41 protein-coding genes (2 of these 41 only partly in view) are annotated in these 57671 nt (G+C 53.7%); 27 read left to right on the top strand and 14 right to left on the bottom strand.

Annotated elements, in window-relative coordinates:
* Positions 1-808, bottom strand: the 5' portion of a protein-coding gene (locus tag CMR03_RS04400) for a 4-aminobutyrate--2-oxoglutarate transaminase (protein ID WP_096010888.1). It extends 455 nt beyond the left edge of the window; 808 of the gene's 1263 nt are visible here — the first part of the coding sequence; its start codon is at positions 806-808; its stop codon lies beyond the left edge, outside the window.
* A gap of 118 nt (positions 809-926) precedes the next feature.
* Between CMR03_RS04400 and pdxR the strand changes: the two genes are divergently transcribed.
* Positions 927-2420, top strand: coding sequence for a MocR-like pyridoxine biosynthesis transcription factor PdxR (gene pdxR, locus CMR03_RS04395; RefSeq protein ID WP_096010887.1), 1494 nt, complete (start codon positions 927-929; stop codon positions 2418-2420).
* 266 nt (positions 2421-2686) lie between these two features.
* Positions 2687-3772 carry an ABC transporter ATP-binding protein gene (locus tag CMR03_RS04390; RefSeq protein WP_063880306.1) on the top strand — a complete coding sequence of 362 codons (1086 nt, stop codon included), beginning with the start codon at positions 2687-2689 and terminating at the stop codon, positions 3770-3772.
* A 49-nt stretch (positions 3773-3821) separates the two neighbouring features.
* Here CMR03_RS04390 and pta read toward each other — a convergent pair whose 3' ends face one another.
* Positions 3822-5951 (bottom strand): phosphate acetyltransferase, encoded by a 2130-nt coding sequence (gene pta / locus CMR03_RS04385; RefSeq protein ID WP_167385749.1) that lies wholly within the window; start codon positions 5949-5951, stop codon positions 3822-3824.
* Positions 5952-6035: 84 nt separating this feature from the next.
* On the bottom strand, positions 6036-7238 hold the full coding sequence (gene ackA, locus CMR03_RS04380; protein WP_096010885.1) for an acetate kinase: 1203 nt from the start codon (positions 7236-7238) through the stop codon (positions 6036-6038).
* A gap of 333 nt (positions 7239-7571) precedes the next feature.
* Between ackA and yfbV the strand changes: the two genes are divergently transcribed.
* The 3 genes from yfbV to CMR03_RS04365 all read left to right on the top strand — a co-directional run bounded on the left by yfbV (position 7572) and on the right by CMR03_RS04365 (position 9333).
* Positions 7572-8021 carry a terminus macrodomain insulation protein YfbV gene (yfbV, locus tag CMR03_RS04375; protein ID WP_063880303.1) on the top strand — a complete coding sequence of 150 codons (450 nt, stop codon included), beginning with the start codon at positions 7572-7574 and terminating at the stop codon, positions 8019-8021.
* Positions 8022-8165: 144 nt separating this feature from the next.
* On the top strand, positions 8166-8660 hold the full coding sequence (locus tag CMR03_RS04370; protein WP_096010884.1) for a YfbU family protein: 495 nt from the start codon (positions 8166-8168) through the stop codon (positions 8658-8660).
* A gap of 13 nt (positions 8661-8673) precedes the next feature.
* Positions 8674-9333 carry a sugar phosphatase gene (locus CMR03_RS04365; protein WP_096010883.1) on the top strand — a complete coding sequence of 220 codons (660 nt, stop codon included), beginning with the start codon at positions 8674-8676 and terminating at the stop codon, positions 9331-9333.
* A 30-nt stretch (positions 9334-9363) separates the two neighbouring features.
* On the opposite strand, the gene yfbR is transcribed toward CMR03_RS04365, so the two are convergent.
* Entirely contained in the window at positions 9364-9963 is a 600-nt protein-coding gene (yfbR, locus tag CMR03_RS04360) for a 5'-deoxynucleotidase (protein WP_096010882.1), read from the bottom strand.
* 70 nt (positions 9964-10033) lie between these two features.
* On the bottom strand, positions 10034-11251 hold the full coding sequence (locus CMR03_RS04355) for a pyridoxal phosphate-dependent aminotransferase (protein ID WP_063880299.1): 1218 nt from the start codon (positions 11249-11251) through the stop codon (positions 10034-10036).
* Between the two features lie 961 nt (positions 11252-12212).
* On the opposite strand from CMR03_RS04355, the gene lrhA reads away from it, so the two are divergent.
* The 16 genes from lrhA to CMR03_RS04275 all read left to right on the top strand — a co-directional run bounded on the left by lrhA (position 12213) and on the right by CMR03_RS04275 (position 30571).
* The gene (gene lrhA, locus CMR03_RS04350; protein ID WP_013026515.1) at positions 12213-13136 is read left to right on the top strand and encodes a transcriptional regulator LrhA; all 924 of its coding nucleotides are present in this window, start codon (positions 12213-12215) and stop codon (positions 13134-13136) included.
* Positions 13137-13781: 645 nt separating this feature from the next.
* Positions 13782-14219: an NADH-quinone oxidoreductase subunit A gene (locus CMR03_RS04345; RefSeq protein WP_063880298.1), complete on the top strand. Its 438-nt coding sequence runs from the start codon at positions 13782-13784 to the stop codon at positions 14217-14219.
* 15 nt (positions 14220-14234) lie between these two features.
* A complete protein-coding gene (locus CMR03_RS04340; protein ID WP_063880297.1) occupies positions 14235-14912 on the top strand; it encodes a NuoB/complex I 20 kDa subunit family protein in 678 nt (225 codons plus the stop codon).
* Positions 14913-15029: 117 nt separating this feature from the next.
* Positions 15030-16829 carry an NADH-quinone oxidoreductase subunit C/D gene (nuoC, locus tag CMR03_RS04335; RefSeq protein WP_096010881.1) on the top strand — a complete coding sequence of 600 codons (1800 nt, stop codon included), beginning with the start codon at positions 15030-15032 and terminating at the stop codon, positions 16827-16829.
* A 2-nt stretch (positions 16830-16831) separates the two neighbouring features.
* Positions 16832-17347: an NADH-quinone oxidoreductase subunit NuoE gene (gene nuoE, locus CMR03_RS04330; RefSeq protein WP_013026512.1), complete on the top strand. Its 516-nt coding sequence runs from the start codon at positions 16832-16834 to the stop codon at positions 17345-17347.
* 2 nt (positions 17348-17349) lie between these two features.
* Positions 17350-18690 (top strand): NADH-quinone oxidoreductase subunit NuoF, encoded by a 1341-nt coding sequence (nuoF, locus tag CMR03_RS04325; RefSeq protein ID WP_172823930.1) that lies wholly within the window; start codon positions 17350-17352, stop codon positions 18688-18690.
* Positions 18691-18801: 111 nt separating this feature from the next.
* Positions 18802-21525 carry an NADH-quinone oxidoreductase subunit NuoG gene (gene nuoG, locus CMR03_RS04320; RefSeq protein WP_063880294.1) on the top strand — a complete coding sequence of 908 codons (2724 nt, stop codon included), beginning with the start codon at positions 18802-18804 and terminating at the stop codon, positions 21523-21525.
* Positions 21522-22499, top strand: coding sequence for an NADH-quinone oxidoreductase subunit NuoH (gene nuoH / locus CMR03_RS04315; protein ID WP_096010880.1), 978 nt, complete (start codon positions 21522-21524; stop codon positions 22497-22499). Before nuoG ends, nuoH begins: the two co-directional genes overlap by 4 nt.
* A gap of 11 nt (positions 22500-22510) precedes the next feature.
* Positions 22511-23053 carry an NADH-quinone oxidoreductase subunit NuoI gene (gene nuoI, locus CMR03_RS04310; RefSeq protein WP_006120020.1) on the top strand — a complete coding sequence of 181 codons (543 nt, stop codon included), beginning with the start codon at positions 22511-22513 and terminating at the stop codon, positions 23051-23053.
* Between the two features lie 10 nt (positions 23054-23063).
* Positions 23064-23615 carry an NADH-quinone oxidoreductase subunit J gene (nuoJ, locus tag CMR03_RS04305; RefSeq protein WP_063880292.1) on the top strand — a complete coding sequence of 184 codons (552 nt, stop codon included), beginning with the start codon at positions 23064-23066 and terminating at the stop codon, positions 23613-23615.
* The gene (nuoK, locus tag CMR03_RS04300) at positions 23612-23914 is read left to right on the top strand and encodes an NADH-quinone oxidoreductase subunit NuoK (RefSeq protein ID WP_013026506.1); all 303 of its coding nucleotides are present in this window, start codon (positions 23612-23614) and stop codon (positions 23912-23914) included. Before nuoJ ends, nuoK begins: the two co-directional genes overlap by 4 nt.
* Entirely contained in the window at positions 23911-25746 is a 1836-nt protein-coding gene (gene nuoL, locus CMR03_RS04295; protein ID WP_063880291.1) for an NADH-quinone oxidoreductase subunit L, read from the top strand. The genes nuoK and nuoL overlap by 4 nt, the downstream gene beginning before the upstream one ends.
* Before the next feature lie 208 nt (positions 25747-25954).
* Entirely contained in the window at positions 25955-27475 is a 1521-nt protein-coding gene (gene nuoM, locus CMR03_RS04290; RefSeq protein WP_063880290.1) for an NADH-quinone oxidoreductase subunit M, read from the top strand.
* A 6-nt stretch (positions 27476-27481) separates the two neighbouring features.
* The gene (gene nuoN, locus CMR03_RS04285) at positions 27482-28939 is read left to right on the top strand and encodes an NADH-quinone oxidoreductase subunit NuoN (protein ID WP_063880289.1); all 1458 of its coding nucleotides are present in this window, start codon (positions 27482-27484) and stop codon (positions 28937-28939) included.
* Positions 28940-29137: 198 nt separating this feature from the next.
* Positions 29138-30043, top strand: coding sequence for an alpha/beta hydrolase (locus CMR03_RS04280; RefSeq protein WP_096010879.1), 906 nt, complete (start codon positions 29138-29140; stop codon positions 30041-30043).
* A gap of 60 nt (positions 30044-30103) precedes the next feature.
* Positions 30104-30571 carry a GNAT family N-acetyltransferase gene (locus CMR03_RS04275; RefSeq protein ID WP_096010878.1) on the top strand — a complete coding sequence of 156 codons (468 nt, stop codon included), beginning with the start codon at positions 30104-30106 and terminating at the stop codon, positions 30569-30571.
* A 149-nt stretch (positions 30572-30720) separates the two neighbouring features.
* Here CMR03_RS04275 and CMR03_RS04270 read toward each other — a convergent pair whose 3' ends face one another.
* Positions 30721-32379: a glucan biosynthesis protein D gene (locus CMR03_RS04270; RefSeq protein WP_096010877.1), complete on the bottom strand. Its 1659-nt coding sequence runs from the start codon at positions 32377-32379 to the stop codon at positions 30721-30723.
* Positions 32380-32722: 343 nt separating this feature from the next.
* Between CMR03_RS04270 and elaB the strand changes: the two genes are divergently transcribed.
* Positions 32723-33034, top strand: a complete 312-nt coding sequence (gene elaB, locus CMR03_RS04265; RefSeq protein WP_063880285.1) for a stress response protein ElaB — start codon at positions 32723-32725, stop codon at positions 33032-33034.
* Positions 33035-33250: 216 nt separating this feature from the next.
* Positions 33251-34447: a nicotinamide mononucleotide deamidase-related protein YfaY gene (locus CMR03_RS04260; protein WP_096010876.1), complete on the top strand. Its 1197-nt coding sequence runs from the start codon at positions 33251-33253 to the stop codon at positions 34445-34447.
* A gap of 69 nt (positions 34448-34516) precedes the next feature.
* Here the strand turns inward: CMR03_RS04260 and CMR03_RS04255 are convergent, their stop codons facing one another.
* Positions 34517-35134 carry a TetR/AcrR family transcriptional regulator gene (locus CMR03_RS04255; protein ID WP_096010875.1) on the bottom strand — a complete coding sequence of 206 codons (618 nt, stop codon included), beginning with the start codon at positions 35132-35134 and terminating at the stop codon, positions 34517-34519.
* A 144-nt stretch (positions 35135-35278) separates the two neighbouring features.
* On the opposite strand from CMR03_RS04255, the gene CMR03_RS04250 reads away from it, so the two are divergent.
* Positions 35279-35668 carry a RidA family protein gene (locus CMR03_RS04250; protein ID WP_096010874.1) on the top strand — a complete coding sequence of 130 codons (390 nt, stop codon included), beginning with the start codon at positions 35279-35281 and terminating at the stop codon, positions 35666-35668.
* Positions 35669-35738: 70 nt separating this feature from the next.
* Here the strand turns inward: CMR03_RS04250 and yfaE are convergent, their stop codons facing one another.
* The 4 genes from yfaE to ubiG all read right to left on the bottom strand — a co-directional run bounded on the left by yfaE (position 35739) and on the right by ubiG (position 40679).
* Positions 35739-35999, bottom strand: a complete 261-nt coding sequence (gene yfaE, locus CMR03_RS04245) for a class I ribonucleotide reductase maintenance protein YfaE (RefSeq protein ID WP_063880281.1) — start codon at positions 35997-35999, stop codon at positions 35739-35741.
* Positions 36000-36001: 2 nt separating this feature from the next.
* Positions 36002-37132, bottom strand: coding sequence for a class Ia ribonucleoside-diphosphate reductase subunit beta (nrdB, locus tag CMR03_RS04240; RefSeq protein WP_063880280.1), 1131 nt, complete (start codon positions 37130-37132; stop codon positions 36002-36004).
* Between the two features lie 78 nt (positions 37133-37210).
* Positions 37211-39496, bottom strand: a complete 2286-nt coding sequence (gene nrdA, locus CMR03_RS04235) for a class 1a ribonucleoside-diphosphate reductase subunit alpha (protein WP_063880279.1) — start codon at positions 39494-39496, stop codon at positions 37211-37213.
* A gap of 454 nt (positions 39497-39950) precedes the next feature.
* Positions 39951-40679 carry a bifunctional 2-polyprenyl-6-hydroxyphenol methylase/3-demethylubiquinol 3-O-methyltransferase UbiG gene (gene ubiG / locus CMR03_RS04230; protein WP_063880278.1) on the bottom strand — a complete coding sequence of 243 codons (729 nt, stop codon included), beginning with the start codon at positions 40677-40679 and terminating at the stop codon, positions 39951-39953.
* A gap of 1103 nt (positions 40680-41782) precedes the next feature.
* Between ubiG and gyrA the strand changes: the two genes are divergently transcribed.
* Both gyrA and rcsC read left to right on the top strand, forming a co-directional pair.
* Positions 41783-44425 (top strand): DNA topoisomerase (ATP-hydrolyzing) subunit A, encoded by a 2643-nt coding sequence (gyrA, locus tag CMR03_RS04220; RefSeq protein ID WP_063880274.1) that lies wholly within the window; start codon positions 41783-41785, stop codon positions 44423-44425.
* A 220-nt stretch (positions 44426-44645) separates the two neighbouring features.
* The gene (gene rcsC / locus CMR03_RS04215; RefSeq protein ID WP_096010872.1) at positions 44646-47495 is read left to right on the top strand and encodes a two-component system sensor histidine kinase RcsC; all 2850 of its coding nucleotides are present in this window, start codon (positions 44646-44648) and stop codon (positions 47493-47495) included.
* A gap of 40 nt (positions 47496-47535) precedes the next feature.
* Here the strand turns inward: rcsC and rcsB are convergent, their stop codons facing one another.
* The 3 genes from rcsB to CMR03_RS04200 are packed head-to-tail and all read right to left on the bottom strand — an operon-like array spanning position 47536 to position 52021.
* A complete protein-coding gene (gene rcsB / locus CMR03_RS04210) occupies positions 47536-48186 on the bottom strand; it encodes a response regulator transcription factor RcsB (protein WP_014605387.1) in 651 nt (216 codons plus the stop codon).
* Position 48187: 1 nt separating this feature from the next.
* Entirely contained in the window at positions 48188-50848 is a 2661-nt protein-coding gene (gene rcsD / locus CMR03_RS04205) for a phosphotransferase RcsD (protein ID WP_063880272.1), read from the bottom strand.
* Positions 50849-50866: 18 nt separating this feature from the next.
* The gene (locus tag CMR03_RS04200; RefSeq protein WP_096010871.1) at positions 50867-52021 is read right to left on the bottom strand and encodes an MFS transporter; all 1155 of its coding nucleotides are present in this window, start codon (positions 52019-52021) and stop codon (positions 50867-50869) included.
* 693 nt (positions 52022-52714) lie between these two features.
* Here CMR03_RS04200 and CMR03_RS04190 point away from each other — a divergent pair.
* Positions 52715-57671, top strand: the 5' end (the start) of a protein-coding gene (locus tag CMR03_RS04190; RefSeq protein ID WP_096010870.1) for an Ig-like domain-containing protein. It continues 7907 nt past the right edge of the window; 4957 of the gene's 12864 nt are visible here — the first part of the coding sequence; it begins with the start codon at positions 52715-52717; its stop codon lies off the right edge, out of view.

The raw sequence follows: 57671 nt of genomic DNA, 5'->3' as shown, positions 1-57671 counted from the left end.
GGCTTTTTGCCATTGTGATCAGGTCTGGCTGCACGTCGGGATAGTACTCACTGGCAAACAGCTTGCCGGTGCGGGCGAAGCCACTTTGAATCTCATCGGCGATGAGCAAAATGCCATGCTGATCGCACAGCTTACGCAGAGCGTTGACGAAGGCGGGCGGTGCCACATTAAAGCCGCCTTCACCCTGAATCGGTTCATAGATAATGGCCGCCACCTGTTGCGGGCTGATATCGCAGCGGAAAATGGCCTGCAAACTTTCCAGTGCATCATCCACGCTGCAGCCATGCAGTGCATTCGGGTAGCGGGCGTGAAATACTGAGCTGGCAAAAGGGCCAAAACCGGTTTTATAGGGGACCACTTTGCCGGTCAGCGACATCGTCATGTTGGTGCGACCGTGAAAAGCCCCCGTAAAGGCGATAACGCCAGGACGGCCCGTGGCGGCGCGTGCAATTTTCACCGCATTCTCAACGGCCTCCGCCCCGGTGGAGAAAAAAGTGGTTTTGGCGGGCCCATTCACCGGCACCAGCGCATTCAGTTTTTCTGCCAGGGCGATGTAGTTTTCGTAGGGCACGACCTGAAACGCGGTATGGGTAAAATGGTCAAGCTGTTCTTTGATGGCGGCGATGACTTTGGGATGGCGATGTCCGGTATTCAGCACGGCAATGCCTGCGCTGAAATCGATAATTTCGCGCCCCTGATGATCCCATAACGTGGCGTTTTCTGCTTTCACCGCATAGAAATCGCACATCACGCCCACGCCGCGCGGCGTAGCATTGAGACGACGAACCTGAACTTCACTGTTACTCATAACGCGACCTCATGGTGTTTGTTGCCATATTGTTACAGTGGAATCTGCCTCCTTGCTTTTTAGCGTTTTCAGGGTTTTATAATCCAGAGCCAGTTTTTTTTATTTTGAGGTACCAATTTTGCGAAGCTTACTCGGTGACCTGCTTGCACAACGTCTGGCCTCGCTTTCCGGCGGTACGCTGAATAAGCGATTGTATGATGTCTTGCAGGCAGCCATTCAGGATGGAGCCATTGCCACCGCGACGCGACTGCCCGCCAGCCGCGACCTTGCTCGTGAACTCGCCGTCTCACGTAACACCGTGCTGGCAGTTTATGAACAGCTTCAGTCTGAGGGTTACTTACAAACCCGTACCGGAAGCGGCACCTTCGTCAGTGCGGTATTACCGGAACAGGCACCGGGAGAGCCGCTGGTCAGGCCGGTAACGCCGCCGATGAAACCCGTCCGGCTGTCGCGACGGGGTTCACGTCTGCTGGCGAACAGCGGTGCCGGGAGCCATCAGTGGGGCGCGTTCATGCCCGGCGTACCGGACGTCAGCCATATGCCGCACGACATCTGGCGAAAAATACAGCTTCGCCTCAGCCGGCGGCTGCCGGTTGAGAATCTGAGCTATGCCAGCCACGGCGGCTGCGTCGAGTTACAACAGGCGCTGGCCGATTACCTGCGGGTGATCCGATCGGTGAACTGCAGCCCCGAGCAGATCCTGGTCACCGCCGGAACGCATCAGTCGCTGGATCTGCTGGCGAAAATGCTCTGCGATCCCGGTGACAGGGCTATCGTGGAAGAGCCGGGATACTGGGGAATTCGTAATGTGCTGGCGGTGAATGGGGTGACGCTGATTCCCACTCAGGTTGACGACCAGGGGCTGGTTTTGCCCCCTGAGCAACCGGACAGCCCGGTACCGCGCCTGATTTGTGTGACGCCTTCCCACCAGTACCCACTGGGTGCGGTGATGAGCCTGCAACGGCGCCATGAATTACTGGAGCGCGCCAAAAGCTGCGGCAGTTGGGTGGTGGAAGATGACTACGATGGTGAGTTTCGCTTTACCGGTAGCCCGATCCCGGCGCTACAGGGCCTGGCGGCGGACGCACCGGTGATCTATCTGGGCACCTTCAGCAAAACGCTGTATCCGGGCATCCGGCTCAGCTACATGGTGGTGCCTAAATCCATGGCCGCACGCATGAAAATGGCACACTCAGAGCTTTATCGTGGCGGCTACGGCCTGGTGCAACTCACCCTGGCGGCGTTTATTCGGGAAGGGCACTATGCGGCCCACGTTCGGCGCATGCGGCAGATTTACAGCCGTCGCCGGGCCGTGCTGGTGGAGGTGATTAGCACCTCGCTGGGCGCTGACTGGATTGTGCACCACAGCAATGCAGGTTTGCATCTGGTGCTCAGGCTGCCCGACAGCATCGACGATGTGGCCTTCAGCGCAGAGTTAGAACAGTGCGGTGTGTTAACGCGTCCGCTTTCATCCTACTACCTGCAAGGGACGCCGCAGCGAGGCTTGCTGCTGGGCTACGCCTGCGTTAACGAGGCAGATATCCCCGCCGCCTTTGCGCCTGTCCTTGCCCGATTGGAACATCATCTGCAAATTGCCTCAGTTTCGCCCTGAGGCACCATCAGCGTGCATCACCCTGGATTGCCTGATTCTGTGAGCAATCTCACGTTAAATTAATGTTAAATATAAAAAGACAATAAAATACAATGGCCTGCAAATTGATTTTGTAAGCCGTTTCTTTTCCTGTTGTCAAATTCTGCTTGTGCAAATCAAAGGCGTTGTGGTAGTGCTAAAAAAAGGCCCGCCAGAATTCGCACGTCAAAAGGATGATGCATGAATCGTGCCGACACCTTTTTTTATCCTGTTTACGAGAGTACGCCATGAGAAATTTTGTCAGTTTTCGCAACATCAAAAAGAGCTACGACGGCGACAAGCTGGTGGTGCGCAACCTCAATCTGGATGTGGCAGAAGGGGAGTTTTTGACCCTGTTAGGGCCATCTGGCTCCGGAAAAACCACCAGCCTGATGATGCTGGCCGGATTTGAAACGCCTACCGATGGTGAGATCCTGCTGCGTGATAAACCCCTTCACACCTTGCCGCCGCATCAACGTGATATCGGTATGGTATTCCAAAACTATGCGCTTTTTCCCCACATGACGGTGGCGGAAAATCTGGCATTTCCGTTGTCGATTCGCCGTTTGAGCAAAGCCGATATCAGTGTGCGGGTTAAGCGGGTGCTGGATATGATTAAACTCACTTCGCTGGCAGACCGCTATCCCGCGCAGATGTCTGGGGGGCAGCAGCAGCGTGTGGCCCTGGCGCGGGCGCTGGTCTTTGAACCCAAACTGATCCTGATGGATGAGCCGCTAGGCGCGCTGGATAAACAACTGCGCGAGCACATGCAGATGGAGATTAAGCAGCTCCACAGTATGCTCGGACTGACCATTGTCTATGTCACGCATGACCAGAGTGAAGCCATGACCATGTCAGACCGGGTGGCGGTCTTCAATGATGGAATGATCCAGCAGATGGACAGCCCGCATAAACTTTATGAGCAGCCCGATAACGCCTTTGTGGCGCAGTTTATCGGCGAAAATAACAGCCTGTTGGCCACGCAGTCGGGACAGCATGGCGATTATTATCAGGTGACGCTGGATAACGGTGTTCAGCTGGATGCGCTGAAGGTGCGCCCGAGCTCGCCTGGTAAAAAAATACAGCTCAGTATTCGCCCAGAACGCATCAATGTGAACGCCGCCAAACCGGGCGAACAGTCTGTTCAGGCCAGGATACAGCAGTTTATCTATCTGGGGGATCACGTGAGAATGCTCACTGAGGTTGCCGGGCAGGGGAATTTTATGGTGAAAATGGCCGCATCTGAGGTATCACCCGACTGGAAAGCCGGCAGTGAAGTGAGACTGTCCTGGCAGCCTCAGCACCTGCGCGCGCTTGACGTTACGCTGCAATAGGCAAAAAAAAGAGCATGCAGTCTGCATGCTCTTATTCAGCCATGGAAACTTAGCCTTCAGCCTGCTGCGACTGAATCGCCGTCAGGGCGATGGTGTAGACGATGTCATCCACCAGCGCGCCACGTGACAGGTCGTTGACCGGTTTACGCATGCCCTGCAGCATTGGCCCGATTGAAATCAGGTCAGCTGAACGCTGTACCGCTTTATAGGTGGTATTACCGGTATTGAGATCCGGGAAAATAAACACCGTTGCGCGACCGGCAACCTGCGAGTTGGGGGCTTTGGATTTTGCCACGTCTTCCATAATCGCCGCGTCATACTGCAACGGACCATCAATCACCAGATCTGGACGTTTTTCCTGGGCAAGTCGCGTTGCTTCGCGTACTTTCTCCACGTCGCTACCTGCACCTGAGTTACCGGTTGAGTAGGAGATCATCGCGACGCGCGGATCGATGCCGAAGGCTTTGGCGGAATCGGCGGACTGAATGGCAATTTCTGCCAGCTGTTCAGCGGTGGGGTCCGGGTTGATCGCGCAGTCGCCGTAGACCAGCACCTGCTCCGGAAGCAGCATAAAGAACACCGATGAGACCAGCGAACTGTTGGGTGCGGTTTTGATCAGCTGTAACGGCGGACGGATGGTGTTTGCAGTGGTATGCACTGCGCCGGAGACCAGCCCGTCGACTTCACCACTTTCCAGCATCATGGTGCCCAGCACCACGTTATCTTCCAGCTGTTCCTGAGCAACCACTTCGGTCATGCCTTTGCTTTTACGCAGTTCGACCAGACGTGGAACGTAGTTCTGGCGAACCACTTCGGGATCAACAATCTCAATCCCTTTGCCCAGCTCAACGCCCTGAGCTGCCGCAACGCGCTGGATTTCATCCGGATTGCCTAACAGGACACAGGTCGCGATGCCGCGCTCGGCGCAGATGGCTGCCGCTTTGACGGTGCGGGGTTCATCCCCTTCCGGCAGCACAATGCGTTTGCCTGCATTGCGTGCCAGCTCGGTCAACTGATAGCGGAAGGCCGGCGGTGACAGGCGACGGCTGCGTTCAGACGTGGCCGTCAGGGATTCAACCCAGTCAGCATTGATGTAGCTGGCAACGTACTCCTGGACTTTCTCAATACGCTGCGTGTCGTCTACGGGCACTTCAAGGTTGAAGCTTTGCAGGCTGAGCGAGGTTTGCCAGGTGTTGGTTTTCACCATAAATACCGGCAGGCCGGTCTGGAAGGCACGTTCGCACAGTTTGGCGATGCGCTCATCAATTTCATAGTTACCGGTTAAGAGGATGGCACCAATCTCAATACCGTTCATTGCCGCCAGGCAGGCAGCAACCAGCACATCAGGACGGTCGGCAGAGGTGACCAGCAGCGAGCCTGGACGGAAGTGCTCAAGCATGTGCGGAATGCTGCGTGCGCAGAACGTCACTGATTTTACGCGGCGCGTCTGAAGTTCACCTTCGTTAATGACCCGGGCGTTAAGGTGGCGGCACATATCAATGGCGCGGGTGGCAATCAGGTCGAAGCTCCAGGGCACACAACCCAGGATGGGCAGTGGGCTGTTGGCAAACAGCTGGTCAGGATTGATGTTGGCAATGCTGGCTTTTGACGAATCATCGAAAATTTCTGACAGGTCGGGGCGCGTGCGGCCCTGTTCGTCGACCGGTGCGTTCAGTTTGTTAATGATCACGCCAGTGATGTTTTTATTCTTTGACCCGCCAAAGCTGCTTTGCGTCAGTTCAATACGCTCTTTAAGCTGTGCAGGCGAATCGTTACCCAGCGCGGTCACAAAGACGATTTCAGCGTTTAACGTTTTGGCGATTTCATAGTTCAGGGCGTTGGCAAACTGGTGCTTGCGCGTGGGGACTAAGCCCTCGACCAGGACCACTTCAGCATTCTGGGTATTGGCGTGGTAGCGGGCAATAATCTCTTCCATCAGCACATCTTGCTGATTTGACCCCAACAGCGATTCCACGCGGGACATTGGCAACGGCTCTGCGGCCGGAATGCCTGAACTCTTGCGCACAATGCTGGTGGTCTGGTCTGGTGCATTGCCGCCCGCACGCGGTTGAGCAATGGGTTTGAAAACGCTCAGTCGAACGCCTTTACGTTCCATGGCGCGAATGACGCCAAGGCTAACGCTGGTCAGACCGACGCTGGTGCCGGTCGGAATGAGCATAATTGTACGTGACACGATTGAACCTCTCAGATTTCACTGGGTGTCAAAACAACGCCGTCAGCATGGGCTGACGGCGAAAGGAGATCAGGCGGTAAGACGTGCGGCGTCGCGGGCAATCACTAACTCTTCGTTAGTCGGAATCACCACAGCCGGGCGGGTGCCTTCTTTATTGATAAAACCTGACTTGCCAAAGCGTGCCGCCAGGTTGCGGTCGTGGTCAACCTCAAAGCCAAGCAGTGCCAGTTTATTTAAGGTCAGCTCGCGCACCATTGCCGCATTTTCGCCGATACCACCGGTAAAGATTACACCATCAAGACGGCCGTCCATCAGCGCCGTATAGCTACCAATGTATTTGGCAAGACGATGGCAGAAGACATCCATCGCGCGTTTGGCATCCGCTTTCGTTGCATAGTTATCTTCGACATAACGGCAGTCGCTGGTGACTTCGGTGAGCCCTAACAGGCCGGACTCTTTGGTCAACATTTTGTTGATGGCGTCAACGCTCATGCCTAAGGTGTCGTGCAGGAAGAAAATAATCGCGGGATCGATGTCGCCACTGCGGGTACCCATCACCAGGCCTTCCAGCGGTGTCAGCCCCATCGAAGTATCCACACATTCGCCGTTGCGAATGGCAGAAACAGACCCACCGTTACCGAGGTGACAGGTAATAATGTTCAGCGTTTCCAGCGGCTTGTTGAGCATTTTTGCCGCTTCGTGGGTCACATAGTAGTGACTGGTGCCGTGCGCGCCATAGCGACGAACGCCATGTTCTTTATAAAGCGCATACGGCAGCGCATAAAGATAGGACTCTTCCGGCATTGTCTGATGGAAAGCCGTGTCGAAAATCGCCACATTCTTGTCGGACAAATGCGGGAAGTTTTTCATGGCTTCATCAATACCGATCAGGCCGGCTGGGTTATGCAGTGGTGCAAAAGATGACGCATCTTTGATACCCTGCACGACAGACTGAGAAATGACCACTGACTGCGTGAGTTTTTCGCCGCCGTGAACAATACGGTGACCTATTGCTGCGATTTGTGCTGAAAGCTCTGGTTTTTGTGCCAGAATTGTTTTAACAATGAAATTCAGCGCTTCGCTGTGGGCAGCGCCAGCACCCAGAGGGGCTTCCTGCTTCTGGCCCTCAAGTTTCCATTTAATCCGCGCTTCGGGAAGGTGGAAGCATTCTGCCAGGCCAGACAGGAATTCTTCACCGCTGGTGGGATTAAGGATGGCAAACTTAAGGGAAGAGCTGCCGCAGTTCAGAACCAGTACTAACTTACTCGACATGGAAGTACCTATTTGTTAAAAGTGGCTAAAAATAACGCAATCAGACTTACAGCGTAGCCCATTGAAGCAGCCAGATTAATGACAGAAGTCATACCCAGGTCAAAATAGTGCGTTTTACGCAAAAAAATTTGAGTTTTTACGCATAAATTTGAAAATTCGCTTAAAACGGGCCTTGTCGTCTCTGTTACAAGGAAAGTTGCGGCAGGGACGTTGTTAAATCGGCGACAGAATAGCCGGAGTCACCTTTAAAGACAAAAACATTTGAAGGATGTTACGTAAAGTTGTGTCGTTATAATTATTTTTCAAAAAATACAGCATTAGTTGAGGCGAGCCATGGCGAATGAATCCCACACCGGCTGGTTCCGGATGTTTCAACGCGGACAGCATTATATGAAGACCTGGCCCAACGATAAACGCCTGGCGCCAGTCTTTCCTGAAAATCGTGTCTCTTCGGCGACACGGTTTTCAATTCGCTTTATGCCGCCGCTGGCGGTCTTTACGTTAACGTGGCAAATCGCGATGGGTGGCCAACTTGGCCCAGCGGTCGCGACGGCCCTGTTCGCCTGCAGTTTGCCTATGCAGGGTTTATGGTGGTTAGGTAAGCGTTCGGTCACGCCATTGCCGCCCACGCTGCTGCGCTGGTTTCACGAGGTGCGCACGAAACTGGAAGCCGCAGGGCAGGCGATTGCCCCGGTTGAGGGGAAACCCACATACCAGGCGCTGGCCGATCTGCTTAAGCGTGCCTTTAAGCAACTGGACCGGACATTTCTGGACGATCTTTAATCTGCGCCGTGCGGCAAATTATTGCACCCAAACCCGCGCTTAAATCAATGAAAAGCGATGTGGCAACGCCCACATCGTTTCCCCTGTGTAATTATCCTTCCATCGTATAAAACCTGAACGGCCAGCGGGCTTGAGGAAGAGATGATGGAAATGACCCATGCACAACGTTTGATCCTGACAAACCAGTACAAAATCATGGCGATGCTGGAGCCGGAGAACGCCGAACGTTTTCGTCGCTATCAGACCATCATTGAGCGTGGTTATGGCCTGCAGATGCGTGAACTGGATAAAGAATTTGGCAAACTACCCGAAGAAACCTGCCGCACGCTCATCGACATTATGGAGATGCACCATGCGCTGCAGGTTTCCTGGTCAAATCTTAAAGCCGAAGGCGACATCGATCCACGACGTCTGGCGTTTCTGGGCTTTGATGCCGCCACGGAATCGCGTTATCTGGGCTACGTGCGTTTTATGGTGAATACCGAAGGGCGCTATACCCATTTTGATGCCGGTACGCACGGCTTTAATGCGCAAACGCCGATGTGGGAAAAGTATCAACGGATGCTGGCTTTGTGGCAGACTTGTCCCCGCCAATACCATTTAAGCGTAAACGAGATTGCGCAAATCATTAACGCCTGATGAGGAGTGACGCGTGGAGTACAGTGGTTTTTTATTTGATTTAGACGGCACCTTAGTTGATTCACTACCGGCGGTAGAACGCGCCTGGAGCAACTGGGGTGCACGTCATGGCATTGCGGCTGATGAAATTCTGGACTTCATTCACGGTAAGCAGGCTATTACTTCACTGCGCCACTTCATGTCGGGCCAGTCAGAAGAAGCGATACAGGCTGAGTTTCTGGCGCTGGAAAAAACAGAAGCAGAAGACACCGACGGCGTGCAGGCGCTGCCAGGCGCAAAAGCGCTGCTCACGCAACTGGATGCGTTGCAGATCCCCTGGGCGATTGTCACCTCAGGTTCCGTGCCGGTGGCACATGCGCGCCATAAAGCAGCAGGATTACCGCAGCCTGCCGTGTTTATTACGGCTGAGCAGGTGGCAAAGGGCAAACCGGAACCCGATCCTTACTTACTTGGGGCAAAAATGCTGAAACTCTCTCCGGCCGACTGTGTCGTGGTCGAAGACGCGCCTGCTGGTGTGATGTCAGGATTGGCGGCAGGCTGTGCTGTCATTGCCGCCAATGCGCCAGATGATACACCACGCATCGATGAGGTGGCGCTGCGCCTGACCTCACTGACATCGCTGGTGGTCACCCAACAGACGACGGGCAAGTTTGCTTTTCACAGTAAAGACTAAGCAGAACGTGGCGGCGTGAAGCCGCCCGTATCAGAGCGGCGAATCCTGCGAAATTTCATCCAGAGACAGGCTAAAGCTGGGAATAAACACCTCGACGAAATAGCTCATTTCGGGTGAGCGACGTTGGCTCAGGGTTTTTTCCAGCCGCGCCTTTGCTAATAAAAATTCATTGTTGCCGGCCGACAGCTCTTCAAGGCATTTTACGTATGCGCAAAGTGCATCGGCCTGCTTCACCACGGCTTTCTCTTCTTCACTGTGCAGGTGCTCATCAATCAGCGGGCGGTAAATATCCTGCAGTTCTTCCGGCAGCATCTCAATCAACTTCTGCTGCGCAATCTTTTCAATCTTTTTGTATTCGTGGGCTATCTGCGCGTTGTAGTACTTCACCGGTGTCGGTAAATCGCCGGTCAGCACTTCACTGGCATCGTGATACAGCGCCATCATAGCGATGCGCTCGGCATTGAGATTGCCATTGAACTTCTTGTTCTTAATGGCGGCCAGGGCATGGGCAACCATCGCCACCTGCAAACTGTGTTCCGAGACGTTTTCGGTGCGTACGTTACGCATCAGCGGCCAGCGGTTGATCAGTTTGAGACGGGAAAGGTGGGCGAAGAAATGGCTTTGAGTCATGGTGGTTCCTGTTTGCAACAGGGGAGAGGCGAGCTCTCCCCGACATCACATCAGTATAGGCGCAACAGGACTACTGACGGTAGCCCTGCAGGAAACGGCCAAACTTATTGATCGCCATCTCCAGATCGTCAACGCGTGGCAGCGTGACGATTCGCAGGTGATCGGGCCACGGCCAGTTAAACGCCGTGCCCTGTACCAGCAGGACCTTCTCCTGCAACAGGAAATCCAGCACCATTTTCTGATCGTCGTGAATATTGAATTTTTTAGCATCAATACGCGGGAACATGTAGAGCGCGCCCTGCGGCTTCACACAACTGACGCCGGGAATCTCGTTGATCAGTTCCCAGGCACGTTGGCGCTGCTCGTAGAGCCGTCCACCGGGCACAATGAATTCGCTAATGCTTTGGTAGCCACCCAGCGCAGTCTGAATCGCGTGCTGCGCCGGTACATTGGCACACAGGCGCATGGATGCCAGCATTTCCAGGCCTTCGATATAGCCTTTCGCATGCTTTTTAGGTCCGTTCAGCACCATCCAGCCCTGGCGGAAACCCGCGACGCGGTAAGTTTTAGATAGACCATTAAAGGTTACTGTCAGTAAATCCGGTGCCAGCGCAGCGATAGAATGGTGCTGTGCCGCGTCATACAGAATTTTGTCGTAGATTTCGTCAGCAAAAATAATCAGGTTATGCTGACGGGCAATCTCAACCACTTCCATTAACAGCTCTTTGCTGTAAACCGCACCGGTGGGGTTATTGGGGTTGATAATCACAATGCCACGGGTGCGCGGCGTGATTTTACTGCGGATATCATCAAGATCCGGGAACCAGCCTGCGGATTCATCACACAGATAGTGCACGGCCTTGCCGCTCGACAGGGACACGGCGGCGGTCCACAACGGATAGTCGGGCGCAGGCACCAGCATTTCATCACCGCTGTTCAGTAACGCCTGCATAGCCTGGACGATCAGTTCAGACACACCATTACCGATGTAAATGTCTTCGACCGTAACGTCGCGCATATCGCGCGCCTGGTAGTGCTGCATAATGGCTTTGCGGGCAGAATACAGCCCTTTGGAATCACAGTACCCCTGCGCACTGGGGAGGTTGCGGATGACATCAACCAGAATCTCATCCGGCGCTTCGAAACCAAAAGGTGCCGGATTGCCGATGTTCAACTTAAGAACTTTATTACCTTCTTCTTCAAGGCGTTTAGCCTCTTTTAAAACCGGCCCACGAATGTCGTAACAGACATTGTCCAGTTTGCCGGATTTATCAATTTGAAAAGTCATTGTGGCCGCCTTAATGTGCAGAATCCTTTTGCCTGCCGCTGAAAACAAACCTGCACAATGTACTCTCCTCAGGCCTACAAAAGAAGGGCAAGAAACGGTTTTGGCGTGTTCAGCATCTTTGTCTTCGGGCAGACGACGTAATGCATATTGGTTATCATGCAGTCCGGTTGAAACGTTTGGTTTATAAGGCTTTCCTGGTTTATTGTTCTGTGAGTAAAAATTGAGCGCTGGGTAATGTCTGCTTTTATTATGCCGATAATGAACCTGAAGGCCGTGACACAATCTGAGTATGCGCAATGCGTCATGAGCGAAATAGTTTAATTATGCTTTATTAATGCATAAAATTTGCGCGGCTTTGACCGCAGTTAATCAGAGTAACCTGAAAAACAACGGTTGCTCTTGATGTTAACGCATTTATATCTAAGGTTTTTTTAACGATTATTAAGGCCGACAGAAATAATGCAGAGCATCTTCAATGCATGTTTCGACAATGAAAAGTCGTATTTACTGTTTTCCGGCAGGTTACGTCCGCTCAGGAGGGACAAGGATGAATGTAAGATGCGATTTGATCAAAATATGCAATGCTTTTCATAAAAACATTTCCATTTTGCGGTCAAAAATGATTAAGTATAATTTACTATTTGATGAGATTAAACGCTACACACCGTTAGCGTATTCCAGACCTGTTTACCCCTGCTTAACCGCATTTTGGGGGTAGAAAAAAGACAACTACACAGCTTCCCGCATTTTTGCATCCCGTGCCCTCGGCACAGAAGTTGTCTCTGTCTTCAGGAGCCGGTTTCCTTGTTTTGCAGGGAAGTTCCGTCTTCCTCCGTAAGTAAATTTTATGTCGGCCCTTTGCCGGGACGCCATGAAGCATCATTACCGCTTATCGCTTTGATAAGCATGTAATAACACCAGGATAGTAGTTCTTAAAAATCTAATAAGTGAAGAAAAAAACATGACTAATGCAAATCGTCCGATACTTAATCTCGATCTCGATCTGCTCCGAACTTTTGTTGCTGTTGCTGATTTGAACACCTTTGCAGCCGCTGCTGCTGCGGTGTGCAGAACGCAATCGGCAGTAAGTCAGCAGATGCAACGTCTGGAACAACTGGTTGGTAAAGAGTTGTTTGCCAGACATGGCCGCAACAAGTTGTTAACAGAACACGGTATTCAGCTTCTGGGCTATGCCAGGAAAATCCTGCGTTTTAACGATGAAGCCTGTACTTCCCTGATGTACAGCAACATCCAGGGCGTACTGACGATTGGCGCTTCTGACGATACGTCCGACACCATTCTGCCGTTCCTGTTAAACCGCGTGACCTCTGTCTATCCAAAACTGGCGATTGATGTTCGCGTGAAACGCAATCCCTTTATGATGGAAATGCTGAACCAGGGCGAAGTCGATTTAGTTGTCACGACCTCCAGCCCGGGTAACTTTACTCACCAGGTCCTGCGCACGTCGCCGACCTTGTGGTACTGCGCGGCGGATTACGTGTTCCAGCGTGGGGAAGCGATTCCGTTGGTATTACTCGATGAGCCAAGCCCGTACCGCGATATGGCGATTGACCATCTTAATGAAGCCGGTATTCCGTGGCGTATCTCCTACGTTGCATCAACCCTGGCGGCCGTGCGCGCTGCGGTGAAAGCAGGATTAGGTGTAACGGCGCGTCCGGTAGAAATGATGAGCCCGGAATTGCGTGTCATGGGTGCAGCTGAAGGCTTACCGGTATTACCTGATACGCAATACCTGCTGTGTCGCAATGCTGACAGTGATAACGAGCTGGCGCTGGCGATCTTTAATGCTATGCAGTCTACGCACGATCCTTACAACATGGTGGCCAATGCCGATGGCACATTGTTGCTGGATGATGAAGAGTAAATACCGCATTCTTTTGCAAAAAATGCGCAATTTAGCAGCACGATAACCTCTGTAAATACGCCTCTTGTCCTGTAAAAAGGACAGGGGGCTTTTTTTTAGGCTTTTTCTTGCGCAATAAAACCGATTTTCGAGGGGTTGTCTTTACTTGCTGTCAGCCACCCGCAATCGAGCGGACGTGAGAGAAGGACGCCTGTAAAATGTGAAATAGTTGATTCGAATCAGTCTGATAACTGCTGAAATTTAACACAAAAAAGATAATTCTGTGTTCTGGATCAACAAAATAGCCATTCCAAAGGGAAGGAAAAGCCTGAAAATCCTGTCAAAATATGGGGGTTAAATGCACGATCCATGCGCGCAAATACCCGCTACACTAAAATTACCCTTACAGACTGAAGCGATTTAGCTGGAAACACGCGCATCATATGTTAATAATATGATGCAGGTGTAAAATAAAGTTTGGATACTTTTGTCTAAGTTGACAAAAGGTTATAGAAAGGAGTAAAAAACCCCATAAAATTGCTGCTTATTCCAGAGTAACAGCAAAATTTGTAAGGTTTTTATCCTTCCCTTTGAATCGATGTGGTGAGTTTGCTGCCAGAACCCGAGCAGGATGCCAGCGCCACTTTTGATGAGTAAGCAAAGAGTATGTCAACTACCACCGAAATCATCGCTCAGCATTGGGCATTCGTCGTTTTTATCGTCATTGCATTTGGCCTCTGTGCGTTTATGTTAACCGGAGGATGGCTGCTTGGCGGCAGAGCGCGTGCCCGTTACAAAGACACACCTTTTGAGTCCGGCATTGAATCTGTCGGTGATACTCACCTCCGCTTGTCAGCAAAATTCTACCTGGTGGCGATGTTCTTCGTTATCTTCGACGTAGAAGCTCTCTTTTTATACGCATGGGCGACTTCAATCCGCGAAAGTGGATGGATCGGCTTTGCGGAAGCCGCAATTTTCATTTTGGTGCTCCTGGCGGGCTTGGTTTATCTGGTGCGCATTGGCGCGTTGGACTGGACGCCTGCACGCCGCCGAATCGTGGTTAAAACTCCCACGGTAAGTCACACCAATCCTCACAAGCAGTAAAAGAGAGGCAATAAGATGGACTATACGCTCACCCGCATAGACCCAAACGGTGGTGAGAACGACCGTTACCCTCTGCAAAAGCAGGAAATCGTCAGCGATCCGCTGGAGCAGCACGTTCATCGCAGCGTTTACATGGGCAAGCTCGAACATGCCCTGCACGACATGGTGAACTGGGGACGTAAAAATTCCCTGTGGCCGTACAACTTTGGTCTTTCCTGCTGCTACGTTGAGATGACGACCTCTTTCACCGCCGTGCACGATGTGGCGCGCTTTGGTGCTGAGGTTATGCGTGCTTCTCCACGTCAGGCTGACTTTATGGTGATCGCCGGTACGCCATTTACCAAAATGGCCCCGGTGATTCAGCGTTTGTACGATCAAATGCTGGAGCCGAAATGGGTCATTTCCATGGGTGCCTGTGCCAACTCAGGCGGCATGTACGATATCTATTCTGTCGTGCAGGGCGTGGATAAGTTCCTGCCGGTTGACGTTTATATCCCAGGCTGCCCGCCGCGTCCTGAAGCCTATATGCAGGCGCTACTGCTGCTGCAGGAGTCGATTGGCAAAGAGCGTCGTCCCCTGTCGTGGGTGGTCGGTGATCAGGGCGTTTATCGTGCCAATATGCAGCCTGAGCGTGAACGTAAGCGTGGCGAACGTATTGCAGTAACCAACCTGCGTACACCAGACGAAGTTTAAGTTAACCGTATGGATGGAATTCGTGCCTGCAGCAGACAACATCACAAATTAATGCATGGCACCATCCTGACGCCTTCATTTGAGCGCCTGTTATCAGGCCGGAATGGTGAGTAACGTATGACAGATTTGACCACGCAAGATCTCGCTCAGCCACTATGGCAAACCCGCGATCACCTGGATGATCCGGTGATTGGCGAGCTGCGTAATCGTTTTGGGCCGGATGCCTTTACCGTTCAGGCCACCCGCACCGGTATTCCGGTGGTGTGGATAAAGCGTGAACAGCTGCTGGAAATCATTACATTCCTGCGTAAATTACCTAAGCCGTACGTCATGCTCTATGACCTGCACGGCATGGACGAACGTTTACGTACCCACCGCGCAGGTTTACCTGACGCGGATTTTTCCGTTTTCTACCACCTGCTGTCGATTGAACGCAATCGCGACATCATGCTCAAGGTGGCTTTATCTGAAAACGATATGCATGTGCCGACCATCACCACTATTTTCGCCAATGCCAACTGGTACGAGCGCGAAACCTGGGAGATGTTTGGCATCACCTTTGATGGTCACCCGCATCTGACGCGCATTATGATGCCGCAGACCTGGGAAGGGCATCCGCTGCGTAAGGATTATCCCGCGCGCGCGACCGAGTTCGATCCTTTTACGCTGACGAAGCAGAAAGAAGATCTGGAAATGGAAGCGTTGACGTTCAAGCCTGAAGACTGGGGCATGAAACGCAGCACCGCCAATGAAGACTTTATGTTCCTCAACCTCGGTCCAAACCACCCCTCCGCGCACGGTGCTTTCCGCATCATTTTGCAGCTGGATGGTGAAGAGATCGTCGACTGCGTCCCGGACATTGGTTATCACCACCGTGGTGCGGAGAAGATGGGCGAGCGTCAGTCCTGGCACAGCTACATTCCTTACACCGACCGTATCGAGTACCTCGGTGGCTGCGTCAACGAAATGCCTTACGTACTGGCGGTAGAAAAACTGGCCGGTATCGTTGTCCCTGACCGCGTTAATGTGATTCGCGTTATGCTCTCCGAGCTGTTCCGCATTAACAGTCACCTGCTGTACATCTCCACCTTTATTCAGGACGTCGGTGCCATGACACCGGTGTTCTTTGCCTTTACCGACCGCCAGAAAATCTATGACGTGGTTGAGGCGATTACCGGTTTCCGTATGCACCCGGCCTGGTTCCGTATTGGCGGTGTGGCACACGACCTGCCGAATGGCTGGGAACGCCTGCTGCGTGACTTCCTGGACTGGATGCCGAAGCGCCTGAAAGAGTATGACAAAGCGGCGCTGCGCAACACGGTACTGATGGGTCGTTCACAAGGTGTGGCGGCCTACAATATGGAAGAAGCGCTGGCATGGGGCACCACAGGTGCGGCTCTGCGCGCGACCGGTCTTGATTTTGACGTGCGTAAATGGCGGCCATATTCAGGCTATGAAAACTTCGACTTCGACGTGCCCGTGGGTGCCGGCATCAGTGATGCCTACACGCGCGTGCAGCTGAAAATGGAAGAGATGTGGCAGTCGCTGCGTATTCTTGAGCAGTGCCTGAACAACATGCCGGCAGGGCCGTTTAAAGCGGATCATCCGCTGACCACGCCGCCGCCAAAAGAGCGCACGCTGCAGCACATTGAAACCCTGATCACTCACTTCCTGCAGGTGTCATGGGGCCCGGTTATGCCGGCCAATGAATCCTTCCAGATGATTGAGGCGACCAAAGGGATTAACAGTTACTACCTGACCAGCGATGGCAGCACGATGAGCTATCGCACACGTGTGCGTACGCCGAGCTTCCCGCATCTGCAACAGATTCCTTCGGTAATCCGTGGCAGCCTGGTATCCGATTTAATCGTGTACCTCGGTAGTATCGACTTTGTTATGTCAGACGTGGACCGCTAATTATGCACGATCAACACATTGCTATTAAAACGATCGACCCCAACGAGGTCTTCGTGCTGAGTGCGGAAGAGCACCATGCGATTGAGCACGAAAAACACCATTACGAAGATGCACGCGCCGCGTCAATTGAAGCGCTGAAAATCGTGCAGAAGCAACGCGGCTGGGTACCCGACGGCGCAATTCACGCCATTGCAGACGTGTTAGGTATTCCTGCCAGCGACGTAGAAGGTGTTGCCACTTTCTATAGCCAGATTTTCCGTCAGCCGGTTGGCCGCCATGTGATCCGCTATTGCGACAGCGTGGTATGCCACATTACGGGTTTTCAGGGAATTCAGGCAGCACTGGAAGAAAACCTGAATATCAAGCCGGGTCAGACGACAACCGATGGTCGCTTTACGTTGCTGCCAACCTGCTGCCTGGGTAACTGCGATAAAGGCCCAACCATGATGGTGGATGAAGATACGCACGTTCATCTGACGCCGGAAGGCATCGCCTCTTTGCTGGAGCAGTATCAATGACAATTAAACAGATCATTCGTACTGCAGAAACCCATCCCCTGACCTGGCGCATGCGTGACGATCAGCAGCCCGTTTGGCTGGATGAGTATCGCAGTAAAAACGGTTATGCCGGTGCAGAAAAAGCCCTGAAAGGCATGGCACCGGATGAGATCGTGGCGCTGGTGAAAGATTCCGGCCTGAAGGGACGCGGCGGTGCAGGCTTCTCTACCGGTTTGAAGTGGAGCCTGATGCCGAAAGACGAATCCATGAACATCCGTTACCTGCTGTGTAACGCCGATGAGATGGAGCCGGGCACCTATAAAGACCGCCTGTTGATGGAGCAAATGCCTCATCAGCTGGTGGAAGGCATGCTGATCAGTGCGTTTGCCCTGAAAGCTTACCGTGGCTATATCTTCCTGCGTGGCGAATACATTGAAGCTGCGGTGCACCTGCGCCGCGCTATCGCCGAAGCCACTGAAGCCGGTTTACTGGGTAAAAATATCTTGGGCTCAGGGTTCGATTTCGAACTCATCGTGCACACCGGTGCCGGCCGCTATATTTGTGGTGAAGAAACGGCCTTGATTAACTCGCTGGAAGGGCGTCGTGCTAACCCACGTTCTAAGCCACCTTTCCCGGCGAGCGCGGGCGTCTGGGGTAAACCGACCTGCGTCAACAACGTTGAAACGCTGTCAAACGTGCCAGCTATTCTGGCCAATGGGGTTGAATGGTATCAGGGCCTGTCAAAGAGCGATGATGCCGGTACGAAACTGATGGGCTTCTCAGGTCGGGTAAAAAACCCCGGCGTCTGGGAGCTGCCGTTTGGTATCACTGCCCGAGAAATTCTTGAAGACTATGCGGGCGGCATGCGCGATGGCCTGCGCTTCAAAGCCTGGCAGCCGGGCGGTGCAGGAACAGACTTCCTGACCGATCAGCACCTGGATCTGCCGATGGAGTTCGCCAGTATCGGTAAAGCAGGCAGCCGCCTGGGTACTGCCCTGGCTATGGCCGTCGACCATGAAATCAATATGGTTTCACTGGTGCGCAACCTGGAAGAGTTCTTTGCTCGCGAATCCTGCGGCTGGTGTACGCCATGCCGTGACGGTTTGCCGTGGAGCGTGAAGATCCTGCGCGCGTTGGAGCAGAAAAAAGGCCAGCCGGGGGATATCGAAACCCTGGAGCAGCTTTGCCGCCAGCTCGGCCCGGGCAAAACCTTCTGTGCTCACGCACCTGGTGCCGTCGAACCGCTGCAAAGCGCCATTAAATATTTCCGTGAAGAGTTTGAAGCCGGCATCGCGCCGCAGGTGTTTGGTAATACCCGAGCTATCGGTGGTATTCAGCCAAACCTGCTGAAAGCGCGCTGGTAATTCGCCGTTATCCACGGGAGCTGGCCCTGTGCCGCCGTTCCTGCTGCAGTGTGCAGGGACAAGAATTTGATTAACGCTCGTTTATGACGAGCCTTACGGAAGCATGTCACTATGGCTACAATCCATGTAGACGGTAAAGAATATGATGTGAACGGAGCGGACAACCTGCTACAGGCATGTCTGTCTCTGGGCCTTGATATTCCTTATTTTTGCTGGCATCCGGCGCTGGGAAGCGTGGGTGCCTGCCGCCAGTGTGCGGTAAAGCAATTCCAGAACGCTGAAGATACCCGCGGCCGCCTTGTCATGTCCTGTATGACGCCGGCGTCTGATGGCACCTTCATCTCTATTGATGATGGCGAAGCGAAAGAGTTCCGTGAAAGCGTGGTCGAGTGGTTGATGACGAACCACCCGCACGACTGTCCGGTATGTGAAGAGGGCGGTAACTGTCATCTGCAGGATATGACGGTGATGACCGGCCACAGCTTCCGTCGCTATCGCTTTACCAAACGCACCCATCGCAATCAGGATCTTGGCCCGTTCATTTCGCATGAAATGAACCGCTGTATTGCCTGCTATCGCTGCGTGCGTTACTACAAAGATTATGCTGATGGCACCGATCTGGGCGTTTATGGTGCCCATGACAACGTTTACTTCGGCCGCCCGGAAGACGGCACGCTGGAAAGCGAGTTTTCCGGTAACCTTGTCGAAATCTGCCCAACCGGCGTCTTCACCGATAAAACCCACTCTGAACGCTATAACCGTAAATGGGATATGCAGTTCGCGCCAAGCATCTGCCAGCAGTGCAGCGTAGGTTGTAACACCAGCCCGGGTGAGCGCTATGGTGAACTGCGCCGCATAGAAAACCGTTATAACGGCAGCGTTAACCACTATTTCCTGTGTGACCGTGGTCGCTTTGGTTACGGTTATGTGAACCTGAAAGATCGTCCTCATCATCCGGTGCAGTTACGTGGCAGCGACCGCGTAACGTTGAATGCAGAGCAGGCGGTGAACGTCGGTGCTGACGTTCTGCGTCAGGCGAAACGCGTGATTGGTATTGGCTCACCGCGCGCCAGCATCGAGAGTAACTTTGCGCTGCGTGAACTGGTCGGGGCCGAAAACTTCTCTACCGGTATGCCTGCGGGTGAGCAGGAGCGCCTTGAGCTGCTGTTAAAAGTGCTGCGCGAAGGTGGGATTTATACGCCGTCGCTGCGCGAAATTGAAAGCTATGACGCGGTGCTGGTGTTGGGTGAAGACCTGACGCAGGTCGGCGCGCGCGTTGCCCTGTCTGTTCGCCAGGCGGTGAAAGGCAAGGCCCGTGAAATGGCCGCTGCGCAGAAAGTCGCAGACTGGCAAATCGCGGCCATCATGAATATCGGTCAGCACGCTAAGCATCCACTCTTTGTTACCAACGTCGATGAAACGCGTCTCGATGATATTGCCGCATGGAGCTACCGTGCCCCAGTGGAAGATCAGGCGCGTCTTGGGTTTGCCATCGCCAATGCGCTGGACGAAACCGCCCCGGCCGTAAGCGATTTCGACCCTGCGCTGAACGGCAAGCTGGATGTGGTGGTACAGGCTCTGGCGGGTGCGAGAAAGCCCCTGATTATCTCCGGCGTCCACTCCGGCAGCAGCGCCATGATTGAAGCCGCAGCAAACGTGGCGAAAGCGCTTAAAGCACGCGGCGCAGAGGTGGGTATCACCTTAATGGCAAGCCATGCGAACAGCATGGGACTGGGCCTGATGGGCGGACATACCCTGGACCACGCGCTGGAGCAGCTGCAAAGCGGCGAAGCCGATGCGGTCGTCGTGCTGGAAAACGATCTTTATCGTCATGCGCCAAAAGCGCAGGTCGATGCCGCGCTGAATCATGCCGCTAATGTGATCGTGGTTGATCATCAACGCACCGCCACACTGGAAAAAGCCGGACTGGTTCTTTCCGCTGCCAGCTTCGCAGAAAGTGACGGCACCTCGATTAACCATGAAGGCCGCGCACAGCGTTTCTTCCAGGTCTACGATCCTGCCTATTACGACAACAGCATCGTGATGCTTGAAAGCTGGCGCTGGCTGCATTCACTGCACAGCGCGCTGGAAAGCCGTCACGTTGACTGGACGCAGCTCGATCATGTTATTGATGCCGTGGTCGCCAGCCTGCCACAGCTTAAAGGCATTAAAGAAGCTGCACCGGATGCCAGCTTCCGTATTCGTGGTCAGAAACTGGCGCGTTCACCGCACCGTGCCAGTGGGCGTACCGCCGCGCGCGCTAATATCAGCGTGCATGAGCCGCGTCAGCCACAGGATCAGGACACCATGTTTGCCTTCTCTATGGAAGGGAACAACCAGCCAAGCGCACCGCGTTCGCAGATTCCGTTTGCCTGGGCACCCGGCTGGAACTCACCTCAGGCATGGAACAAATTTCAGGATGAAGTGGGCGGCAAACTGCGTCACGGCGATCCCGGCGTTCGCCTGTTTGAAGCCAGCGAGGCGCAGTTAGCCTGGTTCAGCAGCGTACCAGGTGCTTATGCTACCACCGGTCAGTTCCGTGTCGCCCCTTACTACCAGTTGTTTGGTAGTGAAGAGATGACGCAGCGTGCGCCGGTAATCCAACAGCGTATGTCGGCACCGACCCTGGTGCTGAACCCGGATGATGCGGCTAAGCTGGGCGTGAACAGCGGCGCATCCGTGGAATTAACCTGTGCCGGTGAAACCGTCCGCTTGCCTGTGCGCTTCTCTTCTTCGCTGCAGGCAGGGCAGGTGGGCCTTCCACTCGGTCTGCCAGGCGTGCCGCCATTCCTGGCGAATGCAAAAATTGATTCTCTGCAGGAGGCGGCGCAATGAGCTGGTTAACTCCGGGTGTTATCGACATTCTGATCGCCGTGGGTAAAGCGCTGGTGATTCTGCTGGTTGTCGTGGGCTGTGGTGCGTTTATGAGCTTCGCCGAGCGTCGTTTGCTTGGCCTGTTCCAGAACCGCTACGGACCAAACCGCGTGGGCTGGGGCGGCTCCTTGCAGCTGGTTGCTGACATGATCAAGATGTTCTTTAAAGAGGACTGGGTTCCCCCCTTTACAGACCGCTTTATCTTTACCCTGGCGCCGGTGATTGCTTTTGTGTCACTGCTGCTGGCGTTTGCCATCGTACCGGTATCACCGACCTGGGTCGTCACTGACCTGAACATCGGGTTACTGTTCTTCCTGATGATGGCAGGCCTGGCGGTCTATGCGGTGTTGTTTGCTGGCTGGTCGAGTAACAACAAATACTCGCTGTTAGGTGCCATGCGTGCTTCTGCCCAGACGCTGAGTTATGAAGTGTTCCTGGGGCTGTCGCTGATGGGCGTAGTGGCGCAGGCGGGCTCGTTCAATATGACCGATATCGTCAACAGCCAGACGCACCTGTGGAACATCATCCCGCAGTTCTTTGGTTTTCTGACCTTCTGTATTGCGGGCGTCGCAGTGTGCCACCGTCATCCGTTTGACCAGCCAGAAGCTGAGCAAGAACTGGCCGACGGTTACCACATTGAATATGCCGGTATGAAGTTTGGCCTGTTCTTTGTGGGCGAATACGTTGCGATTACCACCGTTTCAGCGCTGATTGTTACGCTGTTCTTCGGTGGCTGGCATGGGCCTTTCCTGCCGCCATTCATCTGGTTCGCCCTGAAAACGGCGTTCTTTATGATGATGTTCATCCTGATTCGTGCTGCGCTTCCGCGTCCACGCTATGACCAGGTGCTGTCGTTCGGCTGGAAAGTGTGTCTGCCGTTGACGCTGTTGAACCTGCTGGCAACCGCCGCAGTCATTCTGTATACAGCGCAGTAAGGGGTAAACAAATGACATTAAAAGATATTGTCGTAGGCTTCGGCACGACAGTGCGCAGTATCTGGATGATAGGCATGCATGCCTTCGCGAAACGCGAAACCCAGATGTATCCGGAAGAGCCGGTCTACCTGCCACCACGCTATCGTGGTCGTATTGTACTGACCCGCGATCCCGACGGGGCAGAGCGTTGCGTTGCCTGTAACCTTTGTGCAGTAGCCTGCCCGGTAGGCTGTATTTCACTGCAAAAGGCCGAAACAAAAGACGGTCGCTGGTATCCAGAGTTCTTCCGCATTAACTTCTCACGCTGCATTTTCTGCGGTCTGTGTGAAGAGGCCTGCCCAACCACCGCTATCCAGCTGACGCCGGATTTCGAACTGGGCGAGTTCAAGCGTCAGGATCTGGTGTATGAGAAAGAAGACCTGCTGATCTCGGGGCCGGGTAAATATCCGGAATACAACTTCTACCGCATGGCAGGTATGGCGATTGACGGTAAAGATAAAGGTGACGCTGAAAACGAAGCGAAACCCATCGACGTCAAAGGCTTATTACCTTAAGGAGCAAGGCATGGAATTTGCGTTTTATCTTTGCGGACTGGTGGCGGTAGTGACGACGTTACGCGTTATCACCCACACTAATCCGGTACATGCGTTGCTGTACCTGATCGTTTCGCTGTTATCGGTGGCTGGCGTCTTTTTCTCCCTGGGTGCCTATTTTGCCGGTGCGCTGGAAATCATCGTTTATGCCGGTGCCATTATGGTGCTGTTCGTGTTCGTCGTGATGATGCTCAATCTGGGCAAAGCCACTGAAAAACAGGAACGCGAATGGCTGAGCCCGTCATTGTGGATTGGTCCCGGACTGGTTTCGTTTCTGCTGCTAGCGGTCATGATTTACGCCATCATGACAGCGCATGACCAGGGCATTGACGGTAAAATCATCGACGCAAAAGCGGTCGGTATTAGCCTGTTTGGCCCTTATGTCCTGGCGGTTGAACTGGCGTCAATGCTGCTGCTGGCCGGTCTGGTGGTGGCCTTCCATCTGGGACGCGAAGAGCGTCAGGGTGAAGTGCTGAGCAACCGTTCAAACGAAGCCGCGCAGGCGAATAAGGAGCAAGCATGATTCCGTTACAACATGGATTGATTCTGGCCGCGGTGCTGTTCGTCCTTGGACTGACCTCGCTGGTACTGCGCCGTAACCTGCTGTTTATGCTGATCAGCCTTGAAATCATGATCAACGCTGCGGCCCTGGCACTGGTCGTCGCGGGCAGCTACTGGGGACAGGCCGATGGTCAGGTGATGTATATTCTGGCAATCAGCCTCGCCGCAGCGGAAGCCAGTATTGGTCTGGCCCTGCTGCTTCAGCTCTATCGTCGTCGTCAGACGCTGAACATTGATATTGTGAGCGAGATGCGCGGATGAATCTTCTCTATTTAACTGTCTTGTTTCCGCTAATCGGCTTTTTGCTGTTAGCGTTTTCCCGTGGTCGCTGGTCAGAGAATTTATCGGCTGCTGTGGGAATGGGATCGGTGGGGTTAGCCGCACTGACGACCGTTTTTGTTGGCTTCGACTTCTTTGCTAACGGGCAGCAGGTCTTCACTCAGGCGCTGTGGACCTGGATTCACGTGGGCAATTTTAACATCCAGGTCAATCTGACCCTGGATGGCCTGTCACTGACCATGCTGTCGGTGGTCACCGGCGTCGGTTTCCTGATCCATATGTTCGCCTCCTGGTACATGCGTGGCGAAGAGGGCTATTCCCGCTTCTTCGCCTATACCAACCTGTTTATCGCCAGCATGGTGGTTCTGGTGCTGGCGGATAACCTGATGCTGATGTATCTGGGCTGGGAAGGGGTAGGGTTGTGCTCCTACTTACTGATTGGCTTCTACTACAGCAATCCAGAAAACGGCAAAGCGGCGATGAAAGCTTTTATCATCACGCGCGTCGGCGATGTGTTTCTGGCTTTTGCCCTGTTCATTCTTTACAACGAACTGGGTACGCTCAACTTCCGCGAAATGGTTGAACTGGCACCGGCACACTTTGCCGCCGACAATCACATGCTGCAGTGGGCGACCCTGATGCTGTTAGGCGGTGCGGTCGGTAAATCTGCCCAGTTGCCTTTACAGACCTGGCTGGCGGATGCAATGGCAGGTCCAACACCGGTATCGGCACTGATTCACGCCGCGACCATGGTGACGGCGGGTGTGTACCTGATTGCCCGCACACATGGCCTGTTCCTGCTGACGCCTGAAGTGCTGCATCTGGTCGGCATTATCGGTGCCATTACCCTGGTGCTTGCCGGTTTTGCCGCGCTGGTGCAGACGGACATCAAACGTGTTCTCGCTTACTCCACCATGAGCCAGATTGGCTATATGTTCCTGGCGCTGGGCGTACAGGCGTGGGATGCCGCGATTTTCCACCTGATGACTCACGCCTTCTTTAAAGCCTTACTGTTCCTCTCTTCAGGTTCGGTTATTCTGGCCTGCCACCACGAGCAGAACATCTTTAAGATGGGCGGACTGCGTAAAAGTATCCCGCTGGTTTATACCTGCTTCCTGGTCGGCGGCGCGGCGCTGGCGGCACTGCCGCTGATTACCGCAGGATTCTACAGTAAAGATGAAATCCTGTTTGGTGCGCTGGCTAACGGTCATCTTAACCTGATGGTTGCGGGTCTGGTGGGGGCGTTCCTGACCTCAATCTATACCTTCCGCATGATCTTCATCGTGTTCCACGGCGAAGAGAAAATTCATGCTCATGCGGGTAAAGGCATTACCCATCATCTGCCGCTGATTGTACTGCTGGTGCTCTCCACCTTTATTGGCGCATTAATTACCCCACCGCTGGCGGGTGTTTTACCGGCTAATGAGTTTGGTGAAAACGGTAAAGTGACGCTGGAGATCGCTTCTGGTCTGGTCGCCGTTGCCGGCATCGTTATTGCTGCCGCGCTCTGGCTGGGCAAGCGTCAACTGGTTACCCGCATCGCCAATAGCGGCCCGGGCCGGTTCTTCGGCACCTGGTGGTTCGCCGCCTGGGGCTTCGACTGGCTCTACGATAAAGTGTTTGTCAAACCTTACCTGGGCATTGCGTGGCTGTTGAAACGCGATCCGCTTAACGGCTTGATGAACCTGCCTGCGTTGCTTTCACGTATCGCCAATAAAGGTCTGGTGGTGAGTGAAAACGGTTATCTGCGCTGGTACGTGGCGTCGATGAGCGTGGGTGCCGTCGTGGTTCTGGCCCTGTTGCTGGTAATTTAAAGATTGATGAGCGGGTAGGTGTGAAAACTTACCCATTAAGAATGTCAAAGATTGTCTGATGTAAGGGCGTAATCGGCGCAGTCCGTTTCGCCACCGCCAGCGCACAGCAACCGGAGCGTACTGAAGTACGTGAGGATGCGAGCACTGCCGGGGGCGAAACGGGCAAGTGAGATAGCCCGAGCCAGGACAAAAAAAAGGGAAGTATGCCGTGTTATTACCTTGGCTAATTTTCATACCCTTCTTCGGTGGTTTTATCTGCTGGCTCACCGAGCGCTTCGGCGCGAAGGTGCCACGCTGGATTGCCCTGATCACCATGGGGCTGACGTTGGCGCTTTCACTGCAGCTCTGGTTGCAGGGTGGCTATTCACTGACGCAGGCAGCGGGTATTCCGCAGTGGCAATCGAGCTTCTCAGTACCCTGGATTCCTCGTTTCGGCATTAATTTCCATTTAGCGCTTGATGGCCTTTCGCTGTTAATGGTGGTGCTGACTGGACTGCTCGGCCTGATGGCGGTGCTGTGTTCATGGAACGAGATCGAGAAGTATCAGGGGTTCTTCCATCTTAACCTGATGTGGATTCTGGGCGGCGTTATCGGTGTGTTCCTTGCCATCGACATGTTCCTGTTCTTCTTCTTCTGGGAAATGATGCTGGTGCCGATGTACTTCCTCATTGCACTGTGGGGACATAAGGCATCGGACGGTAAGACACGTATCACCGCCGCCACCAAATTCTTTATTTATACCCAGGCGTCAGGTCTGGTGATGCTGATTGCGATTCTGGCGCTGGTGTTTGTTCATTACAACGCTACCGGCGTCTGGACCTTCAACTACGAACAGTTGTTGAAAACGCCAATGTCGCACACCGTTGAATATCTGCTGATGCTGGGCTTCTTTATCGCGTTTGCGGTGAAAATGCCGGTGGTGCCACTGCACGGCTGGCTGCCTGATGCGCACAGTCAGGCACCGACAGCCGGTTCAGTGGACCTGGCGGGTATTCTGCTGAAAACCGCAGCCTATGGTTTGCTGCGCTTCAGCCTGCCGCTGTTTCCCAACGCCTCGGCTGAGTTTGCACCTGTCGCGATGTGGTTAGGTATTATCGGTATCTTCTACGGCGCATGGATGGCGTTCTCGCAGACTGATATTAAACGACTGATTGCTTACACGTCGATTTCACACATGGGCTTTGTGCTGATTGCGATTTACACCGGTAGCCAGCTGGCTATGCAGGGCGCAGTGGTACAGATGATTGCGCACGGTTTGTCGGCGGCGGCACTGTTCATCCTGTGTGGACAGTTGTATGAGCGCCTGCACACGCGTGATATGCGTCAGATGGGCGGTCTGTGGTCGCGTATCAAATGGATTCCGGGTTTATCACTGTTCTTTGCTGTCGCCAACCTGGGGATGCCGGGCACCGGTAACTTCGTGGGTGAGTTTATGATCCTCACCGGCAGCTTCCAGATCGTCCCTGTCATTATTGTGATTGCGACCTTTGGTCTGGTTTTCGCTTCGGTTTATTCGCTGGTAATGATGCAGCGTGCCTATTACGGTGAAGCGAAATCTAAAGATCCACTGCCGGGCATGTCGGCACGTGAATTCATGACCATTGGCGTGCTCGTGGTTCTGCTGGTGCTGCTGGGTATTTATCCACAGCCGATTCTGGATACCTCACATGCTGCAATGAGCAATATTCAGCAGTGGTTTACCGCTTCAATTTCAACTACAAGGCCGTAATTCGCCATGACAATAACTCCTCAACAATTGATCGCGTTGCTGCCGCTGTTAATCGTCGGATTGACGGTGGTGGTTGTGATGCTGTCCATTGCCTGGCGACGCAACCACTTTGTTAACGCCACGCTAACGGTGGTTGGCCTGAACCTGGCTCTGCTGTCACTCTACTTTGTGGGCCATGTCGGGGCGATGGACGTCACGCCGCTGCTGCGCGTCGACGCTTATTCGATGTTCTATACCGCACTGGTGATGCTGGCCAGCCTGGCAACCTGTACCTTCGCCTATCCGTGGCTGGCAACATTCCCGGATAACAAGGACGAGTTCTATCTGCTGGTATTGATTGCCGCGCTGGGCGGTATTGTGCTGTCAGCCTCTAACCACCTTGCGTCGCTGTTTATTGGTATTGAGCTGCTGTCTCTGCCGCTGTTTGGGTTGATTGGTTACGCATTCCGCCAGAAACGTTCTCTGGAAGCGGCCCTGAAATACACCATCTTGTCGGCGGCAGCATCGTCTTTCCTGCTGTTTGGTATCGCGCTGATTTATGCTGACTCCGGCAACCTGGGCTTTGTCAGCCTGGGCAAAAGCCTCACTGACAGCATGATTCAGGAACCGCTGTTGCTAGTGGGCCTGGGGATGCTGATTATCGGTCTGGGCTTTAAGCTGTCGCTGGTGCCGTTCCACCTGTGGACGCCAGACGTGTATCAAGGCGCGCCTGCACCTGTGTCAACCTTCCTGGCAACCGCCAGTAAAATTGCCATTTTTGGTGTTGTCATGCGTCTGTTCATGTACGCGCCGGTCACGGACAGCGAAGCCGTGCGGACGGTACTGGGCATTATCGCCTTTGTTTCCATCCTGTTCGGTAACCTGATGGCGATTTCGCAGAGCAACATCAAGCGTCTGCTGGGTTACTCGTCTATCGCCCATTTGGGTTACCTGCTGGTCGCGCTGATTGCGGTTAAAGATCATCAGCTGTCGCTGGAAACCTCTGGGGTTTACCTGGCGGGTTATCTGTTCAGCAGCCTGGGTGCGTTTGGTGTCGTGAGCCTGATGTCGAGCCCGTATCGTGGTCCGGACGCCGATTCACTCTACTCCTACCGTGGTCTGTTCTGGCATCGTCCGATTCTGTCTGCGGTAATGACCGTAATGATGCTGTCACTGGCCGGTATTCCAATGACGCTGGGCTTTATCGGTAAGTTCTACGTTATTGCCTCAGGCGTCAGTGCCCACCTGTGGTGGCTGACCGGTGCGGTCGTGGTCGGTAGTGCGATTGGCCTGTATTACTATCTGCGCGTTACCGTCAGTCTGTACCTCAGTCCACCAGAACTGCTGAGCCGCGATACGCCAGCGAACTGGGCTTTCACTGCCGGTGGTGTTGTGGTGCTGATTTCTGCGATTCTGGTGCTGCTGTTGGGTGTTTATCCACAGCCGCTAATCAGACTGGTACAAATGGCCCAGCCGCTGATGTAAGTTTACGCCGTTACACTGAATCAGGCCTCCGGGCCTGATTTTTTTTGCCTTGATCCTGTCCCGTCAGCCCGTTGGTCAGTTCAAACCCGCTTGCTCCTGCTGATGCGTCCACCTTCCCGTTATAAAATGCATATCTTCATTCTGTTTCCATAGTTTCCTGCTGAAATGGGCCATACCTTGCTATCAGGAGTACCCGCTATGGATCGTCGCCGTTTTCTGACAGGTTTGGCAGCTGCATGGGTTGCCGCCAGGAGTACCGTTTCCCAGGCTCAGCCATCCGCTTACTCACAAAGGGTGGTGCCGCTCTGGCCTGGCACACCTCCGGGCGGCGGCGGACCGGAAGGCCAGATCGAGACGCTGCCTTCAGGGGCGCAACGTCATATCGCCATTCCGACCTTAACGGTGTTAAGTCCCAGCGTGTCGAACGGTCATGTTGTTCTGATAGCCGGGGGCGGCGGCTATCAGCGCATTGAGATGGCAAAAGAGTCCTGGCCTGCAGCGCGCTGGTTAACCGCACGCGGCTATACCGCAGCGGTGCTGCGCTACCGTCTTCCCGGTGAGGGCTGGACTGATGGGAATGAAGTGGCCTTACAGGACGCCCAGCGCGCGCTGCGGCTGTTAAGACCGCAGGCAAAGCGGTTAACGGTGCTGGGTTTTTCAGCCGGTGCGCATCTGCTCGGGATGGCCGTGACCCGGCATCAGCTTCACAGCTACCCAGCCATGGATGCCCTGGACAGCACGCCCGCTTATGCTGATGCTGCTGCGTTGATCTATCCGGTCATCACACTGGAAGCGCCTTATACGCACACGGCAACACACCGTATGTTAGTCGGTGCGCATGCCACGGCGGCAGAAGATGCAGCCTGGTCAGTGCAGAATTATGTGACATCAACATCGCCCCCTTTTTTTCTGGTCCAGGCCGAGGACGATCCGGTTTCCGATCCCCATAACACACTGATTATGGCACGTGCCTGCCGACAGCATCAGGTTGACGTGGAGATGTATCGTTATCTCACGGGCGGTCATGGGTTTGGCATGGGAAAACCCGGAACGCCCACCGTCGCCTGGCCTGGGCATTATCAACGCTGGCTGCAGAAAGGGTAGCATTGTAGATTAGTGTTATTGCGCCGCCGGGCAGTCAGCCCATTGTGATAAGGATAAGAGATGCAAATCAGTTGGCTGGATCTTCACCAGCAAGCCATAACCGTACCGCAGCTTTATGCGGCGCTGGTCCTGCGCTGCAAGGTGTTCGTGGTGGAGCAAAACTGTGCCTATCTGGACGTCGATGGCCTGGATTTGCAGGCCGATAACCGCCATGTGTTGGGCATGGCGCAGGATGAACTGCTCGCGTATGCCCGCATCTTGTCACCGGATGGCCCGCAGGCAGACATCACCATCGGGCGCGTTATCGTTTCTGATAAGGCGCGTGGTCTGAATCTGGGAAACCAGCTCATGGCGCAGGCGATAGCCAGTTGTGAGCAGCACTGGCCGGGACATGCGCTGTTTCTTTCCGCCCAGGCGCATCTCCAGGCTTTCTATCAGCGACATGGCTTTGTTGCGGTCAGCGACAGCTATCTTGAAGATGGCATTGCCCATATTGATATGCGCAGAGCAGAGCAGGCTGGCGAATGAGTCTGCCTGTGCACTGGGCGAAACGCAGCAGGTTTGAAAAGAGAGGCGCGCTGACGGGTGAGCATTCACCACGCGCTGCAGGAGATGATGGGCAAAAAAAATGCATCCCGGCAGAGCGCCTGGGATGCATTTAGGTCAAGCCTGAACGATTAACTCACCGTCATCTGACGGTCATCAACGTATTTACGCTGATCCGGCGGCGGCGGAACGTACTGATAGAGCCAGGTTTCACTCAGGGTTTCCTCTTTTGTTCGCAGGAACAGACGCATTTCAACCGGTTTGACGGCGTCGCTGTTGGGATACCAGTCGAACAGAATGCGGTAGCCCTTGATGGGTTCGACATAGAGAATCTCAACCTGTTTGAAGGTACCGGATGAAACGGTAATTACCGGCTCAATCCCTTTCGCTGCGGCGGCCTGCAAATCACCACCGATGAAATCGATAGCAAAGCGACGGCACCAGACATCCGGGAAGTGCTCGCCGGGTGCCCAGCCTTCAGGGAAACCACCGATGCCGGTACGGGTTGCATCCACGCGCGCCAGATCGCTCTGTACAGGCGGCAGGGCACTCCAGTAAAGCTTGTAGGCAAAACTGTATTCGCTGCCGGCTTTAATTGGCTCAGCGGGCTGCCAGAAGCAAACAATGTTATCGAGCGTTTCACCGGTCGTCGGAATTTCCATCAGGTTGATGGCGCCTTTGCCCCATTTGCCTACTGGTTCAACCCACAGGCTCGGACGCTTGTTATACCAGCCGATAACGTCCTGATAATTCTCGAAGTCATGGTCAAGCTGCAGCAGACCAAAACCGCGTGGGTTTTCATCTTCATAGGCATTGAACTGCAAACGCTGAGGATTATTCAACGGACGGGCAATCCATTCCCCTTTACCGTTCCACATCGCCAGGCGATCGGAGTCGTGAATCTGTGGGTGATAGGTATTACACATGCGACGTTCGTTGGTGCCGCAGCTGAACATACTGGTCATCGGCGAAATGCCTAACTGGCGAATATCCTTGCGGGCAAAGAGATGATTTTCAATCTCCATCACCACGCGTTCGGCTTCGCAGTGAATGACAAACTTATAGGCGCCGGTGATGCTGGCTCCGTCCAGTAAGGCATAGCAGGTAAACGTGGTGTCCTCGGCTTTCGGCGTTTCAAACCAGAACGCCGTAAAGTCGGGGAACTCTTCCTGACCATTGCTGAACGTGTTGATTGCCACGCCACGGGCGGACAGGCCGTACTGATAAGTGTCATCGACCGCACGGAAGTAACTGGCACCCAGGAAAGAGACGATATCGCGGCGGGCCAGCTCAGGCTTTTTAAACGCGCGGAAGCCCGCAAAGCCAAGATCGGTTTTGCCTTCCAGCTGTTTGGTGTCGACTTTGGCATCGTTGTAATTAAACAACTCAGGACGGAAATGAATTTCACGTGCTTCACGGCTGGCGCTGTCCACGGAGAACATACGGATGCGGCGTTTGAATCCCATTCCTACGTGAAAGAACTGCACATCCAGTTCGCGATTGGGAATATTGTTCCACAGAGAGTGGCTGGCATCATACTGAATGTCGTTGTATGCCTGCGGTGTCAGGGTCGCCAGCGTGGGTGGAAGAGGGCCGGGTGCGCCGCCCCAGGGTTTTTTAGCCAGCGCGGCCGCATTCTTCTTCAACTCATCGAAATCGAAGCGTACTGCGGTTCCGTCAGCAATGCCATCGTCTGCCCAGGCGGATTGCGCGAACAGCGTCGATAAGCCTGTCATCCCGCTTACTGCGGAGAAGGCCATTGACGCTTTCATAAACATTCTTCGATTCATGCCAGAGATCATTCCTTAGCTGTTCGAGTTTGTTGTGACTGTCGTGTCAGCACATTGTTATACACATGGCCTGATTATTACAGGCAACAGCAGGGTACGACAGTCGGCGTAGAGAAAAATTCAGTTCGCTAAAAATTTATCAGATAAATCAAATAAGCGAAGCGAAATTACGGCCAGCAGGCTATCTCTTACACTTCTTTGCGTAGCGCTCAGCGTGACACAGATTGACTCGCGTTCGGTTTACTTATGCTGATTTTCAGGCGATTCCTGGTCGGGTTCCGCGCAAAGCCCTATTTTATGGCTATAGTTACCTTTGTGCTTTGCAATTCACATGGAGGAAATGATGGTAAAACAGACTGAACCTTTCGAAACAGGCTATGACGACGATATCGCACTGCTGACCGAAACGCTGGAAGAAGTGCTGAAGTCATCAGGCGATCCGGCCGACCAGAAATATATCGAACTCAAAACCAAAGCTGAACGAGCGCTGGAAGATGTAAAGTCACGTGTTAGCCAGGCATCCGATAGCTACTACTATCGTGCTAAGCAGGTGGCTTACCGTGCTGATGACTACGTACATGAGAAACCGTGGAAAGGCATCGGCATCGGTGCGACTGCGGGACTGATTTTAGGCTTGCTGCTGGCTCGCCGTTAATCGTAACGCGCACTACATCGCGTACAACGGGCAGGCTTCGTCCTGTCCGTTTTGTTTTTGAATTTCGGCTTCTTCGCACCCGCATGTTAGTCCCGCTGTTTTACTCTCCCGCCTGTCCCGCCTGAAAAGGTTTTATTCCGTGCTAAATCCGCCTTACAGATTGTGTTTTACGCAGGGGCTTCCTAAAGTGAAGTGACTGGCACAAGGAGAAAGAACGTGATTAGAGTTGAAATGCTGTCCACGGGCGATGAAGTGTTACATGGTCAAATCGTCGATACCAACGCGGCCTGGCTGGCTGATGTGTTATTTCAGCACGGGCTGCCGATGACCAGCCGTACGACGGTCGGTGACTCCCTGTCATCGCTGGTGGAGACGCTACAGGCGCGTAGCCTTGAGGCGGACGTTCTCATCGTCAACGGCGGTCTTGGCCCTACCAGTGACGATCTCAGTGCTCAGGCGGCGGCCAAAGCGAGCGGGGTAGCGCTGGTCATGCAGGAAGACTGGCTGGAAACCATGGAAGCCTGGTTCGCCAGCCGCGGACGGGTGATGGCAGACAGTAATCGTAAGCAGGCAGAAATCCCCGCTAACGCTGAAATGCTGGATAACCCGGTCGGTACCGCCTGTGGGTTCGCCATGCAACTCAACCGCTGCTGGTTGTTTTTCACCCCTGGCGTGCCTTCAGAATTTAAAGTAATGGTTGAGCAACAAATCATTCCCCGCCTGAAAGACAAATTTGAACTGCCCGAGCCGCCGCTTTGTCTGCGCCTGACCACTTTTGGTCGTGGGGAAAGTGACATTGCCAATGAACTGGAGCCGCTGCCCCTGCCAGAGAACGTGTTAATGGGCTACCGCTCGTCGATGCCCATTATCGAAATCAAACTGACCGGACCGGCCTCCCAGCGTGTTGCAATGGAGCAGGTCTGGCAACAGGTGCGTTTGCTGCTGGCGGAGTGCACGATTTTTGAAGGCACCGAGGGGCTGCCTGCACTGTTGGCGCGTGAGCTGCATCAGCGTCACTGGCGCCTGGCGATTAGCGAGCAGTACACCGCAGGTTTACTGAACTGGCAGCTGGCTTCAGCTGAGGTTCCCCTGAGCGCCACCGAAATTTTACCGCAGCAGGACGAAAGTCTTGAAGTACAGGTAATGCGTACTCAGGCGCTGGCGGCGAGGCTTCAGACACCGTTAGCCCTGTCGGTAGGCAATCTGCGCGAAGGCGAAATCTCCGTTGCGCTCCATACGCCAGAGGCTACATGGGGGCAACGCGTGAAGTTCAGCCACGGTCGCCACAACCTGGAAACCCGGCAAAAAGTCGTGGCGATGATGGCGATGAATATGCTGCGGCGCTGGTTGCACGGCAGTGAGGTAAGCACAGGCCACGGCTGGATTGACGTAATCGAAACGGTTAAGCACTAAGGATTACAGGGCCGCATTGCGTGAAGGCGGCCCTGTACATCCAGGCTGTTCGGCTCTTCTGCACGAACGCTACTCCGGTCTCGGCTGGCATGATGCCGTAGGCTGCAGTAATCCCCCCGCCAGCACGTTAAATGTCGCCGTCACTTTCGCTAAGGTCGCCTGAGGATCATCACTGGCGGCCACCCACAATGCGGCAGTAAAAGCGGCACCGTTGAGCAAGCGGGCTGCCGCTTCGACGTCCACCGGCTTCACTACTCCGTTCTTAACCATCTCACTCAGCGCGCTTTGCGTGGCAGCCAGGCAGGCGTTCTGGCTGGGCCAGAGAGAGGGATCGCCAAGAAAGGCCGGGCCATCCAGTAACACAATGCGCTGGACTTCAGGGTCGAGCGCCATGTGAATGTACGCGTTCCCTTCCTCCAGTAGCTGGTTCCAGCTGTCTTTTATACCCGCCGCTCTCTCTTTGGCCCGATGGGCTATTTCACTATCGACTTCCGCCACAACGGCGGCGAGCAGGCCGCGCTTATCGCCAAAGTTGTGGTAGAGCGCCCCGCGGGTTAACCCGACGCTGGCAGTAAGCTCATCCATAGAAGCGGCTGCAAAGCCTTTTTCTGCAAACGCTTTGCGTGCTGCGGATATCAGTTTGACGCGATTCTCTTCCATCGTGACCGCGCGTGGCCGTGCTGTCATCTCTCCTCCTTTTCAGATACGTACCGTATTTGGCTTTGACATACGACGCGTATCTGTGTTCTATTTCATATACGCCATGTATCTTAAATCAAGCAGGTGATGCGTGCATGACTTACTGACCGTAAATCGATTAAAGGTGATTGTATGATGACTCGTGAGGCCGTATTTCCCGAAGGACGCAATGCGCTGTATGACATGCATGGGTATTCTGCTGCCATCCGCTCTGGTGACCTGCTGTTTGTCTCCGGCCAGGTCGGCAGCCGCACAGACGGCACGCCAGAGCCGGATTTTGCCACTCAGGTAGCGCTTGCCTTTGATAACCTGCGGCAAACCCTGGCGGCGGCGGGCTGCACATTGGACGATCTTATCGACGTCACCACCTTTCATACCGATCCTGAACATCAGTTTGAAACCATCATGCAGGTAAAGAATGCCCTGTTTCCTCAGGCACCTTATCCCAACTGGACGGCGGTCGGCGTGACCTGGCTGGCGGGGTTTGATTTTGAAATTAAGGTGATTGCGCGTATTCCCTGAACTATCCGTGGGCATAAAAAAACCGCAACCCGGTCGGGATTACGGTTTTTAAACGCGGGCGGCTCAGGCGTTAAAGCTCAAGCTCAATGTCGCCCTTTGCCTTACAGCAGCAGGGCAGAATCTCGCCTTGTTCAATGAAAGCCAGCGGCGTTTCCGCATAGTCGACCTCACCGCTCAGCAGCCGCATACGGCAGGAGCCGCAGTAGCCTTCGCGGCACTGGAATTCAACACACAGATTGTTGGCTTCCAGCATGGTCAGCAGGTTAGGGTGATCGTCTGCGCACTCCAGTCGGGTACCGGAGCTGCGCAGAATAACAACAGAACGGCTCATTATTACAGCTGGAAGTCGTCGAAGTCGTTTTCACCCACTTCGGAGTCAATCTGACCGACCAGGTAAGAGCTGACTTCCACTTCCTGCGGGGCCACCTGAACGTTGTCCGACACCAGCCAGGCGTTAATCCAGGGAATCGGGTTCGAGCGTGTTTCAAACGGCAGGTCGAGGCCAACTGCCTGCATACGAATATTGGTGATGTATTCAATATACTGGCACAGGATATCTTTGTTCAGGCCGATCATTGAGCCGCCGCTGAACAGGTATTCCGCCCACTCTTTTTCCTGCAACGCCGCTTTCTTAAACAGCTCAAAACACTCCTGACGACACTCAGCGGCAATCTCTTTCATTTCAGGATCGTCTTCGCCCGTGCGCAGCAGGTTCAGCATGTGCTGGGTGCCGGTCAGATGTAAGGCTTCATCGCGGGCAATCAGCTTGATGATTTTCGCATTCCCTTCCATCAGCTCACGCTCGGCGAACGCGAATGAACAGGCAAAGCTGACGTAGAAACGAATCGCTTCCAGCGCATTGACACTCATCAGGCAGATATAAAGCTGCTTTTTCAGCGCACGCAGGCTGACGGTAACGGACTTACCCGCGACCTGATGTGTGCCTTCACCTAACAGATGCCAGTAGCTGGTCATCTCAATCAGGTCATCGTAGTACTTCGAGATATCCTGAGCACGCGCCAGAATCTGCTGGTTGGTGACGATATCGTCAAACACCACAGCCGGATCGTTGACGATGTTGCGGATGATGTGCGTATAAGAGCGCGAGTGAATCGTCTCTGAGAACGCCCAGGTTTCGATCCAGGTTTCCAGTTCAGGAATGGAGATCAGCGGCAGGAGGGCCACGTTCGGGCTGCGTCCCTGAATCGAGTCCAGCAAGGTCTGATACTTCAGGTTGCTGATGAAAATGTGTTTTTCATGATCGGGCAGTGCCTGGTAGTCGATGCGGTCACGTGAAACATCAACCTCTTCAGGACGCCAGAAGAAGGAGAGCTGCTTTTCGATCAGTTTTTCAAAGATGTCGTATTTCTGCTGGTCAAAACGCGCCACGTTAACGGACTGACCGAAAAACATCGGCTCTTTCAACTGGTCATTTTTGTTCTGTGAAAAAGTGGAGTAAGCCATAAAAACTGTCCAAAGTAGACGAGGCTCAGCACCGGCCTCGCGGGAAAATGTGGGCGGGAAAGGCTTCCCGCCCGACCGTCAGATCTTACAGGCGCCGCTCTCGCAGCCATCATCCTGAATAGAAGGTGCCAGATCATCCTGTGCATCTTCCGCACCATCACGGGTGTTTTGATAATAGAGTGTCTTAACGCCAAACTTGTAGGCGGTCAGCAGATCTTTTAACAACTGCTTCATCGGCACTTTGCCGTTGGCAAAACGTGACGGATCGTAGTTGGTGTTAGACGAAATCGCCTGGTCGACGAATTTCTGCATCACGCCGACCAGTTGCAGGTAACCATCGTTCGACGGCATATCCCACAGCAGTTCGTACTGATCTTTAAGGCGCTCATACTCCGGCACAACCTGACGCAGGATACCGTCTTTGGATGCCTTGATGCTGATATGACCACGCGGTGGCTCAATACCATTGGTTGCGTTTGAAATCTGCGATGAGGTTTCAGACGGCATCAGCGCGGACAGCGTCGAGTTACGCAGACCGTGGGTTTTAATCTGCTCACGCAGGGTTTCCCAGTCCAGGTGCAGCGGCTCATTACAGATCGCATCCAGATCTTTCTTGTAGGTGTCGATCGGCAGCACGCCCTGCGCATAAGTGGTTTCATTGAACCACGGGCAGGCACCTTGCTCTTTCGCCAGCTCATTGGACGCTTTCAGCAGGTAGTACTGAATGGCTTCAAACGTTTTGTGCGTCAGACCATTGGCACTGCCGTCGGAGTAACGTACACCGTGTTTCGCCAGGTAGTAAGCAAAGTTAATTACGCCAATACCCAGCGTACGGCGACCCATTGCACCGCGTTGTGCGGCCGGGATAGGGTAGTCCTGATAATCGAGCAGGGCATCCAGTGCACGCACCGCGAGTGTTGCCAGCTCTTCCAGGTCGTCCAGGCTTTCGATGGCCCCCAGGTTAAAGGCCGACAGCGTACACAACGCGATTTCACCGTTGTCGTCGTTAACGTCGCTCATCGGTTTGGTTGGCAGCGCAATTTCCAGGCACAGATTAGACTGGCGCACGGGAGCGATGCTGGCGTCAAACGGGCTGTGCGTGTTGCAGTGATCGACGTTCTGGATGTAGATACGGCCCGTTGAGGCGCGTTCCTGCATCATCAGCGAGAACAGGTCAACCGCTTTGACACGCTGCTTACGAATGCTGCTGTCTTTTTCGTATTTGGTGTAGAGACGCTCAAATTCGTCCTGATCGGCAAAGAACGCATCATACAGGCCAGGCACGTCTGACGGGCTGAACAGCGTGATGTCTTCGCCTTTAAGCAGACGCTGGTACATCAGTTTGTTGAGCTGCACGCCATAGTCCATATGACGAACGCGGTTGCCTTCAACGCCACGGTTGTTCTTCAGAACTAACAGGCTTTCGACTTCCAGATGCCACATGGGATAGAACAGCGTGGCTGCACCACCACGGACGCCGCCCTGCGAACAGGATTTTACGGCGGTCTGGAAGTGTTTGTAGAACGGAATACAGCCGGTATGGAAGGCTTCACCGCCGCGGATAGGGCTACCCAACGCGCGGATACGGCCGGCGTTAATACCAATGCCCGCACGCTGAGAAACGTATTTCACAATCGCACTGGAAGTGGCATTGATGGAGTCCAGGCTGTCGCCGCACTCAATCAGCACACACGAGCTGAACTGACGCGTAGGCGTACGCACACCGGACATGATGGGCGTCGGCAGTGAGATTTTAAAGGTCGAGATCGCATCATAGAAACGCTTGATGTAATCCATGCGGGTCGCACGAGGATAAGCTGAGAACAGGCAGGCTGCGACCAGGATATACAGGAACTGTGCGCTTTCATAGATTTCACCGGATACACGGTTCTGAGCCAGATATTTGCCTTCTAACTGCTTCACCGCCGCGTAGGAAAAATTCATGTCACGCCAGTGGTCGAGAAAGCCGTCCATCTGCTCGAACTCTTCACGGCTGTAGTCTTCCAGCAGATGGCGGTCGTACTTACCCAGATCGACCATCTTAACAACCTGATCGTACAGGGCTGGGGGTTCAAACTGACCGTAAGCTTTCTTGCGCAGGTGGAAAATAGCCAGTCGCGCAGCCAGATACTGATAATCAGGGGCATCGCGAGAAATGAGGTCTGCAGCGGCCTTAATGATAGTTTCATGGATGTCAGACGTTTTGATGCCATCATAAAACTGAATGTGGGAACGCAGCTCTACCTGTGAAACCGACACATTGTTCAGCCCTTCGGCCGCCCAGTCGAGGACACGGTGAATTTTGTCGAGATCAATGCGCTCCTGGCGGCCATCGCGTTTAGTAACGAGCAGACTTTGGTTCATGTCGCGTTTTTACCTTTGCGTGAGTATCCAATAATTAAAAGAAATCCCGATTTATGCACAGCATATTCATTGTGAATAATGTTGTGGATAAACACTACATCTTGGGGTTGTCGAAGATATGTATAACAATATGGAGGCTTATTCTAGTATTTTGCTGGCGCTTAACAAGAGGAAAAAATGATGTCTACGGGGGTTGTATTTTCTAAGGGTTTTCTTAAGCCGCGTCTCGTAAGGCCGCAGGTCATGTCAACCATCCAGAGAAAATATTGCAATTTATGATCGACCGCTGATTTTTCAAACATTGCGCAAGTTTTTCAAACACCAGAAAGCAGGCATCAGCAAAATGTGCAAATGTCACGGCTCCGATGACACAGAACTGCCCCATGGGAAAATTAGCGCGAGCAGATGACAACAGGATGACAGCAGCGTGGGCAGAGCCGCACGCTGCGGCGGATCAGGCGTCGCCGTGGTGGGCGTGTATCATGTAGTTCACATCAACACCGTTACCCAGACGAAACTTATCGGTGATGGGGTTGTAGTGCAGGCCAATCATATTGCGCTCACGCAGTGGCGTTTCATCGACCCAGCCCAGCAGTTCGGAAGGGCGGATAAATTTTTTCACATCATGCGTGCCGCGCGGCACCATGCGCAGAACATACTCAGCGCCAAAAATAGCCATCAGCCAGGCTTTGGGATTACGGTTAATGGTAGAAAAGAACACCTCACCGCCGGGTTTCACCAGCTGCGCGCAGGCGTGCACCACCGAACGTGGATCGGGCACATGTTCCAGCATCTCCATGCAGGTCACCACATCGTATTCGCCCGCGTGTTGGCTGGCGTGCTCTTCCACCGTCTGCTGCACATAGCTGAGCGTGACGCCGCTTTCCAGCGCGTGCAGACGCGCGACTTCCAGCGGTTCAGCACCCATATCCAATCCGGTGACCACTGCGCCTTCCCGAGCCATGCTTTCGGCCAGGATACCGCCGCCACAGCCGACATCCAGCACCTTCTTGCCAAACAGCCCGTTGCTGTGTTGTGCAATATAGCCCAGCCGCAGAGGGTTAATACGGTGCAGCGGTTTAAATTCGCCCTCCAGATCCCACCAGCGCGAGGCAACGGCCTCAAACTTGGCAATTTCCTTATGGTCAACGTTCTGACCGCTTTCCTGTGAAGTTGAAATCATAACCTTGTTACTCCGGCTAATAGCGTTGATGGTTGGGAGTATACCTCAAGCTGAACCAGGCCGTAGGCTGAAGAGTCAGCAGTCATAGCCAAACCTGCCTTAAATCGAAAGGCACGATGACAAAAGAGAATGTTTCACTGGCAAGCCGTAAGGTGGGAGCAACCGAAATGTGATTATGTTATCAGCACTATCAGAATGATGACCGGAAGCTAAAGATGGCCTGATCGCAGGTGGCGTAAGGGTAAAACGGCGAGACAAAAAACGCGCTTACGTTATGTGTTTTCTGGTTAGTAACAAAGGGATTAAAGCCATAAAATAGGGAAAAGGTATCCACAAAAAACCAATCGCACGGCTTCTGTTCAGATAGTTAAGGCACCGCAAACTGCTGGAAATAAGAGGCATAATAAATGCAATGATCAGCAGGATTGAAAGGGAATCGTCCGCCAGAAAGGACAGGTAGAGCGAAAACCAGACTAGCTGGAAAACCAGGAAGATGAAGTATTCGAGTTTCGAATCTTTTTCTTCGTAATTCATGCTGAGTCTGAACCCTTTTTTTATGGTTTTAAAAATCAAGACCACCTCTTTTTTGGAACAAATATCAGGTTAACCAACCGGCTCAGTTGGCTTGCATCAGGGGCATGCAAGCAGTGAAGACATCTTATCTCAACGCGAAAACAGGCGTTCATTGAGCGTTTCAATACGCGGAATAATGTAATGAATTTATAGAGTAAGGGCCAGAAAGATATCCCGGTACTGAACGTCGTACACACACTTAGGGATTTTTCGTGGCTAAAACTCTTATGGCGGGTGCAGAGGCAATCAGGTGCTGATTAGGTTGTTTTATCCTGATTACTGAGGAGTGAGAGTAACCGCTGCTGATACCAGAACCCATTTGTGATCATGAATGCAAATTATGCGTTTCCTCTCCAGCCGGGTACCGCCTGTAAGGTGCATTTTCGTGTTGTACCTGTCTGGGTTAAATTTGTGCCAGTAAGGGATGAAAAACCTCGTGGTTGTCGTTGCTTTACTTTTCCCTCACGTGCGGCTCTATGATATACTTTCGCACCTTTAAAATCCGGGATTAGTAGAGGGATAGCGGCTCCATGAGCGACCTTGCGAGAGAAATTACACCGGTTAATATCGAAGAAGAGTTAAAAAATTCTTACCTCGATTACGCCATGTCGGTCATCGTTGGCCGAGCTTTACCCGATGTGCGTGATGGCCTGAAGCCAGTGCATCGCCGCGTACTTTTCGCGATGAGCGAACTGGGTAATGACTGGAACAAACCCTATAAAAAATCTGCCCGCGTCGTCGGTGACGTTATCGGTAAATATCACCCGCATGGTGATTCTGCCGTTTACGACACCATTGTACGTATGGCCCAGCCTTTCTCCCTGCGTTACATGCTGGTGGACGGTCAAGGCAACTTCGGCTCCATCGACGGCGACTCCGCTGCGGCGATGCGTTATACCGAAGTGCGCATGTCCAAAATCGCCCACGACCTGTTAGCTGACCTGGAAAAAGAGACCGTCGATTTCGTTCCGAACTACGACGGTACTGAGCAGATCCCTGAAGTTCTGCCCACCAAAATCCCTAACCTGCTGGTAAACGGCTCGTCCGGTATCGCAGTGGGTATGGCAACCAACATTCCGCCGCATAACCTGCGCGAAGTGATCAACGGCTGCCTCGCTTATATCGAAGATGAAAACATCAGCATTGAAGGGCTGATGGAACACATTCCGGGGCCTGACTTCCCGACAGCGGCAATCATCAATGGCCGCCGCGGCATTGAAGAAGCCTATCGCACTGGCCGTGGTAAGGTTTATATCCGTGCCCGTGGCGAAGTAGAAGTGGATGCCAAAACCGGGCGTGAAACGATCATCATTCATGAACTTCCGTATCAGGTGAACAAAGCTCGCCTGATCGAGAAAATCGCCGAGCTGGTGAAAGAAAAACGCGTCGAAGGGATCAGCGCCCTGCGTGATGAGTCCGATAAAGACGGCATGCGCATCGTCATTGAAATCAAACGCGATGCAGTCGGTGAAGTGGTCCTTAACAACCTCTATTCACTGACTCAACTGCAAACCTCTTTCGGCATCAACATGGTGGCACTGCATCAGGGCCAGCCGAAGATTATGGCGCTGAAGGAGATTCTTGAAGCCTTCGTTCGCCATCGTCGTGAAGTGGTGACGCGTCGTACTATTTTTGAACTGCGTAAGGCGCGCGATCGCGCACATATCCTTGAAGGCCTGGCGATTGCGCTGGCTAACATCGATCCGATCATCGAACTGATTCGCCGTGCACCGACGCCAGCGGAAGCCAAAGCGGGCCTGATTTCACAAGCGTGGGATCTGGGCAACGTGTCAGCCATGCTGGAGCGCGCAGGTGACGATGCAGCCCGCCCGGAGTGGCTGGAGGCGCAGTTTGGTATTCGTGACGGCCAGTATTACCTGACCGAGCAACAGGCTCAGGCCATTCTGGACTTACGTCTGCAGAAACTGACCGGTCTTGAGCATGAAAAGCTGCTGGATGAGTACAAACAGCTGCTGGATCAAATTGCCGAGTTACTGCACATCCTGGGAAGCTCAGAGCGCTTGATGGAAGTCATCCGCGAAGAGCTGGAACTGATGCGCGATCAGTTTGGTGATGAGCGCCGCACGGAAATCACCGCGAACAGTGCTGACATCAACATCGAAGACCTGATCAATCAGGAAGACGTGGTGGTTACGCTGTCGCATCAGGGGTATGTGAAATATCAGCCACTGACGGATTATGAAGCGCAGCGCCGTGGTGGCAAAGGCAAGTCAGCCGCACGCATTAAAGAAGAAGACTTTATCGATCGTCTGTTGGTGGCCAACACCCACGATACCATTCTGTGCTTCTCCAGCCGTGGCCGACTCTACTGGATGAAGGTCTACCAGTTGCCGGAAGCCAGCCGTGGTGCGCGTGGACGTCCCATCGTCAACCTGCTGCCGCTTGAAGCCAACGAACGTATCACGGCGATTCTGCCAGTGCGCGAATATACCGAAGGCTTCAACATCTTCATGGCAACCGCAAGCGGTACAGTGAAGAAAACAGGCCTGCAAGAGTTCAGCCGCCCACGCAGCGCCGGTATCATTGCCATTAACCTGCGCGATGATGATGAGCTGATTGGTGTCGCGCTGACCAACGGTAACGATGAAGCGATGTTGTTCTCAGCTGCCGGTAAAGTGGTGCGCTTCGCCGAATCTGCCGTGCGTGCCATGGGCCGTACCGCCTCGGGCGTTCGTGGTATCAAGCTGGCGCAGAACGATCGGGTGGTTTCACTCATCGTGCCGCGCGAAGAGGGCGCTATCCTGACGGTCACCCAGAACGGCTATGGTAAGCGTACAGCTAACAGCGAATACCCGACCAAGTCGCGTGCTACGCAGGGCGTTATCTCCATCAAAGTGACCGAGCGTAACGGTCCGGTGATTGGCGCAGTGCAGGTGGTCGACAGCGATCAGATCATGATGATCACCGATGCAGGCACCCTGGTGCGTACGCGGGTATCTGAAGTCAGCATCGTGGGCCGTAATACCCAGGGTGTGATTCTGATTCGTACTGCGGAAGACGAGAACGTGGTCGGACTGCAACGCGTTGCGGAGCCGGTGGAAGAAGAAGAGCTGGATTCTATCGACGGCAGCGTCGCGGAAGGGGATGAAGATATCGTGCCTGAAGTCGACAACGACGACGACGATGTCCCCGCAGCGGACGACGACGTGTAAGTCATCCAACGCACGTGAGTCATGAACGGCAGGTCAGGGGCAACCCGACCTGCCGTTTTTTTTGCGGTGGTGTGTTAGCAAGGATGATTTCCCGTAAGGTCAAACATTCCCAAACTGCGGTCGCGCTCCGCAGCCGACTGGCTTTTTTGCTGCGATAAAGCTAGTGTATGAGCATTAAAAATCCAACGATGCGACTAACCTTGCCACCTGCGAGTCACCTTTGAAATATCTAGTCTCTTTCCGCACGACGCTTCGCATTTCGCGCTATCTGTTTCGCGCGCTGGCGCTGCTAATCTGGTTACTGGGCGCGGTGCTGACCACCTTCTATATCATCAGCGTACTGCACGATAAAGAGAATAAGGTTCGTCAGGAATTCGCCAGCAACTACGGGACAATTGACTGGTACGTGCGCCACTCGGCGGGCATGATGCGTGAGCTCAAGTACATCGCTGAAAACCATTTAACCAGTGGCAGTAGCGGGGCCGATCCCTCAGGTCGGTTACCGGCCGGCAAAACCATTCAACCGCAGTTTACGCCACTGTATTCAGGCGACGACTGCGCCTCCATGAGCACCACCTGGCGCACCTCACTGGACTCACTTGGCAACTATATCAATTACTGGAAAAGCAACTTTGCCTCATCTTATGATTTGAGCCGGGTTTTCCTGATTAGTGGGGATAGTAAGTGCCTGGCGGATTTTGCTATCGGCAATAACGTCAGTCGCGATCGCAGTCTGAAACTGCTGCAAGAAAACCTGCAACGCTACCGCAACAGCTCGGAAGAGGACCGGCGCAATCCCGCTTACTGGGTAAACAGTAGCGCGCAGCCTGGCGTGGGTAGCTTCTCTGTTGTGATGCCGATATACGTTGCCGATAAGCTTCAGGCCTTGCTGGGGGTGGAACAAAACATTCAGCTTGAGGAGTTTATTCAGCCCGGTAGCCTGCCCGTAACAGCCACGATCACGGATGAAAACTATTATCCGCTCCTGACCTCGCGCCGGGGTGGTTTAGGTTTTTCACTAAATGAATTGCCCGATGACAAAACCTGGTTTGGCTATCTTGACGGTTATCGTCAACTGGTGCTGAAAAAACCGCTGCCGCCCTCGAATCTTAACGTGGTGTGGTCGGTATCGACCGATGTGCTGGTCGATCAGCTTAAGCTGATGATGATTAATGCCCTGTTGCTTAATATCCTGAGCGCGATTGTGCTGTTTACGCTGGCCTGGCTATTTGAGCGGCGCATGTTTCTGCCAGCGGAAGAAAATGCCCACCGGCTGGAAGAGCATGAGCAGTTTAACCGTAAAATTGTGGCCTCGGCCCCGGTCGGGATTTGTATTCTGCGCACCAGCGATGGCACCAACATTCTCAGTAATGAGCTGGCGCACAACTATCTCACGCTGCTGACGCAAGAAGATCGTAAGCGATTGAATGAGATTATCGGTGGTCAGCAGGTTAACTTTGTCGATGTGCTGACGGGCAGCAACACTAACCTGCAAATCAGCTTCGTGCATTCCCGCTATCGAAATGAGAACGTAGCCATCTGTGTGCTGGTGGACGTGTCCGCGCGTGTCCGTATGGAGCAATCGCTACAGGAAATGGCCCATGCTGCTGAACAGGCCAGCCAGTCGAAATCGATGTTCCTGGCGACGGTCAGCCACGAACTTCGTACGCCGCTGTATGGCATCATTGGCAACCTGGATCTGCTGCAGACGCGGCAGTTGCCGAGCGGGATAGCGTCGCTGGTCACCGCAATGAATAACTCCTCCAGCCTGCTGCTGAAAATCATCAGCGACATTCTCGATTTCTCCAAAATTGAGTCGGAGCAGCTGAAGATAGAACCGCGTCCTTTCTCGCCGCGAGAAGTGATTACCCACATTGTCGGTAACTACCTCTCCCTGGTGGTAAAGAAACGTCTGACGCTTTACTGCTATATCGAGCACGATGTGCCGCAGGCGCTTGATGGCGATCCACTGCGCCTGCAACAGGTGATTTCTAACCTGCTGAATAATGCCATTAAATTTACCCACACGGGCTGCATTATCCTGCATGCCTATGTCACACAAGGCTATCTGGCGTTCCGCACGCGGGATACCGGCGTCGGGATTCCGGCAAAAGAGTTAACCCGACTGTTCGATCCTTTTTTCCAGGTGGGTAATGGCGTACAGCGTAATTTCCAGGGCACCGGGCTGGGTTTAGCGATTTGCGAAAAGCTTATCAATATGATGGACGGTGATATTGAGGTTGAGTCTGAGCCAGGAATGGGAAGCCAGTTTATTGTGCGCATTCCCATCTATAACGGTAAGCAGCCATCAATCCCGCTGCTGGATGGGTTACAGGATAAGAAAATCTGGCTGGCGATGCGTAATGAATACCTGGCGCAGTATCTTGAGCGGTTGTTAAAGCAGCATGGTATTCAGGTCGCCGAATATCAGGCTGATCCCGGCAGTGATGATGTGGTGTTAACGGATTATTCGTTAGACGTTAGCTCTCCGGTTCGCGCAGTTATCACCGTTGACGGCTCACACGTGGACATGCCGCGTGAGCCCCAGGCCGGGCGCTGGATTCACAGCACCGCCACCCTGCATGAGCTGCCAACCCTGCTGGCGCGCATTTACCGCATTGCGGTTGAATCCGACGTGAACGATGCGTTGTCGCTGGCCAGTCCGGTGGAAGAGAAAATTCATAACGACGACATTATGGTGCTGATCGTTGACGATCATCCTATCAACCGTATGTTGCTGTCAGAGCAGCTTGGCACGCTGGGTTATCAGGTTAAAACGGCACAGGATGGCGTTGATGCGTTGAATGTCCTCAGCCGTAACAGCATTGATATAGTGCTGACTGATGTGAACATGCCGAATATGGATGGCTATCGCCTGACACAGCGGTTGCGTCAGCTTGGGCACGTATTCCCGGTGGTGGGCGTGACGGCGAATGCGCTGGCGGAAGAAAAACAACGTTGTATGGATGCCGGAATGGATAACTGTCTGTCGAAGCCAGTGACGTTAGACGTGCTGAAAACGACGCTGGGTATTTATGCGGAGCGGGTACGTAAAACGCGGGAAGGATAGCCGGGAAGAGAGGCGGTGCGTAAACGCACCGCCTGCAGACTTAATCTTTATCGATTTGGGTCGCACTGACCGATGACAGGTAGTTGAGCAGGGCGATATCGTTATCCACACCCAACTTCATCATGGCTGATTTTTTCTGGCTACTGATGGTTTTAATACTGCGGTTCAGCTTCTTGGCAATTTCTGTGACCAGGAAACCTTCAGCAAAGAGGCGCAATACTTCGCTCTCTTTTGGCGACAAACGTTTGTCGCCATAACCGCCCGCACTGATTTTCTCCAGCAGTTTAGCCACGCTTTCTGGCGTATATTTCTTGCCTTTCTGCAGGGCTGCCAGCGCTTTTGGCAGATCGGTTGGCGCACCCTGTTTCAGTACGATCCCTTCAATATCCAGATCCAGTACCGAGCTCAGAATCGCCGGGTTATTGTTCATGGTAAGAACAATAATGGACAGGTCGGGATAGTGACGTTTGATATATTTAATCAGCGTAATACCGTCACCATACTTTTCACCTGGCATGGAGAGGTCGGTGATCAGAACATTCGCATCAAGCTTGGACAGGTTGTTGATCAGCGCCGTTGAATCTTCAAATTCGCCTACAACGTTAACCCACTCAATTTGTTCCAGAGATTTTCGGATACCGAAAAGAACAATTGGGTGATCATCCGCAATAATTACATTCAAGTTATTCATCTTATTGGTTACCTTGCTGCAGCAGTTGATTGACATAAGCGTCAATATTACTGGTGGTATTTGTAATGTTTGAATCGTCACACACTTTAATGTGGTGTTCTAACTCTTCACAAAGCTGTTTGCCCGGTGTCAAATTGAGCATAGCAAACACGCCTTTAAGGCGATGAGCTGTCTGAGCAAGCGAGGCATAATCTGATATCGCTGACTCAGTATACAATCTCTTTACATCATCCGGTACTGTCTCAGTAAACAGCTGGAAATAGCCACCACTTAACAGTGGCGTGCTGGCGTCATCGTCGGTGTCATCCTCCATCACATCGTGGGACAATTGCTTCTCAATCAGTGCCAGTAATGCATCAAGTAGTGCATTGCTGAGATTGAAATTGACGCGATACTGTTGATCGTTTAAAGCATGATGGCCGGGTTCATCTTCCGCCAGCAATAAAGCCCAGCCACATAATTTGCTGGGGTCGTCAGTAATTTGTACATCATGATCCTGGCCTGAGATGCGTTCATCTGGCGTCAGGCAGCGTGCGCCCCAGTTCTCCAGATGGCGACAGACGATCTTGTGGACGTCTTCAACCGCGATCTCCACCAGGGCGGTAATCCCTTCGAGGATTTTCTCTTCATCCTCTTCGCGCTTTTCTTCAAGCGTAAGCGGAAGCTGAATATTATAGCGAGTGCCAATATCCGCTTTGGCGACGATTTCCAGACTGCCGCCCATCTGCTTACACAGCTGTTTACACAGGAAAAACGCCATCCCGGAAGCCTGACCATAACGATCCTGGCTGGTATCGCCCAGGAACGGGAAGTCGACATTCGCCAGTTCATCCACGGTGAGTCCGGCACCGGTGTCCACCAGCTCGATATAAAGGCGGTCGGGATGGTGCTCCGCCGTTTTCACTTCGAGCGTTATCTTGCCCCAGCGCGTCGTGATCAAGGCATAATGCATCAGCGTCGTCAGCACTTTGCGCAGGGCACGGCGATCGCCAAACCGCATTTCATCATTCGCCTGATGATTATTCACCACGAGCGATAATCCCTTGCGACGCAGCAGCGGCAGACTTTCCAGAGTGATCTCGTCCAGCAGTTCCTGCAGGTTAAACACCGAGGCATCCGGGGACCAGTCATGCGCTTCAAGGCGATTGAGCAGCACGATATCGTCAACCAGGCGGGCCAGTGACTGACTCTCATCCAGAATATCCAGCACGCTCTCGTCGTTCTCACGCTGGCTCAGGTGAACCAGCTGCGAAACGATCTTTTCCAGCGGCTGGTTTAACGCGTGACCAAGGTGATGGAGCAACTGCTGACGCATCTGGTGGTTACGATCTAACACCTGTTGCGCTTTCTGCAGCTTCTTATTCACCAGTAGCTCACGATCCTGATCGCGCATCATAAACAGCTGAGTATGCGGTGATAAGACGCTGCGCGCGTGGCGGATTTCATACACCTCATTGTTAATCGTGGCTTGCAGTACGCCCTGATGCTGATCGGACATATTGATGATCTTCTGCAAATTAAGGTGAGGCAAAAGATGCTCAGCGATTTTATTGCTTAATAAGGTGCGATTGCTGGCGAAGTCATAGACCAGCAAACCAACCGGTAAACTGGCGACAATCTCCTGATTGAGCACACGGAGCGAATCCAGCTCGGCGCTCTGGTTTTCACTCGGGCGCAGAGACTGTTGACGTAACAACAACATTCCGCCAAGTGACAGCAAGAACAGCACCAGGTTAATCAGCAACGGCCACATCAAATTATGCGCGCTGTCGAGCAACAGGCGTAAGAAGGGCACCTGATAGACCAGCTGTAACGATGTGCTCGGGAGCGTTGCGGCTATTTCGATATTGTGACTGACCAACGAAACCTGCGTGGTTTCGACATCTTCCTGGTTGCTGCTGGCGCTGTTATTCAGCGGAGCATCCTGACGCAGCTGGAAGTTTTCCACCGGCATATTGAGTGGAATCAAGTCATTAACAGGTAAATCAAATGCCACCACGGTGGCCAGATGGCCCGGCTGATTGAACGTCGTACGCAGGGTAAAATAGTGGTCATTCTGGAAAGCGAGATGACGCAGCGGTGAAAAGCTTTCACGCTCATCCAGCGCATTAGCCTGTTGCAGCATTTCTGCACGCCGTGCCTCAACCAGAGAACTGATGGCGTTCTCTTTGTAGCGCGTGGTCATGTCTTTCAGGGGCAGGGTGGAAATCATGATCAGGCTGTTGTCCTGACCATTTAAAAAATACATTGACCATGTCGGCGTTTCTGCACCCCATAACGTATCCAGGTAACTGGACATCCGCATCGACATATCCAGCGTGCTGCTGTCATGCGAACCGAAAATCAGCGCTTCGGTTTTGCGTCGGGTTTTTTCCAGATAGTAGACATCCGGACGCAGGCGCGTCTCTTGTAAATTCGTGGCGGGTGTCGATCCGGCGGCGCTGGTCGACAGGTTTTCATAGATCTGCCAGGTCACAAAGCGATAGGCATCAATGCGTTTTTGAATATCACGCGCCATATCCGCCATGGCATAACGTTTATCCGTCAACCAGGCATTGACGGAATTTTGCACCATAAAGCCCAGCGCCAGTAACAGCACCAGATTAAATACGATAAAAAAGCGAGTGACATTACCGGATGTCAGCGGAAACTTATACAACATAGCGCTCAGATACCTGAATTATCGCGCAACGTTGCGCGCACTGACAGCCACAGCTAACAATAACAGTGCAATAAGCAAAAATGCACCGCTAAGGCTAATCCATTGAGAAATGAACCCGATCAACGCCGGACCAGAAAGAATACCTGCATATCCCAACGTTGTCATGGCAGAAATCGCCAGGTTCGCCGGCATATCATGCTGATTACCTGCCGAATTAAATAACATGGGCACGGTGTTCGATAAACCAAAACCCACCAGTAAGAAAGCCAGCAGTGAGGCTTCTGGCCAGGGCAGGAGCACGGCTAAGGTCATGCCTGAAGCCGCCGCCAGCGCGCCCATCAACATGACCGGGTAGCGGCCAACGCGGTGAATGATTTTATCGCCGCTAAAACGTCCAATCGTCATGGCGACGGAAAACAGGGCATAGCCCAGCCCGGCATGCGCCGTTGTCATTGAGGGGTTTTGTAACAGCAGAAGTGCGCCCCAGTCGAGCACGGCTCCTTCCGCTAAAAACAGAATAAAACACAGCATGCCCAGAAAGGCGACGCGTCCACGCGGAATCACCAGCCACGACTGATCGGGCTGATGTAAGCGCTGATTCATATAGGTTGGCAGACGCCAGAGCAACAGTACCCCCATCACGGCCATAATGATTAACACGGCTATTAACGGGGTAAACGTCAGGCTTAACAGCAGGCTAACCGCACCGGCACCCAGAATACCGCCCAGGCTAAAAAAAGCATGGAAGCCCGACATCATCGGTCTGCCGGATGCTTTTTCCACTTCTACCGCCTGATAGTTCATGGCGACGTCCAGCATGCCCAGTCCGGCACCAAACAGCATCAATGTTGCTGCCATTAACAAATGTGTTTGCACTGTGGCGAGCAGCGGCATCATGAATAACACCACTAACGTCGAACAGACGATCACTCTGCGGCAGCCAAAGCGCGCCACTAAGGTGCCGGTCACCGGCATGGCAAGGAGTGAGCCAATTCCCAGACACAGCAAAAGCGCACCCAATGAGGCGCCATCTAAGTGCAATCGATCGCGTGCATAGGGCACCAACGGAGCCCAGGCAGACATCCCCAATCCGTTGATCAAAAAAATAGTACGGGTGCCCCCGCTCAGGCGGCTGTCAGATTGGCTTGATTTTGCGGCATCCAGTGCTGTCATGGCTCTAATTCATCAGTAGCAAAGCAGAAAAGTGTAGCATCAATTTCCTGTAAAACGCTGTGAGAACACAGGTTTAACAGGTTAACCGGCCTGCTGTAACAGGTCATGAGAAAAGCCAGTGTACCGACTTTTATCCTGATGGATGTGTTTTCCAGAACTTTCCTGGCAAAGCCCGCGAATAAACCCAAAACAGCTCCCTTTCCAGGACGATCTTCATCACAAATTCGCAAGGTGAATAGCTTAGCTGAATTTGAGTATCTGGCAGAAAGCAAAGAACCCAAAAAAGAGAGTCTTTTCCGTCACTTTTGCTATTTACTGGAAACATTTAGCAATGTTTTGACATGGGAGATCATCTTTCCCACCCTGTGCTCTGCTGATTAATCACAAATATGGCTAATGTTATTTTGATTAATTCATAAATAAAACTGCATCTTATGATTGATTTTTAAACGCGATAAGTTAACTATTGATTGCATGGTGTTGCTGTTTATGAACATCGGTTAACAAGAATTTTAAAAAATAAAGTAAATGCTTAGGACATGGTCGGTTTTCTGTGTCTTTTTCTCGCACTGCCCACACCAGACTGAAACGTTTTCTGATACACAGCATGAAAAAACGTCAATGTGAAATCATAACTTATTTTTATGGTTTTACATTTCAGCTAATTAGATATTCTGGTGGAGCAAGGTCAAGATGGCAGAACTCACTCAAAGTCGCGTCGATATCATTTCTCGTGCAAATGGTACGCTCACGTCTCAGGTCAACGGCGGCATAACACAAACGATTACGCTCAGTGAACCCAGCGTTGTACGCATCAACGGGACACGTGAGGCCGTCGTACAATACCAGCGTCAGGGCGACGATTTAATCGTCCAGATGCGTGACGGAAGTTCTGTTCGCTACAAAAAATTCTTCCTGGATGATGCCGCAGGCGATCACAGTGAACTTGTCTTTGACGATGGCGTGAACCCGCCCGATCATGCGCTCTTTCCCACCACGGCTGGTGCAACCGATTTAGCCACGACAACCGTGACGCCCAGCTATGAGTCGCTGGATAGCGTGGAGCCGCTTCTGCTGGCAGATAACAGCAATATTTCCACCGGCCTGATGACGGCGAGTGGTGTCGGCTTGCTGGGTCTTGCGGGCGCTGCACTCGGCACCCGCCGTGGCGGTGGTGGTGGTGGCGGAGAAGACAACGCGGCTACGCCAGGAACTCCAGGTACACCGGGAACGCCAGGCACACCCAATACACCTTCCCTTAGCGTTAATCCGTTTGCCGGTGACAACGTACTGAACAATACCGAGAAGGCCAGCGATCAGCCGGTGTCGGGCACCACCACCAACGTCGAGGCGGGGCAGACCGTCACCGTAACGCTGGGCGGGCAGACGTACACCACCACCGTCGGGCCAGACGGCAGCTGGAGCGTGACGGTGCCGTCGGCGGCGCTGACCGCGCTGGCGGCGGGCACCACCACGCTTAACGTCACCGTCAGCAATGCGGCGGGCACTACCGCCAGTGCAGAGCAGGTTGTGACGGTGGATGCTCCGGTTACCACGCCGGGCGCACCGACGCTGACCGTTGATCCGTTTGCCGGTGACAACGTTCTTGATAATACCGAGAAGGCCAGCAATCAGCCGGTGTCGGGCACCACCACCAACGTCGAGGCGGGCCAGACCGTTACCGTGACGCTGGGCGGGCAGACGTACACCACCACCGTCGGGCCAGACGGCAGCTGGAGCGTGACGGTGCCGTCGGCGGCGCTGACCGCGCTGGCGGCAGGCACCACCACGCTTAACGTCACCGTCAGCAATGCGGCAGGCACTACCGCCAGCGCAGAGCAGGTCGTTACGGTGGATGCCCCGGTTACACCACCGGGCCCACCGACCATCACGGTAGACAACTTCGCCGGTGACAACGTACTGGATAACGCCGAGAAGGCCAGCGATCAGCTGGTATCGGGCACCACCACCAACGTCGAGGCGGGGCGGACCGTCACCGTAACGCTGGGCGGGCAGACGTACAACACCACTGTCGGGCCAGACGGCAACTGGAGCGTAACGGTGCCATCCGCAGCGCTCGGGGCGCTGGCAGCCGGTTCCACCACCATTGACGTCAGCGTCAGCAATAGTGCAGGCGCCAGTGCAACCAATAATGAATCCATTACCGTCGAACCGGCAACGGGTACGCCTGGTACATTGACCATATCGCAGCCACTGGGCGGTGATGGCTTCCTCAATGCCCTTGAAGCAGGACAAGGATTAACCGTAAAAGGGTCGATCGCGGGTGGTTCGCCAGGGCAGCAGGTTGCGGTCAATTTTAATGGCGTTAATTACAACGGAACGGTAGATGCGAATGGTCTCTGGTCCGTCACCATTCCGTCAACCGCGTTTAACGGGGTAAGCGATGGGCTGAAGCAGATCACCGTCAGTACGGTAGACGCCAACGGTAATCTGTTATCCGATACTGCAGACGTTACGTTGCAGGCTACGACCCTGCCAGCCATTACCCTGGATGCCGGATCGGTGAGCGATGGGGTGATTAACAACCTGGACACCGCCAGCGATCAGGTGCTGAGCGGCAGTACCGGGATTACCGGTGCCGGGCAACAGGTCCAGGTTCAGTTGGGTGGCAAAACCTACGATGTTCCGGTTAACAGCGACGGCAGCTGGAGCGTGACGCTACCCGCGGGCGATCTTGCTGTGCTGCCCCAGGGTAACAATTCACTGATCGTTAGCGCAATCGATCAGGCCGGAAACGTGGTTACCCAGACCAGCACCGTAACTATTGATACGCTGCCACCCTCATTGGGCGTGGACCCCGTGGGCGGCGATAATACGCTCAGCGTAAGCGATTTGACGCAACCGCTGGTATTGAGCGGTACCGGTCAGAATGGCGATCAGGTCACCATGTCACTCAATGGCCGGTTCTATCGCACGTTTGTCACGACTAATGGGCGCTGGTCGTTACGCATCGATCAGTCCGATCTGGCTGCGTTGCCTTCGGGTAATAATCCTTTTACCGTGACCATCACCAACGCGAATGGCAGCCAGACGACCTACACCAGCGAGCTGAATGTCGCCACAGCACCAGAAGTGCAACCCACGCTGAGCGTTGACAGCGGGACTTTTGCTGGCAACGGTGTGCTGGATGGGTCAGAGCAAAAACTCCCTCAAACCCTTACCGGCACATCGACTAACGTAGAGGCCGGCCAGCAAGTCACCGTAACCATTAACGGTGTCACTTACAGCGGCACCGTTGAGGCAAGCGGAAACTGGAGCATCAGTATACCGCCAGCCGCACTGGCAACCCTGAATGAGGGTAATCAGGCCCTGACCGTCACCGTGGTGAATGCCGCAGGTAACACGACCAGCACTGAGCTTAACTTTGTGGTTGACGCAACGGGAAGCAGCGTTGCTCTGGCTCCTGCAGGCAACAACAACTATCTCAATGCCGATGACGTGGCAAGCGAGGTGGTGCTTAGCGGCAGCACCAGCAATATTCCGGCGGGCAGCATTGTTAACGTCAACGTTAACGGCACGAACTACACCGGTACGGTGGGTGCGGATGGCAACTGGACGGTTACGCTGCCGGCCGGCAGCCTCGTGGGATTACCCAACGGTGCACTTCCGGTGACGACCACCATCACTGACGCTGACGGCAATACGCTGGCGACCAGTACCTCAGATATTAATGTCGTGGCGACGGACGTGCCGGTTGCCACACCGGGTGATGCCTTTGTTGATGGCGTACTGAATGCCAGTGAAGCGGCAGCGGGCGGTTTTATCACCGGCAACAGTGGTGTAACCGGAGAAGGGCAGCGTGTTGTCGTCAGTCTTAATGGCGTCAACTACACCGGTATCGTCGATAACGCCGGTAACTGGCAGGTCAATATTCCTTCTGGCGTGCTCACCGCCTTACCCCAGGGAACGGTGCCTTATACAGTGACCGTTACCGACATTGCCGGTAACACCAGCAATGCGTCCGGCAATGTCACAGTAGATACCTTACCGCCAGCGCTGACGGTGGCTACGCCGTCTGGTGATGGCGTTCTCAATGCTGCTGAACTTCAACAGCCACTGGTCTTGAGCGGTAACAGCGAAGGCAATGCCATTATCGTGGCGAATATTAACGGCACAACGGTCAGCACCACCGCCAATCCAGACGGTAGCTGGACGCTGGAAGTACCGCCTGCTGCGTTCAATGGGCTGACCAACGGCAATTATCCTTTAACCATTACCGCCACCGATCCGGCGGGCAATGTCACGACCGATACCAGCAACCTGACGGTCAAGGCAGATGCGGCTTCATTACCCACACTCACGCTGAATGCTTTTGCCGGTGACAATCTGATTGATGGGGCGGAACGCCAGGTTAATCAGGAACTGTCGGGTACCACGACGAACGTCGAGGCCGGGCAGGTGGTGACACTGACCGTGGGTAGCGATGTGTTTAGCGGTACCGTTCAGGCAGATGGAACATGGCGGCTGACGGTGCCAGCTACCGTTCTGTCGTCCCTGGCGGATGGCAGTGCCACCTACACGGTTGCCGTCAGCGATGCAGCAGGAAATACCACGACAGCGGATCTTGCTCTCACGGTTAACAGCAATGCATCTGGCGTGGCGCTGGATACCATAAGCGGTGATAACTTCCTGAATGCCAGCGAAGCCGGTGAGCCGTTAATCATCACGGGAACCACCGTCAATGTGGCACCAGACAGCACCGTCACGCTGCAGTTTAATAATGTCACCTATAACGCCGTGGTCTCCGCTGGCGGTACATGGAGCGTGATCATCCCGGCTGCTGCGCTGGCGAGCCTGGCGGATGGTCCTGCCACGTTGACGGTGACAGCGACGGACACGACGGGTGCCGCCCTGAGCAGCTCAGGCACCTTAAACGTTGCGATCAACAACCTGCCTAATCCTGTCGTGATTACGGCATTCGGTGACGGCACCCTCAATGCCGCTGATATTTCCAGCACACAACAGCTGAGCGGAACCACGGGCGTAAGCGGTGTGGGTCAGACCGTCAGTGTTTCACTGGGCGGCAATGTTTATAACGGTACGGTAGACGGCAATGGTAACTGGCGTGTGAGTATTCCTGCCGATGCCTTAACTACACTGAATGAAGGCAGCGCCAACTACAGGGTTACGGTCACTGACGCCGCGGGTAACAGCCGTGAGGTAGACGGTAATGTTAACGTTGATCTCACGCCACCAAACCTGACGCTGGACCCGGTCGCCGGGGATAATATCGTTGACGCTTCAGAAAGCACCGCGCCCATCGTGCTCAGCGGCAGCAGTGACGCCGGTGAAGGCCAGGTGGTGACCATCACCCTCAATAACCAGGTGTGGAATACCACGGTCGATGCGAACGGCAACTGGAGCTTTACTCTGCCCGCGGGTGCCCTTGCCGATGTTGCGGCGGGAAGCTATACCCTGGCGGTGACCGTCAGCGATGCGGCGGGCAACAGTTTTACAGAAACCCGTGATATTACGGTCGCGACGGGAACCTTAGCGATAAGCATTAATACGCCATTTGCCGATGATTATATCAGTCAGGTCGAGGCGGCCAGCGAACAAACGCTCACGGGCACGACCGGTCTCACCGGTGCGGGCCAGATTGTGACCATCACACTGGGCGGTAATGACT

It is taken from the genome of Pantoea allii, from assembly GCF_002307475.1.
GTDB classification, from domain to species: Bacteria; Pseudomonadota; Gammaproteobacteria; order Enterobacterales; family Enterobacteriaceae; genus Pantoea; species Pantoea allii.
The sequence above is the reverse complement of the archived record's forward strand: the minus strand, read 5'-3'. Positions and strand labels throughout refer to the sequence as shown.

What these genes read in the sequence shown, in the direction of transcription:
- nuoK (WP_013026506.1), top strand. Translation starts at nt 23,612, where the DNA reads ATGATTCCGTTACAACATGGATTGATTCTGGCCGCGGTGCTGTTCGTC.
- elaB (WP_063880285.1), top strand. Translation starts at nt 32,723, where the DNA reads ATGGTAAAACAGACTGAACCTTTCGAAACAGGCTATGACGACGATATC.
- CMR03_RS04250 (WP_096010874.1), top strand. Translation starts at nt 35,279, where the DNA reads ATGATGACTCGTGAGGCCGTATTTCCCGAAGGACGCAATGCGCTGTAT.
- pta (WP_167385749.1), bottom strand. Translation starts at nt 5,951, where the DNA reads ATGCTCATTCCGACCGGCACCAGCGTCGGTCTGACCAGCGTTAGCCTT.
- nuoC (WP_096010881.1), top strand. Translation starts at nt 15,030, where the DNA reads ATGACAGATTTGACCACGCAAGATCTCGCTCAGCCACTATGGCAAACC.
- nuoN (WP_063880289.1), top strand. Translation starts at nt 27,482, where the DNA reads ATGACAATAACTCCTCAACAATTGATCGCGTTGCTGCCGCTGTTAATC.
- rcsB (WP_014605387.1), bottom strand. Translation starts at nt 48,186, where the DNA reads ATGAATAACTTGAATGTAATTATTGCGGATGATCACCCAATTGTTCTT.
- yfbV (WP_063880303.1), top strand. Translation starts at nt 7,572, where the DNA reads ATGGCGAATGAATCCCACACCGGCTGGTTCCGGATGTTTCAACGCGGA.
- nrdB (WP_063880280.1), bottom strand. Translation starts at nt 37,132, where the DNA reads ATGGCTTACTCCACTTTTTCACAGAACAAAAATGACCAGTTGAAAGAG.
- CMR03_RS04275 (WP_096010878.1), top strand. Translation starts at nt 30,104, where the DNA reads ATGCAAATCAGTTGGCTGGATCTTCACCAGCAAGCCATAACCGTACCG.
- nuoI (WP_006120020.1), top strand. Translation starts at nt 22,511, where the DNA reads ATGACATTAAAAGATATTGTCGTAGGCTTCGGCACGACAGTGCGCAGT.
- nrdA (WP_063880279.1), bottom strand. Translation starts at nt 39,496, where the DNA reads ATGAACCAAAGTCTGCTCGTTACTAAACGCGATGGCCGCCAGGAGCGC.
- CMR03_RS04280 (WP_096010879.1), top strand. Translation starts at nt 29,138, where the DNA reads ATGGATCGTCGCCGTTTTCTGACAGGTTTGGCAGCTGCATGGGTTGCC.
- rcsD (WP_063880272.1), bottom strand. Translation starts at nt 50,848, where the DNA reads ATGTTGTATAAGTTTCCGCTGACATCCGGTAATGTCACTCGCTTTTTT.
- nuoJ (WP_063880292.1), top strand. Translation starts at nt 23,064, where the DNA reads ATGGAATTTGCGTTTTATCTTTGCGGACTGGTGGCGGTAGTGACGACG.
- CMR03_RS04370 (WP_096010884.1), top strand. Translation starts at nt 8,166, where the DNA reads ATGGAAATGACCCATGCACAACGTTTGATCCTGACAAACCAGTACAAA.
- CMR03_RS04340 (WP_063880297.1), top strand. Translation starts at nt 14,235, where the DNA reads ATGGACTATACGCTCACCCGCATAGACCCAAACGGTGGTGAGAACGAC.
- lrhA (WP_013026515.1), top strand. Translation starts at nt 12,213, where the DNA reads ATGACTAATGCAAATCGTCCGATACTTAATCTCGATCTCGATCTGCTC.
- CMR03_RS04390 (WP_063880306.1), top strand. Translation starts at nt 2,687, where the DNA reads ATGAGAAATTTTGTCAGTTTTCGCAACATCAAAAAGAGCTACGACGGC.
- nuoH (WP_096010880.1), top strand. Translation starts at nt 21,522, where the DNA reads ATGAGCTGGTTAACTCCGGGTGTTATCGACATTCTGATCGCCGTGGGT.
- yfaE (WP_063880281.1), bottom strand. Translation starts at nt 35,999, where the DNA reads ATGAGCCGTTCTGTTGTTATTCTGCGCAGCTCCGGTACCCGACTGGAG.
- ubiG (WP_063880278.1), bottom strand. Translation starts at nt 40,679, where the DNA reads ATGATTTCAACTTCACAGGAAAGCGGTCAGAACGTTGACCATAAGGAA.
- CMR03_RS04270 (WP_096010877.1), bottom strand. Translation starts at nt 32,379, where the DNA reads ATGAATCGAAGAATGTTTATGAAAGCGTCAATGGCCTTCTCCGCAGTA.
- gyrA (WP_063880274.1), top strand. Translation starts at nt 41,783, where the DNA reads ATGAGCGACCTTGCGAGAGAAATTACACCGGTTAATATCGAAGAAGAG.
- CMR03_RS04345 (WP_063880298.1), top strand. Translation starts at nt 13,782, where the DNA reads ATGTCAACTACCACCGAAATCATCGCTCAGCATTGGGCATTCGTCGTT.
- nuoG (WP_063880294.1), top strand. Translation starts at nt 18,802, where the DNA reads ATGGCTACAATCCATGTAGACGGTAAAGAATATGATGTGAACGGAGCG.
- nuoE (WP_013026512.1), top strand. Translation starts at nt 16,832, where the DNA reads ATGCACGATCAACACATTGCTATTAAAACGATCGACCCCAACGAGGTC.
- nuoL (WP_063880291.1), top strand. Translation starts at nt 23,911, where the DNA reads ATGAATCTTCTCTATTTAACTGTCTTGTTTCCGCTAATCGGCTTTTTG.
- CMR03_RS04255 (WP_096010875.1), bottom strand. Translation starts at nt 35,134, where the DNA reads ATGACAGCACGGCCACGCGCGGTCACGATGGAAGAGAATCGCGTCAAA.
- ackA (WP_096010885.1), bottom strand. Translation starts at nt 7,238, where the DNA reads ATGTCGAGTAAGTTAGTACTGGTTCTGAACTGCGGCAGCTCTTCCCTT.
- CMR03_RS04355 (WP_063880299.1), bottom strand. Translation starts at nt 11,251, where the DNA reads ATGACTTTTCAAATTGATAAATCCGGCAAACTGGACAATGTCTGTTAC.
- CMR03_RS04200 (WP_096010871.1), bottom strand. Translation starts at nt 52,021, where the DNA reads ATGACAGCACTGGATGCCGCAAAATCAAGCCAATCTGACAGCCGCCTG.
- yfbR (WP_096010882.1), bottom strand. Translation starts at nt 9,963, where the DNA reads ATGACTCAAAGCCATTTCTTCGCCCACCTTTCCCGTCTCAAACTGATC.